The 56517-nt window shown below is 61.5% G+C and carries 54 protein-coding genes (1 of these 54 running past the window's edge); 24 read left to right on the top strand and 30 right to left on the bottom strand.

Translation table 11 applies throughout. The features are described from left to right. The 7 genes from ade to QN224_RS17685 all read right to left on the bottom strand — a co-directional run. Positions 1-649, bottom strand: the start of a protein-coding gene (ade, locus tag QN224_RS17715) for an adenine deaminase (protein WP_283977747.1). Its footprint begins 1049 nt before the window's first position; only the first 649 of its 1698 coding nucleotides appear in the window; the start codon lies at positions 647-649; its stop codon lies off the left edge, out of view. 87 nt (positions 650-736) lie between these two features. Continuing rightward, the gene (locus QN224_RS17710; RefSeq protein ID WP_283977746.1) at positions 737-2065 is read right to left on the bottom strand and encodes an aspartate aminotransferase family protein; all 1329 of its coding nucleotides are present in this window, start codon (positions 2063-2065) and stop codon (positions 737-739) included. Between the two features lie 248 nt (positions 2066-2313). Further along, positions 2314-2658, bottom strand: coding sequence for a helix-turn-helix transcriptional regulator (locus QN224_RS17705; RefSeq protein ID WP_173509545.1), 345 nt, complete (start codon positions 2656-2658; stop codon positions 2314-2316). Between the two features lie 119 nt (positions 2659-2777). Then, positions 2778-3521, bottom strand: coding sequence for a HugZ family protein (locus QN224_RS17700; protein ID WP_283977745.1), 744 nt, complete (start codon positions 3519-3521; stop codon positions 2778-2780). Positions 3522-3609: 88 nt separating this feature from the next. Then, complete coding sequence (choV, locus tag QN224_RS17695) at positions 3610-4659, bottom strand: choline ABC transporter ATP-binding protein (protein WP_283977744.1); 1050 nt, start codon at positions 4657-4659, stop codon at positions 3610-3612. After that, positions 4656-5501 (bottom strand): choline ABC transporter permease subunit, encoded by an 846-nt coding sequence (gene choW / locus QN224_RS17690; protein ID WP_173509548.1) that lies wholly within the window; start codon positions 5499-5501, stop codon positions 4656-4658. The genes choV and choW overlap by 4 nt, the downstream gene beginning before the upstream one ends. Before the next feature lie 177 nt (positions 5502-5678). Then, on the bottom strand, positions 5679-6635 hold the full coding sequence (locus QN224_RS17685) for a choline ABC transporter substrate-binding protein (RefSeq protein WP_283977805.1): 957 nt from the start codon (positions 6633-6635) through the stop codon (positions 5679-5681). Between the two features lie 317 nt (positions 6636-6952). Here QN224_RS17685 and QN224_RS17680 point away from each other — a divergent pair, with 317 nt between their 5' ends. The 8 genes from QN224_RS17680 to QN224_RS17645 all read left to right on the top strand — a co-directional run bounded on the left by QN224_RS17680 (position 6953) and on the right by QN224_RS17645 (position 16915). Then, on the top strand, positions 6953-7540 hold the full coding sequence (locus tag QN224_RS17680; RefSeq protein WP_283977743.1) for a thymidine kinase: 588 nt from the start codon (positions 6953-6955) through the stop codon (positions 7538-7540). A gap of 238 nt (positions 7541-7778) precedes the next feature. After that, positions 7779-8087, top strand: a complete 309-nt coding sequence (locus QN224_RS17675; protein ID WP_336621117.1) for a cytochrome c family protein — start codon at positions 7779-7781, stop codon at positions 8085-8087. A gap of 178 nt (positions 8088-8265) precedes the next feature. Next, positions 8266-9354 carry a hypothetical protein gene (locus QN224_RS17670; protein WP_283977741.1) on the top strand — a complete coding sequence of 363 codons (1089 nt, stop codon included), beginning with the start codon at positions 8266-8268 and terminating at the stop codon, positions 9352-9354. Between the two features lie 61 nt (positions 9355-9415). Beyond that, positions 9416-10564, top strand: coding sequence for a hypothetical protein (locus tag QN224_RS17665; RefSeq protein WP_173509552.1), 1149 nt, complete (start codon positions 9416-9418; stop codon positions 10562-10564). Between the two features lie 2 nt (positions 10565-10566). Further along, entirely contained in the window at positions 10567-12483 is a 1917-nt protein-coding gene (locus QN224_RS17660) for an AAA family ATPase (RefSeq protein WP_283977740.1), read from the top strand. Positions 12484-12532: 49 nt separating this feature from the next. After that, positions 12533-13822, top strand: coding sequence for a DUF6638 family protein (locus QN224_RS17655; RefSeq protein WP_283977739.1), 1290 nt, complete (start codon positions 12533-12535; stop codon positions 13820-13822). A 3-nt stretch (positions 13823-13825) separates the two neighbouring features. Next, positions 13826-15052 (top strand): DUF2333 family protein, encoded by a 1227-nt coding sequence (locus tag QN224_RS17650; protein ID WP_173509555.1) that lies wholly within the window; start codon positions 13826-13828, stop codon positions 15050-15052. A 183-nt stretch (positions 15053-15235) separates the two neighbouring features. Beyond that, positions 15236-16915 (top strand): formate--tetrahydrofolate ligase, encoded by a 1680-nt coding sequence (locus QN224_RS17645; RefSeq protein WP_283977738.1) that lies wholly within the window; start codon positions 15236-15238, stop codon positions 16913-16915. A 52-nt stretch (positions 16916-16967) separates the two neighbouring features. Here QN224_RS17645 and QN224_RS17640 read toward each other — a convergent pair whose 3' ends face one another. Together QN224_RS17640 and QN224_RS17635 are read right to left on the bottom strand one after the other, a co-directional pair. After that, positions 16968-17477, bottom strand: a complete 510-nt coding sequence (locus tag QN224_RS17640; protein ID WP_283977737.1) for a DUF1993 domain-containing protein — start codon at positions 17475-17477, stop codon at positions 16968-16970. A gap of 152 nt (positions 17478-17629) precedes the next feature. Then, the gene (locus tag QN224_RS17635; protein ID WP_283977736.1) at positions 17630-18472 is read right to left on the bottom strand and encodes an extensin family protein; all 843 of its coding nucleotides are present in this window, start codon (positions 18470-18472) and stop codon (positions 17630-17632) included. 276 nt (positions 18473-18748) lie between these two features. On the opposite strand from QN224_RS17635, the gene QN224_RS17630 reads away from it, so the two are divergent. The 5 genes from QN224_RS17630 (at position 18749) to queF (ending at position 24997) form a co-directional block, all read left to right on the top strand. Continuing rightward, positions 18749-20977 carry a TonB-dependent hemoglobin/transferrin/lactoferrin family receptor gene (locus QN224_RS17630; protein WP_283977735.1) on the top strand — a complete coding sequence of 743 codons (2229 nt, stop codon included), beginning with the start codon at positions 18749-18751 and terminating at the stop codon, positions 20975-20977. Positions 20978-21099: 122 nt separating this feature from the next. Continuing rightward, complete coding sequence (gene trpLE / locus QN224_RS17625) at positions 21100-21144, top strand: trpE operon leader peptide TrpLE (RefSeq protein WP_184108869.1); 45 nt, start codon at positions 21100-21102, stop codon at positions 21142-21144. A gap of 114 nt (positions 21145-21258) precedes the next feature. Then, on the top strand, positions 21259-23448 hold the full coding sequence (locus QN224_RS17620; protein WP_283977734.1) for an anthranilate synthase: 2190 nt from the start codon (positions 21259-21261) through the stop codon (positions 23446-23448). Between the two features lie 167 nt (positions 23449-23615). Further along, positions 23616-24536, top strand: a complete 921-nt coding sequence (locus QN224_RS17615; RefSeq protein WP_173509561.1) for a cation diffusion facilitator family transporter — start codon at positions 23616-23618, stop codon at positions 24534-24536. Continuing rightward, entirely contained in the window at positions 24533-24997 is a 465-nt protein-coding gene (gene queF, locus QN224_RS17610) for a preQ(1) synthase (protein WP_283977733.1), read from the top strand. Before QN224_RS17615 ends, queF begins: the two co-directional genes overlap by 4 nt. Before the next feature lie 110 nt (positions 24998-25107). Here the strand turns inward: queF and QN224_RS17605 are convergent, their stop codons facing one another. Continuing rightward, positions 25108-25584 (bottom strand): GNAT family N-acetyltransferase, encoded by a 477-nt coding sequence (locus tag QN224_RS17605; RefSeq protein ID WP_283977732.1) that lies wholly within the window; start codon positions 25582-25584, stop codon positions 25108-25110. A 247-nt stretch (positions 25585-25831) separates the two neighbouring features. On the opposite strand from QN224_RS17605, the gene QN224_RS17600 reads away from it, so the two are divergent. The 3 genes from QN224_RS17600 (at position 25832) to leuA (ending at position 28564) form a co-directional block, all read left to right on the top strand. Further along, positions 25832-26419, top strand: coding sequence for an ATP-dependent Clp protease proteolytic subunit (locus tag QN224_RS17600; RefSeq protein ID WP_173509564.1), 588 nt, complete (start codon positions 25832-25834; stop codon positions 26417-26419). A gap of 194 nt (positions 26420-26613) precedes the next feature. Next, positions 26614-26835 (top strand): hypothetical protein, encoded by a 222-nt coding sequence (locus tag QN224_RS17595; RefSeq protein ID WP_283977731.1) that lies wholly within the window; start codon positions 26614-26616, stop codon positions 26833-26835. A 16-nt stretch (positions 26836-26851) separates the two neighbouring features. Further along, the gene (gene leuA, locus QN224_RS17590) at positions 26852-28564 is read left to right on the top strand and encodes a 2-isopropylmalate synthase (RefSeq protein ID WP_283977730.1); all 1713 of its coding nucleotides are present in this window, start codon (positions 26852-26854) and stop codon (positions 28562-28564) included. 94 nt (positions 28565-28658) lie between these two features. On the opposite strand, the gene QN224_RS17585 is transcribed toward leuA, so the two are convergent. From QN224_RS17585 to QN224_RS17570, 4 genes are all read right to left on the bottom strand, one after another. Then, positions 28659-29486, bottom strand: coding sequence for an anti-sigma factor (locus QN224_RS17585; protein ID WP_283977729.1), 828 nt, complete (start codon positions 29484-29486; stop codon positions 28659-28661). A 3-nt stretch (positions 29487-29489) separates the two neighbouring features. Then, entirely contained in the window at positions 29490-30008 is a 519-nt protein-coding gene (locus tag QN224_RS17580) for an RNA polymerase sigma factor (RefSeq protein WP_173509567.1), read from the bottom strand. Between the two features lie 226 nt (positions 30009-30234). Beyond that, entirely contained in the window at positions 30235-30783 is a 549-nt protein-coding gene (locus tag QN224_RS17575) for a tetratricopeptide repeat protein (RefSeq protein WP_283977728.1), read from the bottom strand. A gap of 169 nt (positions 30784-30952) precedes the next feature. Beyond that, on the bottom strand, positions 30953-31855 hold the full coding sequence (locus tag QN224_RS17570; protein ID WP_283977727.1) for a metallophosphoesterase: 903 nt from the start codon (positions 31853-31855) through the stop codon (positions 30953-30955). An 88-nt stretch (positions 31856-31943) separates the two neighbouring features. Here QN224_RS17570 and QN224_RS17565 point away from each other — a divergent pair, with 88 nt between their 5' ends. Further along, on the top strand, positions 31944-32435 hold the full coding sequence (locus tag QN224_RS17565; protein ID WP_283977726.1) for an NUDIX domain-containing protein: 492 nt from the start codon (positions 31944-31946) through the stop codon (positions 32433-32435). A gap of 3 nt (positions 32436-32438) precedes the next feature. On the opposite strand, the gene QN224_RS17560 is transcribed toward QN224_RS17565, so the two are convergent. Beyond that, positions 32439-33470: a glutathione S-transferase family protein gene (locus QN224_RS17560; protein ID WP_283977725.1), complete on the bottom strand. Its 1032-nt coding sequence runs from the start codon at positions 33468-33470 to the stop codon at positions 32439-32441. A 261-nt stretch (positions 33471-33731) separates the two neighbouring features. Here QN224_RS17560 and QN224_RS17555 point away from each other — a divergent pair, with 261 nt between their 5' ends. Then, positions 33732-34292 carry an N-acetyltransferase gene (locus QN224_RS17555; protein ID WP_283977724.1) on the top strand — a complete coding sequence of 187 codons (561 nt, stop codon included), beginning with the start codon at positions 33732-33734 and terminating at the stop codon, positions 34290-34292. Between the two features lie 16 nt (positions 34293-34308). On the opposite strand, the gene QN224_RS17550 is transcribed toward QN224_RS17555, so the two are convergent. Beyond that, positions 34309-34794: a GNAT family N-acetyltransferase gene (locus QN224_RS17550; protein WP_283977804.1), complete on the bottom strand. Its 486-nt coding sequence runs from the start codon at positions 34792-34794 to the stop codon at positions 34309-34311. A 121-nt stretch (positions 34795-34915) separates the two neighbouring features. After that, positions 34916-35887, bottom strand: coding sequence for an MBL fold metallo-hydrolase (locus QN224_RS17545; protein WP_283977723.1), 972 nt, complete (start codon positions 35885-35887; stop codon positions 34916-34918). Between the two features lie 147 nt (positions 35888-36034). On the opposite strand from QN224_RS17545, the gene QN224_RS17540 reads away from it, so the two are divergent. Continuing rightward, a complete protein-coding gene (locus QN224_RS17540; protein ID WP_283977803.1) occupies positions 36035-36991 on the top strand; it encodes a LysR family transcriptional regulator in 957 nt (318 codons plus the stop codon). 91 nt (positions 36992-37082) lie between these two features. Here QN224_RS17540 and QN224_RS17535 read toward each other — a convergent pair whose 3' ends face one another. The 4 genes from QN224_RS17535 to QN224_RS17520 are packed head-to-tail and all read right to left on the bottom strand — an operon-like array spanning position 37083 to position 43907. Further along, the gene (locus QN224_RS17535; protein ID WP_283977722.1) at positions 37083-39152 is read right to left on the bottom strand and encodes a hypothetical protein; all 2070 of its coding nucleotides are present in this window, start codon (positions 39150-39152) and stop codon (positions 37083-37085) included. Positions 39153-39162: 10 nt separating this feature from the next. Then, a complete protein-coding gene (locus QN224_RS17530; RefSeq protein ID WP_283977721.1) occupies positions 39163-41973 on the bottom strand; it encodes a DUF4159 domain-containing protein in 2811 nt (936 codons plus the stop codon). Beyond that, positions 41970-42890, bottom strand: a complete 921-nt coding sequence (locus QN224_RS17525; protein WP_269282067.1) for a DUF58 domain-containing protein — start codon at positions 42888-42890, stop codon at positions 41970-41972. Before QN224_RS17525 ends, QN224_RS17530 begins: the two co-directional genes overlap by 4 nt. A 3-nt stretch (positions 42891-42893) precedes the next feature. Then, positions 42894-43907 carry a MoxR family ATPase gene (locus QN224_RS17520; protein ID WP_173509578.1) on the bottom strand — a complete coding sequence of 338 codons (1014 nt, stop codon included), beginning with the start codon at positions 43905-43907 and terminating at the stop codon, positions 42894-42896. Between the two features lie 264 nt (positions 43908-44171). Here QN224_RS17520 and QN224_RS17515 point away from each other — a divergent pair, with 264 nt between their 5' ends. The 3 genes from QN224_RS17515 to QN224_RS17505 are packed head-to-tail and all read left to right on the top strand — an operon-like array spanning position 44172 to position 46677. Next, positions 44172-44795, top strand: coding sequence for a DUF1285 domain-containing protein (locus QN224_RS17515; protein ID WP_283977720.1), 624 nt, complete (start codon positions 44172-44174; stop codon positions 44793-44795). After that, a complete protein-coding gene (locus tag QN224_RS17510; protein WP_283977719.1) occupies positions 44792-45424 on the top strand; it encodes a CoA pyrophosphatase in 633 nt (210 codons plus the stop codon). Before QN224_RS17515 ends, QN224_RS17510 begins: the two co-directional genes overlap by 4 nt. Then, a complete protein-coding gene (locus tag QN224_RS17505; RefSeq protein ID WP_283977718.1) occupies positions 45421-46677 on the top strand; it encodes a CCA tRNA nucleotidyltransferase in 1257 nt (418 codons plus the stop codon). The genes QN224_RS17510 and QN224_RS17505 overlap by 4 nt, the downstream gene beginning before the upstream one ends. Positions 46678-46758: 81 nt before the next feature. Here QN224_RS17505 and QN224_RS17500 read toward each other — a convergent pair whose 3' ends face one another. Then, positions 46759-46944: a DUF1059 domain-containing protein gene (locus tag QN224_RS17500; protein WP_173509582.1), complete on the bottom strand. Its 186-nt coding sequence runs from the start codon at positions 46942-46944 to the stop codon at positions 46759-46761. 355 nt (positions 46945-47299) lie between these two features. On the opposite strand from QN224_RS17500, the gene QN224_RS17495 reads away from it, so the two are divergent. Next, the gene (locus QN224_RS17495; RefSeq protein WP_283977717.1) at positions 47300-47845 is read left to right on the top strand and encodes an adenine phosphoribosyltransferase; all 546 of its coding nucleotides are present in this window, start codon (positions 47300-47302) and stop codon (positions 47843-47845) included. Positions 47846-47870: 25 nt separating this feature from the next. Here the strand turns inward: QN224_RS17495 and QN224_RS17490 are convergent, their stop codons facing one another. The 3 genes from QN224_RS17490 to ychF all read right to left on the bottom strand — a co-directional run bounded on the left by QN224_RS17490 (position 47871) and on the right by ychF (position 49993). Continuing rightward, positions 47871-48341, bottom strand: coding sequence for a MaoC family dehydratase (locus tag QN224_RS17490; protein ID WP_283977716.1), 471 nt, complete (start codon positions 48339-48341; stop codon positions 47871-47873). Then, complete coding sequence (locus QN224_RS17485) at positions 48338-48793, bottom strand: MaoC family dehydratase (RefSeq protein ID WP_173509585.1); 456 nt, start codon at positions 48791-48793, stop codon at positions 48338-48340. The genes QN224_RS17490 and QN224_RS17485 overlap by 4 nt, the downstream gene beginning before the upstream one ends. A gap of 96 nt (positions 48794-48889) precedes the next feature. Continuing rightward, positions 48890-49993: a redox-regulated ATPase YchF gene (gene ychF, locus QN224_RS17480; protein ID WP_283977715.1), complete on the bottom strand. Its 1104-nt coding sequence runs from the start codon at positions 49991-49993 to the stop codon at positions 48890-48892. Positions 49994-50286: 293 nt separating this feature from the next. Between ychF and clpS the strand changes: the two genes are divergently transcribed. Beyond that, positions 50287-50598 (top strand): ATP-dependent Clp protease adapter ClpS, encoded by a 312-nt coding sequence (gene clpS / locus QN224_RS17475; RefSeq protein ID WP_283977714.1) that lies wholly within the window; start codon positions 50287-50289, stop codon positions 50596-50598. 37 nt (positions 50599-50635) lie between these two features. Here clpS and pth read toward each other — a convergent pair whose 3' ends face one another. The 5 genes from pth to QN224_RS17450 form a co-directional block, all read right to left on the bottom strand. Next, complete coding sequence (pth, locus tag QN224_RS17470; protein WP_283977713.1) at positions 50636-51355, bottom strand: aminoacyl-tRNA hydrolase; 720 nt, start codon at positions 51353-51355, stop codon at positions 50636-50638. A gap of 194 nt (positions 51356-51549) precedes the next feature. Continuing rightward, positions 51550-52290, bottom strand: a complete 741-nt coding sequence (locus QN224_RS17465; protein WP_283977712.1) for an ABC transporter substrate-binding protein — start codon at positions 52288-52290, stop codon at positions 51550-51552. An 18-nt stretch (positions 52291-52308) separates the two neighbouring features. Then, complete coding sequence (locus QN224_RS17460; RefSeq protein WP_283977711.1) at positions 52309-54681, bottom strand: EAL domain-containing protein; 2373 nt, start codon at positions 54679-54681, stop codon at positions 52309-52311. A 363-nt stretch (positions 54682-55044) separates the two neighbouring features. Next, positions 55045-55668, bottom strand: a complete 624-nt coding sequence (locus tag QN224_RS17455; protein WP_269282078.1) for a 50S ribosomal protein L25/general stress protein Ctc — start codon at positions 55666-55668, stop codon at positions 55045-55047. A 156-nt stretch (positions 55669-55824) separates the two neighbouring features. Then, a partial coding sequence (locus QN224_RS17450; protein WP_283977710.1) for a benzoate/H(+) symporter BenE family transporter occupies positions 55825-56517 on the bottom strand: 693 nt, incomplete at its 5' end.

Here is a 56517-nt window from a genome sequence, read left to right as displayed (position 1 = left end):
TGCGGATGCCGGTTGCGAGATAGCCGTTCAGTTCCTTGCCGGAGAGAAGCGGCGCGTGGCCGTCGATGTGGCCTCCCTGGAATGCATCGAGCTTCGCCAGGCAGACCGGATCCTTATGGACGACGCCTGGAAAGTTCATGAACTCGGCCAAGCCGATAACCTTCGGATGGTGGCGAAAGGGCACGAGACGCTCGATCGGCAGGTCGGCGCCGGCCGTTTCGAGATGCGTCGCCGGCACGCAGGACGAAAGCTGGACGCGGATGTCCATGATCGTTTCCACCGCTGAATCCAGAAAGAACTGGATGCCCTCGGTGCCAAGCACGTTGGCGATCTCATGCGGGTCGCAGATGGCCGTGGTGACGCCGAGCGGTAGAACGCAGCGGTCGAATTCGTGCGGGGTGACGAGCGAGGATTCGATGTGCAGATGCGTATCGATGAAACCCGGAACGACGATGCGCCCGGTGATGTCGATTTCCTCGCGTCCCTGATAATCGCCGTAGGTGCCGACGATGCGATCGCCGCAAATGGCGATGTCGGAGGCAACGAGTTCACCGGTGACGAGATCGAAGAAGCGCCCGCCCTTGAGCACCACGTCTGCCGGGGCGCGGCCCACGCCCTGATCGATGATACGTTCCAACATCTCGGACATGCGCGCGCTCCGCTTCTTTGCTTCGATCATAAGAATAACCCTCTCCCCGCGCAGGGGGAAAGGGTCGAGAAAGCATGATGTCGAAGCTCAGATGTTGTTCTTCAGAACGTCTCGCAGCTTGTCGAACAATTCGTCGATCTGCTGCTTCTCGATGATGAGCGGCGGTGACAGCGCGATGATGTCGCCGGTCGTGCGGATCAGCAGCCCCTTCTCATAGGCTTTCAGGAAGGCGGAGAATGCCCGCTTCGTCGGCTCTCCTGCGATCGGTTCCAGTTCGATCGCGCCGATCAGGCCGATGTTGCGGATGTCGATGACATGCGGGCAGTCCTTGAGCGAATGCAGAGCTTCTTCCCAATAGGAGGCGAGCTCACTGGCGCGTGTCAGCAGGCCTTCTTCCTTGTAGGTATCGAGTGTTCCGAGCGCCGCGGCGGAGGCGATCGGGTTGCCGGAATAGGTATAGCCGTGGAAGAACTCGATCAGATGTTCCGGCCCGGTCATGAAGGCATCGTGGATCTCCGACGTCACGAAGACGGCACCCATCGGGATCACCCCGTTGGTGAGACCTTTCGCGGTGGTGATGATGTCCGGCTTCACGTCGAAGTACTGCGCGGCAAAAGGCGTGCCGAGGCGGCCATAACCGGTGATGACCTCGTCGAAAATCAGGAGGATGCCGTGCTTCGTGCAGATTTCGCGCAGCTTCTGCAGATAGCCCTTCGGCGGGATGAGTACGCCGGTGGATCCCGCAACGGGCTCGACGATGACGGCGGCGATCGTCGAGGCGTCATGCAGGGTGACGATCCGCTCCAGTTCGGTTGCGAGATCGGCGCCATGCTCCGGTTCTCCACGGGTGAAAGCATTCCTGGCCGGAAGATGGGTATGCGACAGGTGGTCGACGCCGGTCAGAAGCGTGCCGAACATCTTGCGGTTGGCGACGATGCCGCCGACCGAAATACCGCCGAAATTGACGCCGTGATAGCCGCGCTCGCGGCCGATCAGCCGGAAACGGGAGCCGTTGCCTTTCGCGCGATGGTAGGCAAGCGCGACCTTCAGGGCCGTATCGACCGATTCGGAACCCGAGTTCGTGTAGAGAACATGGTTCATGCCCTCGGGCGCGATGTCTACGAGCCGGTTGGCAAGCTCGAAAGCTTTCGGATGGCCAAGCTGGAAAGCGGGCGCATAGTCGAGTTCGCCGGCCTGCGCGCGGATCGCTTCGGTGATTTTCGGGCGGCAGTGGCCCGCATTGACGCACCAGAGTCCCGCCGTCCCGTCCAGCACCGTGCGACCGTCATGGGTCGTGTAGTACATGTCCTTGGCACCGACGAAGAGGCGCGGCTCTTTCTTGAATTGCCGGTTGGCCGTGAACGGCATCCAGAAGGCGCGCAGATCGTTCGGCGTGGTGTTCAATCGGTTCGACATGTCCTGTTCTCCTCGGCGGATCTGATTGCTGGCGGTGCCCAATGACGGCCAGGTCGGATTCTTTTACCCGTTGGTCAAACTATCAGCGCGCCCGATAGCGTCAAGCCTGCGGCTTTTGCGTCCCGCGCACCAAGTTTTTCGAGAGAACGATGGGCGGCGCCTTCCCGGCTCGCCAAAAATATAGCCCCCCGCGTGATTGTTCGTGGGGGGCTTCTCAGAATGTCCAGCGTGGCGGACGTATTGGGAGTTTACGCCGATTTGCGGACGAGGATTTTTTCTTCCACGGCATTGTTGTCTTCACCGTAGATCTCTGCGAGGGCGCCCAAAATCTTCATGACCGCGCCAGAGGAACTCGAATAATAGATCGTCTGGGCGTCACGACGGGTGCTTACCAGATTCTGGGCACGCAATTTCGAAAGATGCTGAGAAAGAGCCGACTGGCTCAGCCCAACCTTGTTGGCCAATGCGCCGACCGCCAGCTCTTCCTTTGTGAGAGAGTCGAGGATGAGGAGGCGTTTCGGATTTGCCATGGCCGAAAGGAAACCGGCTGCTATTTCGGCTTCCTCGTGTTTTTCAGGCGGAAGAGGCTGCATTGCGTGCTCCATGCGAAAATTACATCACACGTAGTTATGATTGACGAAGCACGATAATTAGCCGTGATGCATAAAAGGGCAACCACCAAGTGCGAAAAATGGGGGTAGCTTGGCGCCGATTAACCGTAAAGTTTTTTCAGAAGTGGCCGCAATTCCCCCGGATCCTGTATAGATGCCTCGAATTCGAGGCGCCTCAACCGCTCCCCGTCGGAAAGGTCGAGGCCGGCTGCGTCGATGCCGACGATCTTCCAGTCGCCGTCCGGCGCGCGGCAATGGACGGTCGCGTAGTGCTTCACGGCGCCGGCATGGTCGGCATTCATGTGCTCGATCGCGCTCTCCTCCATTTCGGCGAGCGCGGCCGCGGCCGGTGAAGCGATGGCGAGATCTTCGGCCGTCAGCACATAGGCGCGGCCGAAGCCGCCGTTAAGGCTTGCCCGGAGCGGCTGCAGGCGGAAGAAGCCGAAATCGGGAAAGTCGACATAGAGCTTGGCCTTGGGGTGGCGGCGGACGAAGCGCGCGCGAATGCGGGCATGAGCCTCGGAATCGTGTGGAACCTCTTCGGCTTCGCATTGGACGCTAAGGCGCGGGTGGGCGAGCGGATCGCCCTTGCCGGGCTCGCCCGCCAGTAGCGACGCGCGCCGGTCGGCGAGCAGCGCCTGCGTGTGCGTTGCAAGCCGCGAGACGAGTATCACCGGCGCGCCATCGATGTCGATGCCGATCAGGACGCGGCTTACGAAGGGGAAGCCGCTGCTTTCGGGCTCGATGACGGCGAGCGCGCCACTTTTCGCCGAGCGAAGCAGTATCCGGGCAAGCTTGCGCGCCTCATCGTCGGTTTCGCGCAACACGTTGGGTTTGTCGCTCATGACTCGCCTCCTTTCGCTGCCTGCCACCCGAACAATGAAAAGCCCGAAGCGGTCGCTCCGGGCTTTATTGGCCGTTCGGCGCGTTGCGTCAACTTTTGTTGCGGTGACGCGTCAGGCCCTCGACGACGTTTTGCGCATCGATCGTGCCGACCACCGAGCCGTTGTCGACGACGCCGATGCTGCCCGGCTGTCGGGACATGGCATCCAGAATGTCGACGAGGGGAGTGGTCAGCTTCGCCGTTGCAGTCACGCCGGCAATTGTGGCGCCTCGTTCGACGCCGGTTCGCATGACGTCTTTCGCCGTCAGCATGGTGATCGGGTTCATATGCTGGACGAAGTCGGCCACGTATTGGTTCGCCGGGTTTTTCACGATCTCCTGCGGCGTGCCGCACTGGATGATGCGCCCGCCCTCCATGATGGCTATGCGGTTGCCGATGCGGAAAGCTTCGTCGAGATCGTGGCTCACGAAGATGATCGTCTTCTTCAGTCGCCGCTGGAATTCGAGCAGTTCATCCTGCAGGCGGGTGCGGATCAAGGGATCGAGCGCCGAGAATGGCTCGTCCATCAGAAGGATGGGTGCACCGGTCGCAAAGGCGCGGGCAAGTCCGACGCGCTGCTGCATGCCGCCTGAAAGCTCGTTGACTTTGCGGTCCGCCCATTTCGTCAGATTGACCAGATCGAGCTGTTCGCCAACGCGTTTTTTTCGCTCCGCCTCCGGCATGCCTGCGAGTTCGAGACCGAAGCCGACATTGTCGGCGACGGTCCGCCAGGGAAGAAGAGCGAACTGCTGGAACACCATCGAGACCGTATGCATGCGGAAGTCGCGCAACGACTTCGCGGTACAGCGATAGGGGTTCAGCGAGCCGTTCCCGGTCTTGATCTCGACTTCGCCGCGCACGACGGGCGCAAGGCCGTTGACGGCTCTAAGCAGGGTCGACTTGCCGGATCCGGAGAGGCCCATCAGGACCAGGATCTCGCCTTCGTTGATCGTCAGCGAAGCGCCGGCGACGCCGAGCACCAGGCCTGTGGCCGCGCCGATTTCGTCGCGACTTTTCCCCTGGTCGACCATCTGCAGGGCGGTCTGCGGGCTCTTGCCGAAGATGATGTCGACATTCTTGAAAACGACGGCGTCGGTCATGCGCCTTCTCCTTCGTCGGACGAGCGGAACAGACGGTCGAGAACGATGGCGAGGATGACGATGCAGAGGCCGGATTCAAAACCCCGGGCGATATTCACCGTGTTCAGTGCCCTGAGGACCGGCACGCCGAGGCCGTCGGCGCCCACCAGGGCGGCGATCACGACCATCGAGAGTGACAGCATGATTGTCTGGGTAAGCCCGGCCATGATCTGCGGCATAGCGAAAGGCAGTTCCACCTTGCGCAGCACCTGCCATGGAGTGGCGCCGAAGGACTCGGCTGCCTCGACCAGGGACGGCGGCGTGGAGATGATGCCGAGGCGGGTCAGCCGGATCGGTGCGGGGATGGCGAAGATGACCGTGGCGATCAGGCCCGGCACCATGCCGAGCCCGAAGAGGATCAGCGCCGGAATGAGATAGACGAAGGTCGGGATGGTCTGCATGAGATCGAGGATTGGACGCATGATCGAGTAGATCCAGGCGCGCCGCGCCGCCGCAATGCCGAGAGGAACGCCGACAGCCATGCTGACGAAGCTCGCCGCGAGCACCAGCGCCAGCGTTTCAGTCGTCTCCTGCCAGTAGCCCTGATTGATGATCAGCAGCAGCCCGAGACAGGTGAAGAGAGCAATGCCGATCGAGCGGCGGAACCACCAGGCAAGCGCCGTGACGACGACGACAACGATGAGCGGGTGAGGCGTCTGGAGGATATAGAGCAGGACGGCCACGACGGCCGACAGGAAGTTTGCGAGCTGATCGAAGAACAGTTCGAAATTCGTTGTCAGCCAATCGACGAACGCCTTGGCCCAGCCCCCGATGGGGATGCGGTATTCAGTCAGAAATTCCACGAACTTGGATCCCTCTCGTCAGGGTCAAAAACCGGATCGCGCTAAGCGGTGAAGAAAGGCGGGGTGGCCCCCCGCCCGCTGCATGTTTCGGTAATCGGAGCAGACAAAAACACGCAGCAATTCAAACTGCTACAGCGACCTTTGTGCGCCGCCGGGACGCATGGGTGCTCCAGCCGATCACAGACCAAGAGCGGTCTTCACCGCGGCCAGTCCGTCGCCGCCATCCTTGGTGGTGACACCGGCAAGCCAGGGATCGAGAGCCGTCGGATTGGCCTTGAGCCATGCCGCCGCAGCTGCCTCCGGCTCTTCGCCGTCGTTCAGGATCTTGCCCATGATCTCGTTCTCCATCTGGAGCGAGAACTTCAGGTTCTTCAGCAGGGCACCGACGTTGGGGCATTCGGTCGTGTAGCCGGCACGCACGTTGGTGTGCACCGTCGCTCCGCCGAAGTTCGGGCCGAAGATGTCATCGCCGCCGGACAGATAGCTGAGCTTGAAATTGGCGTTCATCGGATGCGGTTCCCACCCGAGGAAGACGATCGGCTCGCCGTCCTTTTCGGCGCGGGCGACTTGCGCCAGCATGCCTTGCTCGGAGGATTCGACCACTTCGAAACCCTTGAGATCGAAGGTTCCCTTTTCGACCATGTCGATGATGAGACGGTTGCCGTCATTGCCCGGTTCGATCCCGTAGATCTTGCCTTCCAGAGCGTCCTTGTGCGCCGCGATATCCTTGAAATCCTTGATGCCGAGTTCCGCGCCCTTGGCGTTGGTCGCGAGCGTGTACTTGGCGCCTTCGAGGTTCTCGCGCACGGTTTCGACCGACTTGTCATCGCGATAGGGCGCGAGGTCGGCTTCCATCGTCGGCATCCAGTTGCCGAGGAAGACGTCGATGTCCTTGTTCTTCAGCGAAGTATAGGTAACGGGAACCGACAAGACCTTCACATCCGTCTCGTAGCCGAGGCCCTTGAGGATAGTCGTCGCAGTTGCGGTCGTTGCCGTAATGTCGGTCCAGCCCACGTCGGAGAAACGGACGGTGCTGCAGCTTTCCGGTTCGGCCGCGGCCGCATTTCCGGCGGTCAGGGCGGCCATGCAAACGGCACCAGCCAGCATGAATTTGATAGAGTGCATCCTTATCATCATTGTCGTTCCCCTGCCTCTGATTATTGTTTTAGCCAAACACCAATGGAGCCTGAATTCAAGCGCCTTGATGTCGAAGGAAGTGTATTGCGTCAATACATTGAGGGGATACACAATGCGACGCCGGATGTCGCAATGTTCATGAAATAGGAGCCTTTTGGCGTCGCGCGCTTGCGTCAACACGCGGGCGTTTCGCTTGGCTGCCCGGTTTGGGGAACCACGTGGGAGATGAAAATCTGTGGGTCACGCCGACGTGCTCTGGTCATCGGCCACAAGCCCCGTCATGAAGCGGATCATGAAGTCCGGAGACGGGAAACATGGCCAAACTCTATTTCAGCTATGCGACGATGAATGCGGGCAAGAGCACGCTGTTGCTGCAGGCCTCCTACAATTATCAGGAGCGCGGCATGCGCGTGGTGATGCTCATCGCCGCCTTCGACGACCGCGCCGGCGCCGGCCGCATCTCTTCACGCATCGGGTTGACATCGGAGGCGATCCCGTTCGACGCGGATGACGACCTCTACGCGCTTGTGGAGAGGCTGAACGTCGACGGTTCCGGCGAGATCGCCTGTGTTTTCGTGGATGAGGCACAATTCCTTGGCGAGAACCAGGTCTGGCAACTCGCGCGCGTCGCCGACCGCCTCAGCATCCCGGTTATGGCCTACGGCCTCAGAACCGACTTCCAGGGCAAGCTCTTTCCCGGTTCAATGGCGCTGCTTGCAATCGCGGACGAGTTGCGCGAAGTCAGGACGATCTGCCATTGCGGGCGCAAGGCGACGATGGTCGTGCGCCTCGATGGCGCCGGTAACCTCGTGCGCGAAGGCGCGCAGGTGGATGTCGGCGGCAACGAAAAGTACGTTTCCTATTGCCGCCGTCACTGGGAAGACCGGATGCATGACGGTTGACGCTGCGCGCTGAGCGCCGTAGTCACGCGCGTTTGCTTCCTACAGCGCCGCGCGTCTAGTCAGACGCGCAAAGGTCGCTGTAGAATTTTGAGTTTCTGCATGATTTTGTCCTTAAAATCGATTCCGATCTAAGGAATCATGCCGGAGGGAATTCAAGCTCATGCATCGGTTTGGCGTTGTCGCCTTTCTTCTTTTTTTTCTCGGCGCATCAGATGGGTTCGCCGGCGGGGATGCAAAAGTGGGAGCGGCGGTCTTCAAGAAGTGCGCCGCTTGCCACACCGCAACCGAGCCCGCACACCGCGTCGGCCCCACGCTGATGGGCGTGGTCGGTTGTCCGGCGGGCTCGCTCGCCAACTACGACTATTCCGACGCGATGAAGGCGTTCGGCGCCGAAGGCAAGGTGTGGGACGAGGCGACTCTTTCGGAATATCTCCTCAGTCCCAAAGCCATGGTTCGCGGCACGAAGATGAGCTTTCCGGGCCTGAGAAAGCCCGCCGAAATCGCCGACGTGATCGCCTATCTCAGGGACCCTTCGGCTGCACGATAGACGGTCGCTGCCATCGCCTGTCCTTTCTTCGGCAGTTTGGGTGAAAAAGCCTGCCTGCGACACTTGTTCTGACCGGCTAAACATCCTTTATATAACTGCAATCGAAGGCTGAATAATCCGGCATGCCGATGCGGCTGCCCGTCCTGATCGAACGGGGGCCGGATTAAAGGGGGATGGAATGGCAACTCTTCAGAATTTTGACGCGGAAATCGAAAGGACGAGGGGTGTCGTCGAAGAGATGCGCGGCAAGCTCGAACAATCTGGCGTTGTCCTCGAGCAGTTCGCCAAGGCCGACACCAAACTCGGCGACGTCAACTTCGATATTGAAAACGCCCGCATCCAGGATGTGATCAACCAACAGAAGGTGATGGAAGCCAACATCGCGGATCTTATCATCGGACTGGAGGATGCAACCAACGTTTTCGGCTCAGAATTCGAAAGCATGAAGAGCTATACCGGCTACGAGAAATTCATCGGCATGTTCTCCAAGCAGAAGATGCAGCGCTTGCGGACCGATCGCGTGCGCAACATGTCGCTTGCCGGCAACCTGCAGGAACTTCTCGTCAAGTCCGATACCATCGTCGGTATCCTCAAGGACCAGAGGGCGATCCTCGACCAGCGCTACAAGACGTCCGAGCAAAGCCTCATCAAGGTGATCGACCGCCGCAAGGGCACGATGGCGGCGCTTGAGCAGGTTCAGAAGCGCATCGAGGAACTCAACCCGCTATTGCTCGACATCGAGAACCGGATCGCCGCTTCGACTGACCAGAAGACGAGAACGGAACTGGAAGGCGAGCGGTCGACGCTTGCGACGGAATATAACGAGAAGCAGGCGAAGGAGCAGGAACTGCTCGCCGAGAGCCAGACGCTCGAGCGCTACACCTCGATGTTCCAGACCTTCGTCGATTCCCTCAACAACCAGATCGCGGCCCAGAACACGTTGATCAACAAGCTGACGATAGATACCGAACAGCGCATCGTGCTTTACAAGTCGCTGGAGGATTCGTTGAAGACCGCGGCGCAGCAGGATGTCGCGCACAAGATCAACACGCTCGGAAGCCAGGTCGATACCGCCGCCGAAGAGACCATGGCCGGCATCGGCGCGGCGGCGCAGCGTCACATCGGCGACCTGCTCGAAATGCATGAAAAGAACATGCTCGCCACGCAGGATATCCAGCGGCGCAAGAAACTGGCCGACGATGCCTTCGCCCGTCGCTTCCAAACGGTGATGGACAAGCACAATGCGGCAAACTACGTGAAGCAGTGATCGGCAAGGCGGCAATGACCAGATTTCCGACCGCCTTTCGGCGCCTGCCGAGGGATTAGGCATGAACACCGCCGCATCCGTAGCCGTACGGCAATATTTCACCTCCATCCGGTCCGCGCTCGCGGGGCTCGAGCTGTTTCTCGGCGACCGCAATTCACCGCTTTACCGCAACACGGTGGTGGGCGAGGTCATCGTTCCCTATCTCGCCCGGTTGAAGTCCTCGATCGCCTGCTGGGAGAATCGCATCGGTTTCGTCGAACGGTTCCGGATTTCACGCGCTGAAAGCGGCTTCCCGGTGTTCCAGAATGTGCTGGAGCTGGAAAACGACCGGCAGAGTGCGGAAAAGCGTCTGGCGAGCATTCCTCCTGCCGATGCGCTCCGCGAGGAGATGGCCGACTTCATACTCAGGCAGAAGGCGTTTCCGGAGGTGCTGCAAGCCCGCATGGCCGAAAGGCTCTACCTCGAGCAGATCGGCAAGGGCGATATATTCTCGCCCTTCATCCTGCCGGAGACGATCCGGGTCGCGGTCAACCCTAAGACGATGAGGCCCTACTACGTCGTCTCCTGGGGCGCCTTCGACGGCACCCAGACGCTCCCCATGGTTTACATGGCGACGATCGAGGATTCGTCGGAAAAGATCGTCGAGATGTTGGTTACGCGTGACGGCAAGCTCAATCCGGACATCGAGATTCCACTGCCGGTCGGCGGTCTGCTCAACCCGGAACTTGCGAGCCGCTTCGATGACTTCGCCTCGAAGAACAGCGCCTATTCGCTGACGCCGGTGACGATCGCCACGAATCTCGACAAGGATTTCCCGGAACTCCATCCGAAACAGCTTCGGCGCATCGTGCTCGGCCCCTTCTATTCGGCCGGGATCACCGAGAATAATGCCAGGATCAACGACATCCTTTCCAAAGTGCGCAAGACGGAAAATGCCTGGCTTTTGACCTGGACGGTGCAGGAGGTTTTCTCCAAGGCCGAGCGTCCGGCGGAGCGCGGCTTCTGGTCCTCGACGCCGGCGCAGGAGGAGTTTCACATCGATACGGACAATCTCGAGGCTGCCCGGATGGGCGTCAGCTCTTACGAAAAGCATGCGCTCGTGCCGCACGATGCCTATCAGGCGCTCTACGCCGCGGGCGAGGCCGGTGAGGTTTTCGGGGACTACAAGGTGCACGTGATTTCCGGCAACCAGGTGGTGAGCGAGGTTTGACCATGACGCTGAATACCGGCCTGACGACGCTGCACGAGGACGATATCGCGAAGCATCAGGCGACAGCCCAGAGCCTTGTCACCAAGCTGGTCATCCTCGAACGGGACGACGCATCCGGGGGAACGCCGCTCGCCGGCACCGGCCGTCGCTTTGTCTCGACCGTTTCGACCGGCGGGCAGCGCCGCACGCGCGAGGTCGAGCTTCAGCGCACGATCCAGTCGGTGCGCGGTGCCGATCCGCTCTTTTCGCCGGCCCAGCATGCCGTCCTTTACCGGACGCGCCGGGGCATTCAGGTCGCGCTTGCCGTCGCCGACGTCTTCGGGCGGCAGACGAACCTCGAGCAATTGCAGGCGCGCAACGCCACTGCGCCGCTCGGCGGCGAGCAGGCGAGCCAATTCAAGGGGCTGCTTTCGGCCGCCGCCTATGTCGCCGCTTTCACGCTCGCGGCCTATCTGGGCGCGACGCTGCAGGGAGAAGGCGAGCCTGTCGATGATGCGGCAGAGCCGGATTTTCTCTTCGATACACCACAGGATGCGCTGAAGAGCATGGTTGCGGGGCTCGACCGCAGCATTGCCGGCGCCCCGGACGATCTTGCCTTGACCGCCCGGACGCGCGCCTTTTCACGCGTCGCCATCGAAGGACTGATCGCCCGCAAGGCGCGGTTCACCGGTCTCCAGAGCTTTGAAAACGTCCATATCCGGCTCGACCAGGATGACTTCACCCTGAACGGTTTCGATGTCGCGCCGGGGCAGAAGCGCAAGCCGTTGGTGATGACCTTCAAAAAACCGGAGGAAATCATCGGCAACCACATCGCCAAGTATCAGGCGCTGAAGCTTGCCAAGATGCTGATGGCCTATGATTTCGACCGGCAGATGAATCCCTTCGTCGAACTCGGCGGCTTTCTCTTCACCTTCATTGGCGACGGCATGCCCGGCACCGGCAAGACGATCCTGATACAGATGCTGGCCGGAATGCTCCACGATTACTGCGGTGTCGCCGGTTATGCCTTCCACTACGAGAATTTCGGCGTCGACCAGATTTCGTCCTACCAGGGCAAGTCCGGCCAGAACTGCAAGGAGTTCGTCAACAATGTCATGAATCCTCGGGCGATCGGCTTCGGCACGATCGACGATGTCGACCAGGTGGCGGCCAGGCGTTCCGATGACCGGGCGTCGGCCGGTCAGCATGAGGTGACGGCGGTTCTGATGGAGAGTTTCGCGGGTGCCTCGACCGTCGTGCGCGGCAACTGCACTTTCGGCATGTTCTCGAACTACCCCGAAAATGTCGATGATGCGCTGCGTCAGCGCGCCGGTGCACGCTGGCTTGTCGATGGGCCGCAGACGGAAGGCGACTACATCGACATTTTTGCGCTGCTCGTCGGCAAGAACCACAAGATCCCGCTGGGCGAGCACGATCTCTATGCCGGTCAGGAGATCAAGCGCGCGGTCTCGCAGTCCTACGAGGCCCATTCACGGCCAAAGGAGGAGGGGCTTGCCGCCGTTTGGGCGCGCTACGAGAAAGAAAAGGGCAAGATCGCCACGCTCGCCGATGTCGGCGCCTACCTGCACATGATCAAGGAGGCCGAACCGCGCTTCACCGGCCGGGCGATCAGGAACATCACCGACGCGATCAAGATGCGGGCGATGGACGTCGAACTGCCCGACGACTGGTTCAAGGATGCGGGCGCTTTCATGCACAAGCCCTACGACGAGAAGAAGTCGATGATCGAAGACTTGCGCGGTCCGATCACGATTGAGATGGTACTGCAGGAAATCAATCGTTATGCCGACAGCGAATTCCGCTACACCGACAAGTCGGACGATGCCGCCGTCAGCGAGATCCTTCGCCGCGAGCGCCAGCGCGAAAAGGCGGTCCGCGAAATCGAGACGATGAAGCGCGAGGGCAGGTGGCAGGCATGACCGGTGAGCATGGAGAGTGCTCAAGTGCCGCAGCGAGGAGCATTCCCGCATGAAGCGCCTCCTCGAAGCCGAATTGATCTACGGTCGGCTACTCGACATTTCCGAGCCGCATCTCGTGGCGCGCTACAACAAGGCGCTCGAAGGTTTCGGCCTGAAACCGACGGCGCTCGATCGCTTCAGCATCGACATGACGGGTTTTTCGCCGGACATCGCCGATGAACTCGGGGATCGCGACTATCTCGACCCGAACCGGGTCAACCGGCGCTTCATCGTCCTGACGCCTGCACAGGTGGACCTTCCCGTCGTCCATACGAGTTTTTCCAACACTGCGGCGCTGATGCATGAATTCTTCAACGCCAACAGCCGGGCGATCAACGCCGTGACGATCAAGGATGCGCTTTACGGCGAGATCGAGGACTCGGTTTCGGTGGTCGAGGACATCGACGACCTCCTGTCGATCAACGAGGTTCGTTTCCGAGTCCTTTCGGCGGAAGACATGCTCGGCAAGGCAACCGAACTCAGGGAACTGGTGGACCGGTTGAAGAAGATACCAACGGCCTGGTCCGACGACGCCATGCTGAACCGGATGGTGGAGCTCGCGAAAGTGACCGGCGACATCCGGCAGAACGCGCTGGTGCCGAACGAACTCGTTTTCCGCCATGAGGCCTTCTGGGCCAATCACTTCGGCGGCGTGTATGTCTTCCTCGACGAGAAGACGACGACAGTGATCTGCGATCCCTCGGTACCCGGTTTCAGGCGGTCGCGGCCGTGGCAGGTGAGCTACATCGCCATCAACGATCACGCCCGTATCTACGAGTTTCTCGCCCGGACCAACCGGCTGCAACTGCCACAGGCTTCCTGGGTGCAGGAATCCGGCCTGTTCCAGCACCGTGCGGATATGATCATTCGAGGACTGATCAACGATACCGATCCGACTGCCGACCCCATGAATGCCGACCGGATCTGGCTGCAGACCTGGATCCACCGCAATGCAGCGCTTGTGTCGCGCGACGGAACCTACCCCTTTCTCCAGGAAATGACCCGGACGATTGCCGCGACGGGCACGATCACCATGGCGGAGGTTCCGCCGGAGAATCGCTTCCTGCTCGTGCGCGCCGCACCGATGCACCCGGATCAATGGCTGGTGAATCGCCTCATCTCACAGCTCGTTCCCCGCGATTTCGTCTCCCGCTTCGTGTTCGACAAGCAGGGATTCTATGACGCTTACGAGCGCTACAGCGAAAAGTTCCGGGAATATGTTGTGGCGACATTGACCAGTACGTATCTCAAGGACAAGGCCGCCTTCCGGCACAAGCTCTACGGCCTCAAAGAGGAATAGGACATGTTCGATCCGATCGTTGCGTTCTTCCAGCGGGTTTTCACGGCGATCGGCCGTGGCATCGGCCTTGCTGTTGCCTGGCTCCTCTGGCCTTTCGTGGCAATGGGCAACTGGTACCGGCAGCGAAGCTGGATCATCAAGGGTCCGATCGGCCTTATCCTGCTCGGTCTGATCCTGTTCTACGGCTATTTCGTCTGGCAGACCCAGGCATGGACCAATTTCAATCCTGACTATGTCGACCGCTACAAGCTTGCCGACCGCAAGGTGCCGGCCGGTTCGCCGGTCAGCGGTCCCGGTGCCGCCACGACAGGGCAGGTCGGTGCCGCAGGCGCCACGAACCAGGCAACCGCGGCCGCCCCGCCGGCTGAAGGCGAGTCCACGGAGGCACTTGCGGCAGCGCAATTGCCCGCTGGAACCGTGTGTCAGACCTCGGCGATCGTCGATGTCGCGGCCGATCTCATCGATGTCAGTGTTAACCAGAATGCCTGGATATCGTCGATGCTGCTCTACAAACTGGGCTTTTTCGGGCTCGATTGGGACGACACGCCCTGGCTTGACAACAAGGCATCATTCCAGCGCGGCATCAACCAGGCCGTGCGCCGTACCGCGGTCGAGCTCGTCGATTCGCTTGGCCGCGTTCGTGGGACGTCAGGCGTCAACAATGATCTGCAGAGCGCGCGCGGCAACATCCAGTTCGACGAGGAGACCTGGTATTTCGGTATCAATCCGTTCGGGCCCAAGACCCCGACACCGAGCTTCTATCGCGCGGCCATGCGCGATCTCAGGAAATTCAACGTTTCGCTCGGCAAATGCGAGGCGATCTTCGACGGCCGGTCGGACAACATGGTCGAATTCCTCGACCGCGTCGCTAACGATCTCGGCAACACCTCGGCCATCATCCGCGAGCGCTCCGAATTCCACAATGGCGGCTGGTTCGACACGCGCGCCGACGACCGCTTCTGGTTCGCCTTCGGCCAGCTCTACGGTTACTATGGCATTCTCTCGGCGGCCGGTGCCGATTTCGAGAATGTCGTCGCGCAGCGCGGGCTGACGCCGATCTGGACTGAAACGATGAAGCAGCTTCGCGCCGCGTTGAACATCCAGCCACTCATCATCTCGAACGGCCGCGAGGATGGCTGGATCATGCCGACGCATCTGGCGACGATGGGCTTCTACATTCTTCGCGTGCGGTCAAACCTCGTGGAAGTGCGCGACATTCTCGCCCGCTAGGCATTTCACCGTTCCATTGAAACAGTGAAATGCTCTAACTCTTTGAGACTACCCAATTCCGGACCGAAAACCGTTACACTTTCCTGGAATTGCTCTAACGGGCGGAACATTCGGAACAGACTTTACATGCGCTCCGCCAAGAGGAGGGCGGAGTGGAAAAACATAAGCTGAGGGGGAGCAGCCATGGCGGAGATAAGGTCCGATATCGAGATCGCGCGTGCCGCGACGAAGAAGCCGATCCTTGAGATCGGCGCCAGACTCGGCATTCCGCCGGAGGCGCTTCTGCCCTACGGCCATGACAAGGCGAAGGTCGGCGCCGATTTCATTGCCGCGCAGAAGGAGAAGAAGAACGGCCGGCTGATCCTGGTGACGGCGATCAACCCGACGCCGGCCGGCGAGGGCAAGACGACAACCACGGTCGGTCTCGGTGACGGTCTCAACCGCATCGGCAAGAAGACGATCGTCTGCATTCGGGAAGCGTCGCTTGGTCCCTGCTTCGGCATCAAGGGAGGGGCGGCCGGCGGCGGCTATGCGCAGGTCGTGCCGATGGAGGATATAAACCTCCATTTCACCGGCGATTTCCACGCCATTACCTCGGCGCATAACCTGCTCGCGGCGTTGATCGACAATCATATCTATTGGGGCAACGAACAGAACATCGATGTCCGCCGTATCGCCTGGCGGCGGGTGATGGATATGAACGACAGGGCCCTGCGCCATATCGTCGGCTCGCTCGGCGGTGTCGCCAACGGCTATCCGCGGGAAACCGGCTTCGACATCACCGTCGCATCCGAGGTGATGGCGATTCTCTGTCTTGCGCAGGACCTCAAGGATCTCGAGACGCGTCTCGGCAATATCATCATCGGCTATCGGCGCGACAAGAGCCCGGTGCACGCCCGCGACATCAAGGCGGACGGGGCAATGACGGTGCTCCTCAAGGATGCCATGCAGCCGAATCTCGTACAGACTCTCGAGAACAACCCGGCCTTCGTTCATGGCGGCCCCTTCGCCAATATCGCTCATGGTTGCAATTCGGTCATCGCCACCACGACGGCTCTGAAGCTTGCGGATTATGTCGTGACCGAGGCCGGTTTCGGCGCCGATCTCGGCGCGGAGAAATTCTTCGACATCAAGTGCCGCAAGGCCGGATTGAAACCGGATGCAGCGGTCGTCGTCGCCACGGTGCGAGCGATCAAGATGAATGGTGGCGTAAAGAAGGACGATCTCGGCAAGGAGAACATCGACGCCCTCAGGAAGGGGTGCGCCAATCTCGGACGCCACGTGCAAAACGTCAAGAAATTCGGTGTCCCGGTGCTTGTCGCGATCAACCATTTCACCTCCGACACGGACGCGGAAATCCAGGTGATCAAGGACTATGTCGCGACGCTTGGCTCCGAGGCGATCCCCTGCAAGCACTGGGCTGAAGGCTCCGCAGGGATCGAAGATCTCGCACGGAAAGTCGTCGAACTGGCCAATGCCGGCCACTCGCAGTTCTCACCGCTCTATCCCGACGACATGCCGCTCTTCCACAAGATCGAGACGATCGCCAAGGATATCTATCACGCGAGCGAGGTCATCGCCGACAAGCTGGTTCGGGACCAGCTGAGGACCTGGGAGGACCAGGGTTACGGCCGCCTGCCGATCTGCATGGCCAAGACGCAATATTCCTTTTCGACGGACCCGAATCTCCGCGGCGCGCCGACCGGTCACGCCGTGCCGATCCGCGAAGTCCGGCTCGCCGCCGGCGCCGGCTTCATCGTCGTCATCACCGGCGAGATCATGACCATGCCGGGTCTGCCGAAGGCGCCCTCGTCGGAGAGGATCTACCTTAACGAGCAGGGTTATATCGAGGGCCTGTTTTGAAAATGGTGCAACGGGCGATGCGCGTCTGTCGCCCGCCGCATCCTCGACGATCTCAGCCGAGGCCGCCGATGTAATCGCCCTTGCCGATCGGAACGCCCTTGTGGCGGAGAATGTCGTAGGCGGTCGTGATGTGGAAATAGAAGTTCGGCAGCACGAATTGCAGCAGGTAATCCTCGCCGGTGAACGTCACTTTGAGCTTGGGGAAGTTGAGCGTCACTTCGCGGTTTTCGCTGCCTTCGAGATCGCCCGGCCGGATCGTCTCGAGGAACGCGACCGTCTTGGCGATCCGCTCGCGTAATTCGGCGAAGCTTCGTTCCTCGTCCGGAAAGCGCGGCGGCTCGATTGTCGTCAGCCGCCCGATCGCGTTCTTGCTGGTGTCGCTCGCCCGTTGGATCTGTCCGGCGAGCGGCAGCATATCCGGCGCAAGCCGTGCCTCGAAGAGTTCCGTGAGCGGTATGCCCTTCTCCGAAGCGAAGGCTTCCGCCTTGTCGAGCAGGCCATCGAGGGCGGAAAAGCCGCGGATGAAGGCGGGTGCGGAAAGCTTGTACATGGTCAGCGGCATGGATTGTTCCTTGAACGGTGGCGGGCAATGGTGCGGCACAATTATACTGTTCGCCATAGATCGTGCCTGGCAGGAACGATTTCAATCGCGGCGCTCCTGCGAGCGTCGCTTGGCCCCAATAATCAACCGCGCCGACCCGGCTTGATCGCCGCCTATCGACAGTAGCGATAGCCGTTCTTGCGTTCGATGACATCGAGATGCAGGTGCGTCTCGTGGGCTGGATCGCTGCCTGGATCGAGGACGGTGGTGAAATAGAGGCAGGCGGTTGCCGTGACGGCGCGCTGGAACGCGCCGGTCAGCGTGCCGTCCTCGTCGCGCGGCTGAATAGCGATGGTCCTGCCGTCGTCGAGCGTAAAGGAAGCGATGTCGACCGCGTTGCCATGGGCGTGTTCCGATATCTTGCCGGTCGTTGCGTTGTTGCGCCGGCGGCAGACATAGGCCGAGGCCTGGTTCAACGCGGTGATTCGGGTGTCCGGCCCGAAAGCCGTAGCGGCGGCGGGGATCGCCGACTCCTTGGTCCAGCGGGCAAGCGCCAGTGCCGCTGCGCAGCGCATCGTTCCCTCGGGCTTCAATGCGACGCCCGGCAAGACCGCGCTCACGCGAAGCGGTTTGTCGATGCCGCAGCCCTTGCCGTCGTCGATGCGCTTAGCGTCAACAAACGTGCCGCCGAGCGCTTTGAGGGCGGCGAGGCAGGATGCGTGCGCCTCGGGGTTTTCGTCTTGCACCGGGATGATGGGTTCTTCTGCGTCTTCGCCAGCCGGGGCTCCGTCCTGGGAGACACCGTCTTTCTCTTCCTGGTCAGGCTCGGCACTTGTCTCGCCCCGCTCATCAGCGTCGCCTTCGTCGTCCCTGGGCGGCGGGGCAGGCTTTGGCTCCGGAGTCGCCTGCTCGCCGGCGACTCCGGGTTTCTCGGCCGGTATTGGCCCCTTCTTGGGAAGGCTTACGCCCGAAAGAATCAAGACGGACAGCAGTATGATACCGGCGGAGTGGCGCATGCAGGTCCTTCCCATCCGTTGCGGCCGAAGCACTCAAAACGCATGAGAAGCAATCCTGTTTCAAATTGTGCTGAAACTGAGGACGAGGCCGGCCGAAAGCTTGAGTGGAACGCGCGCCGGCACCCCTAGATTTATATTGACAATTACACTCATGTTTTCTTATGTGGCCTAAATGAGGCGACGCACCGACACGTCGCAGGCATCCAAACCGCCCAGCCAGCCCCTTGAGTTTGCCGCTCAACAGCAAGCCCGGCCAACATCTCAAAGGACTGGTCCATGCTCAACCGGCATCATCGCCTGGCTCTTCTCGCGTGCACGGCGTTTGTCACTCTGGCGGGCGCCGCCATCTCCCATGCACAATCGATCACAAACAACGAAACAGCGGCTGCCGAGAAGCAGGGGCGCGTAACGCCGCTGAAGACGCTGACGGTCAGGACAGGAGAGCAGGAGGGTGTGGCCGACACGCCGCTTGCCTCGCAGGTAACCGAACAAGAACTCGACGACAATCAGATATCGAGCTTCGAAGATCTCGGCAGAACGCTCGAGCCGGGCGTGTATTTCAACCGGGACAACGGCAGCGTCAACATTCGCGGCCTGGACGGGCCACGGATATTGACGCTTATCGACGGTATCGCGATCCCCTTTCTCGACGATGGCGGGAGGGATGCGGACGGCGGCATCGACAGTTTCGATTTCAGCGAATTGTCGACCGTCGACATTGTTCGCGGGGCGGATTCGAGCCGTGCCGGCGGTGGCGCGCTTGGCGGGGCAGTGGTGTTGCGCACGCTCGATCCTGAAGATCTGATAGGCGAGGGCAGGACCTGGGGCGGCATATTCAAGTTTGCCTATGACGGCGAAGACGAAAGCCTTGGCGGTTCCGCTGCCGTGGCGGCGCGCTACGACAACACGGCCGTCCTGTTTCAGGGCGGCTACAAGAAGGGGCACGAACGCCAGACCGGCGGCGACAATGGCGCCTACGGCACCGGTCGGACCGAGGCCAATCCGGCCGATTTCGACCAGAACAACGTTCTCGTCAAAGTCAAGCAATACACAGACAGCGGGCATGGCTTCACGCTGACCGGCGAGCGTTTCGATCGCGACGAAGACACCGATCTTCGGCATGCGCAGACCGGCGCCACCTATCGGCCGGGCGAGTGGGATGGCACGGAAGTCAACAAGCGTGATCGAATCTCGCTGAACTACGAGTTCGAAGCGACCGACGGCGACGCGCTCTTCGACGCGGCGAACGCCGTGTTCTACTGGCAGGACCTCATCCGTGAGAGCGGTACGCACGGCGTGCGCTATGCTACTCCGACAGGTGATTACCGGCGTCTGAGCGAAGTCGAGGATCGCGGTTTTGGTAGCGCCGGTTATGTCGAGAAGGGGTTCGACGCCGGTTACTTCCACCATACGGTGACGCTCGGCGGCGACTTCTACATCAACACCACGACGCAATATTCGTCGGGCAAGGATAGCTGCGGGCCGGGACCCTATCCGCCTTTCAGCTCGTGCAACTTCCTGCATTCCAACCAGTCGGACATGCCGGACGTCGAGAGCAAGCGCTTCGGCATATTTGTTCAGGATGAGATCGCCTTCGGAGAAACGGGTTTCTCGCTTACCCCGGGTCTTCGCTACGACTGGTACGAGCATTCTCCGCAGGAAACGGCCGCCTATACGCGTAATCCGAACTACAATGGTCTACCGGATGGGCAGGACGGGGATGCCTTGTCTCCTAAGTTGCTCGCCAAGTATCAGGCAACGGACAATATCGAACTGTTTGCCCAGTGGGCCATGGCGTTCCGCGCTCCGACCGCAACCGAGCTCTATCTCGACTACGGTGCCCCCGGCACCTATCTCCGCCTCGGCAATCCGGATCTGAAACCGGAAACGAGCAGCGGTGTCGAGATCGGCGCCAATCTCGGCGATACGGATTTCGGAGGCCGCATCACGGGCTTCTACAACCGCTACCGCAACTTCATCGATTCCGTGGACGCGCCGGTCCAGGATCCGATCAATTATCCCTTCGGCGTCACGCAGTACATGAACCGCAACCGCGTGCAGATCTCCGGCGTCGAGCTCGCGGCTCACAAGATCTTCAATTCCGGCGTTACGCTCCGCGGTTCGGTCACCTATGCGCTCGGCAAGGATCTCGACACCAACGAGCGCCTCGGTTCGGTTGCGCCTCTCAAGGGCGTGCTTGCCGTTGGTTACGAGACCGAAACCTGGGGAACGGAGCTGGCGATGATCGCGGCGAAGGACGTGTCCGAAAAGTCCGACGCCAGCTTCAAGGCTCCGGGTTACGGCATCTTCGACCTCACCGGATGGTGGAAGCCGGAGCAGGTCGAGGGCCTGACGATGCGCGCGGGCATCTATAACCTGTTCGATAGGGAATATTACGACGCGATCTCCGTTCGCGACGTCACCCTGACGTCTACGGGTCCCGGCAGGGCGTTCTATTCGGAGCCTGGAAGAACCTTCAAGTTTTCGCTGACGCAGCGTTTCTAGCCGGTTCTCCACCGCAAAGAGGAAGGGCGGCGGCGAGCGGCTGCCCCTCCTTGCGTGATTGGCAAACAGCGCGCCGTTTTCCCGCTTGCTAAGCCCCGCAAGCCGCGCTAACACTTTCGCCCATGATGAACGCACGCAACATCTCGATCTGGTGGTGGGCTCGCTGAGGCGGCCTTGACCAGTCATGCGTGATTGAGACATGAAGCCGCCCGGAGATTTCGAGGCGGCTTTTTCGTATTCAGAGCCGTGTGGAAAGACCGGGCTTTTACGGAGCGAGGCGAATGGCAACGGTAATTCTGGAAGACGGCGCGGAGAGCTACACCACCGAAGGCGGCATCGTCGTCACGCGCAGGCGGCGCGATGCGTCCTACACGGACGCGATCTCGTCCTGCGTCGACAGGCTCGACGAGCGGCGCGGTGCGGTTTTCTCCTCAAACTACGAGTATCCCGGCCGTTATACCCGCTGGGATACCGCCGTCGTCGATCCTCCGCTCGCCATTTCTTCCTTCGGTCGCTCGCTCTGGATCGAAGCCTATAACGGTCGCGGCGAGGTGCTGCTCGCGGTCATCGGCGAGCATCTGAAAACCGTGGCGGATATCACGCCTGGCACGTCGACGGCCCGTCGGCTCGATCTCACCATCAACGAGCCGGACCGTGTCTTTACCGAGGAGGAGCGCTCGAAGATGCCGACCGTCTTCACGGTTCTTCGCGCAGTGACCAGCCTCTTCCATTCGGCCGAGGATGCCAATCTCGGCTTCTATGGCGCCTTCGGCTACGACCTTGCCTTCCAGTTCGACGCGATCGACCTCAAATTGCAGCGGCCAGACGACCAGCGCGACATGGTCCTCTTCCTGCCCGACGAAATCCTCGTCGTCGACCACTATGCGGCGAAGGCATGGATCGACCGCTACGACTTTGCCAAGGATGGCCTCTCGACCGAGGGCAAGGCGGCGGAAATCGCGCCGGAGCCGTTCCGCACGGTCGACAGCATTCCGCCGCATGGCGATCATCGGCCGGGCGAATATGCGGAGCTCGTGGTCAAGGCCAAGGAAAGCTTCCGTCGTGGCGATCTTTTCGAGGTCGTGCCGGGACAGAAATTCTACGAGCGCTGCGAGAGCCGCCCTTCGGAGATTTCCAAGCGGCTGAAGGCGATCAACCCGTCTCCCTATTCCTTCTTCATCAACCTCGGGAACCAGGAATATCTCGTCGGCGCCTCGCCGGAAATGTTCGTCCGGGTCTCCGGTCGCCGCATCGAGACCTGCCCTATCTCCGGCACGATCAAGCGGGGCGACGACCCGATCGCCGACAGCGAGCAGATCCTGAAGCTCCTGAATTCGAAGAAGGACGAATCCGAACTCACCATGTGTTCGGACGTCGACCGCAACGACAAGAGCCGCGTTTGCGTGCCGGGTTCGGTGAAGGTGATCGGCCGACGCCAGATCGAGATGTATTCGCGGCTGATCCACACGGTCGACCATATCGAGGGCCGCTTGCGTGACGACATGGACGCTTTCGACGGCTTCCTCAGCCATGCCTGGGCGGTGACGGTCACCGGCGCGCCGAAGCTCTGGGCGATGCGCTTCATCGAGAGCCATGAGAAGAGCCCGCGCGCATGGTATGGTGGCGCAATCGGCATGGTCGGCTTCAATGGCGACATGAATACCGGCCTGACCTTGCGCACCATCCGCATCAAGGACGGCATCGCCGAGGTGAGGGCGGGCGCTACGCTGCTCTACGATTCCAATCCGGAAGAAGAAGAAGCCGAAACCGAACTGAAGGCATCCGCCATGATTGCAGCCATCCGCGACGCCAAATCGGCCAACAGCGCCAAGGTCGGGCGTGACGTTGCGCCGGTGGGCGCGGGCGTCAATATCCTGCTCGTCGATCACGAGGACAGCTTCGTCCATACGCTGGCGAACTATTTCCGGCAGACGGGCGCGACCGTCACCACCGTTCGCACGCCGGTTGCCGACGAGATCCTCGACCGCGTCAAGCCGGACCTCGTCGTACTCTCGCCCGGTCCGGGCACCCCGAAGGATTTCGACTGCAAGGCGACGATCAAGAAGGCGAGGGCGCGCGAGCTGCCGATCTTCGGCGTCTGCCTCGGCCTGCAGGCACTGGCCGAGGCCTATGGCGGCGATCTCAGGCAACTGGCGATCCCGATGCACGGCAAGCCTTCGCGCATCCGCGTGCTGGAACCCGGCATCGTCTTCTCCGGTCTCGGCAGGGAAGTGACGGTCGGACGCTACCATTCGATCTTTGCCGATCCCTCCAGCCTGCCGGGCGAGTTCATGATCACGGCAGAGAGCGAGGACGGCACGATCATGGGCATCGAGCACATGAAAGAGCCGGTGGCGGCGGTGCAGTTCCATCCGGAATCGATCATGACCCTTGGCGGTGACGCCGGCATGCGGATGATTGAAAACGTGGTGGCGCATCTCGCCAAGCGGGCGAAGACCAAGGCCGCCTGAGACCTTTGAACGGCGTTGGCGCTACAGCGCCGCGCAGCCCTTTGACAAGAGGGTCGTTATTGCCCATATGGTCCTTGGAACCCGCCTGCGCGAAAATTCGCGTGGGCGGTTTTGCGTTTGAATGGGCTTGCATTTGCAACTCGTTTGCATCTGCACGAGGAATGAAGATGACCGCATCCGACAATCGAAGCGTCCAGAGGCTCGCCTTTTGGGGCATACCGCTTTCCCTAGGCGTCATGGGGCTGAAGATGTTCGCCTGGTGGGTGACCGGTTCGGTGGCGCTTCTGTCCGACGGGCTGGAATCTTCCGTCAACGTGATCGCTGCGGTGATTGCCTATGCGATGATCGGCTACGCCGCAAAACCGGCGGATGCTGGCCATCCGTTCGGGCATCACAAGGCGGAGTATTTTTCCGCGGTCATCGAAGGCGTGCTGATCGTCGTGGCAGCGCTTCTGATCATATGGGAGGCCGTACCCGAGATGATGGCGCCCGTCCTGCTGAATGCGCCGGCCCTCGGCCTTGCCATCAACTTCGTCGCCGGCATCATCAATGCGATCTGGGCCTACCTGCTGATCCGCGCCGGCACGCGACATCGCTCGCCGGCGCTGAGCGCCGACGGACACCACATTCTCTCCGACGTCGTTACATCGGCGGGCGTGCTCGCCGGCCTTCTTCTTGCCATTGCCACCGGCTACGCGATCCTCGATCCGCTGCTGGCGGTGATCGTCGCCGGGAACATCCTCTTCCAGGGTTGGAAGGTCATCTCGCGTTCGGTCGACGGACTGATGGACAAGGCCGTGCCAGCGGAGGAGGAAGAGGCGATCAAGCAGGCAATCGCGGCGAATGCCGGCGGCTCGCTCGGCGTTCACGATCTGAAGACGCGGCAGGCAGGCCCGGCGATCTTCGTCGATTTCCACATGGTCGTACCGGAAGCCATGCCCGTCGGCGACGCCCATGACATTTGCGACCGTATGGAGGACGCCATCCGGGTCGTTCATCCGGGCGCGAGAATAGCCATACATGTCGAGCCGGAAGGCGAGAAGGCGCACGGCGTGCGCGTGAAAATCAGTGGAGCAGTAAGGAAATGACAAAAACGGACGTATCGGGACTTTCACAACTCGGGACAAAGGTCGACCTGCCGCAGAGCCCGGACGAGGCGGTGCTCGAAAGGGTGCCGAGCAATCATGCGGGCACGGACTTCGTCGTCCGCTTCACAGCGCCGGAGTTCACCTCACTTTGCCCGATGACCGGGCAGCCGGATTTCGCGCATATCGTCATCGACTATCTACCGGACGGTTGGCTCGTGGAGTCGAAGTCACTCAAGCTCTTCCTGCACTCCTTCCGCAATCACGGCGCTTTCCACGAGGATTGCACCATCGACATCGCCAAGCGGCTGGTGTCGCTGCTTTCGCCGAAGTGGCTGAGGATCGGCGCCTATTGGTATCCGCGCGGCGGCATTCCGATCGACGTCTTCTGGCAGACCGGCGCGCCGCCGGAGGGTGTCTGGCTGCCGGATCAGGGTGTTCCAACCTATCGCGGCCGCGGGTGAATTCACTGAAAGCGCATCGCATTCAATTGGAGTCACGCGACGCGCTTCAAGTCTTTGTTTGCGTGCATGTCGTTGTCCCGATACCGCTGCACACTTGCGGGCGACATGCATTAGAGGGACTTCGACAGACCGATCTTCTCCAGATCGGTCTCCAGAACAGGATCGAAAGTGATCTTCCTCCAAAGCTGTCGATATCCAAGGTTCTGATAGAGCCGAAGGGCTCGTTCGTTTGCTGCAGCCACGTGGATCCGCGCCTCAGTGTGTCCCCGCTCAGCGATTTGCGCCTCAAGCGCAGCTATGAGGGCCGATCCGGCGCCTCGCCCTTCGAAGGCGGGGGCTACCCAGAGGTCGCTGATGGTGTCGTCTGCGTGCTCGCAAGCGCCGATGCCTGCCGGTTCTCCATCGATCTCAGCGACCAACACGCGCGGGCCGAGCTCCCGGAGGAATGGAATGAACGGATTGCCGTGCTCGATCTTCGCCGTAACGGGCTTTGGGACAAGCGGCTCTATTCCCTTGCGCCACGCGGACAGACCGATCTGAGCAAGAGCTTCCAGCTCGTGCGGCATGGCAGCGCGAATTACCAGCATTCAGATTTCCTTTGTTAAACGGCCAGGGTCGGCTCGGCTGAAAGCCAAGCCGCATGTCCCTGCGCCGTCTTCATGACGCACTGATCTTATTGTCCTTTTGCGCGCTGTCCAACCAGCGTTTGCAGCTCCAACATTTACCATGGCGGCAGCGCCTGCCATCCGAATCCTTCTTCGAGTGCCTGTTGCATTGTCTTCGCCGTCGAGTCGCATTATCTGACTTAAAGACATTTCATGAGGAGTCCGAAGAATGCGGAACGACGACGAACAGGAAGAAAAGAAGACCGAATTGCCGCTCGGCAAGGAAACGGAGGCGAACCTTTTCAAGTCGCGTTCGATTTTCATTTACGGCACAATCACCCAGGAACTGGCGCAGAAGGTTTGCTCGCAGCTCGTGGCGCTCGCTTCCGCCAGCGATGACGATATCCGCATTTTCGTCAATTCTCCCGGCGGTCACGTCGAATCCGGCGACAGCATTCATGACATGATCAAGTTCGTGAAGCCGAAGGTCTGGACGATCGGGACCGGGTGGGTCGCTTCCGCCGGCGCCCTGATCTATGTCGGTCCGCCGAAGGAACGGCGGCTCTGCCTGCCCAACACGCGCTTCCTGCTTCACCAACCGTCCGGCGGCACTCGCGGCATGGCGTCCGATATCGAGATCCAGGCTCGCGAAATCCTCAAGATGAACGAGCGCCTGAACAAGATCTTCTCCGAAGCAACCGGCCAACCGGTCGAGAAGATCGCCAAAGATACCGATCGCGACTACTGGCTTTCGGCCGAGGAAGCGCAATCCTACGGCCTCGTTTCGCGGATCATCACGTCGATCGCCGACGTCTGAGCCCGGCAAGGCCAAATGCATCGAGGGCATCGGCCGCGCGCCGGTGCCTTTTTTCTTTACTTCGTTTTTTGCTTTCTCGGATGAAGCGGCTTCGGCGCGATGTCTCCCTTGCCCTGTTTCGGCAAGCCGTGTATAGGCTTTCCCCATGACTGGCGCGAACGTACATAAGATCGCAGCGATCTTCTCCGGACACGATGACAATCGTGCGCCGTCCCGCGCCTTCGCCTCGCTTCTTCTTCTCGGCCTTATTCGCGGTTGCCGGGTTCGCTGAGGAGCGCCCGGCGGCCGAAAAGCCTCGCCGGCAGATGCTCCTCGAATCCCTAAAAGAGCTGAAACAAAAGGCGCGGCCCCGCGGCGTTAGCGATCGCAATGACTTCGATGATCGGCTATTGCATATGGCAAGCCACGCCCAGTGACGAAGAGAAGCTGCACATGATTCTGAAACCGCATTCCATCAAAGCCGGCATGCCCGACGCGGCGGTGAAATATCAGCCTTACCCGCAGATCGCGCTGCCGGATCGTACCTGGCCGTCCAAAACCATCGCTCAGGCGCCGATCTGGTGCTCGGTGGATCTGCGCGACGGCAACCAGGCGCTGGTCGATCCGATGGGCCACGACCGCAAGGCGCGCATGTTCCATCTGCTGCTGGACATGGGCTTCAAGGAAATCGAGATCGGCTTCCCGTCCGCCTCGCAGACCGATTTCGACTTCGCACGCTGGTGCGTGGAGGAGTGCAATGTCCCCGCCGACGTGTCCTTGCAGGTGCTGGTGCAATGCCGGCCGGAATTGATCGCCCGCACGTTCGAGGCGCTCGAGGGCGCACACAAGCCGATTGTCCACTTCTACAATTCGACGAGCGAATTGCAGCGCCGCGTGGTGTTCGGCAAGGACGTCGCCGGCATCAAGCAGATCGCGACCGATGCGGCCAAGATGATCACTGATATGGCGGCGAAGGCCGGCGGCGGCTACCGTTTCCAGTATTCGCCGGAGAGCTTCACCGGCACGGAACTCGAAGTGGCGCTGGAGATCTGCAACGCCGTCACCGAAATCGTCAAACCGACGCCGGACAACAAGCTGATCATCAATCTGCCCTCAACCGTCGAGATGGCGACGCCAAACATCTATGCCGACCAGATCGAGTGGATGTGCCGAAATCTCGACAACCGCGAGAACCTGATCATCTCGCTGCACCCGCATAACGACCGCGGCACCGGCATCGCTGCGACCGAGCTGGGCCTGATGGCGGGCGCCGACCGCGTCGAGGGGACGCTCTTCGGCAATGGCGAGCGCACCGGCAATGTCGATGTGGTGACGCTGGCCCTGAACATGTTCACGCAGGGCGTCGACCCGAAGCTCGACTGCTCGGATATCGAGCGGATCAAGGAAGTCTACGAATATTCCAACCAGATGGTCATTCCGGAACGCCATCCTTATGTCGGCGAACTGGTCTACACCGCCTTTTCCGGATCGCACCAGGACGCGATCAACAAAGGCATGAAGGCGATCAAGCAGGCAAACAAGCCGCTCTGGGAGGTGCCCTATCTGCCGATCGACCCGCGCGACGTCGGTCGCAGCTACGAGGCGATCATCCGCATCAATTCCCAGTCGGGCAAGGGCGGCATTGCCTATATCTTGCAGGAGGACTACGGCATCAACCTGCCGCGCAACCTGCAGGTCGAGTTCCGCGAGGACATCCAGCGCATAACCGACGAGGAGGGCAAGGAACTCCCGTCGAAGCGGATCCATGCCCGTTTCCTCGAACGCTACGTGGAGCAGCCCCACGCGCGGCTCAAATTCGTCGACCACCAGACCTATCCCGCCGGAGAGCACAAGGGCGGCCTGCGTGTCGTTGCCGCGGAGATCACCGACAGGGGCGAGACCAGGCGGATCGAGGGCAAGGGTACCGGCCCGATCGATGGCTTCATCAACGCACTGTCGATCTATCTCGGCATCGAGCTTTCGGTGGCGGACTATTCGGAGCATTCGCTGCAGCATGGTTCGAATGCTGCGGCCATTGCCTATGTCGAGGTCGAATATCCCGGCGGCACGCTGTTCGGCGTTGGCATCAACACCAACATCGTCGCCGCCTCGCTGGAGGCCATCGTGTCAGCGGCCAACCGGGTGCTGGAGATGAAGGCGGCATAAGGACCGCCAACATCAGCCTATGCAGAAAAGCCGCGCCGGTTCTTCGGACCGCGCGGCTTTTTCATTTCCGTGCCTTACAGCGCCGCTGTAGTGGTCAGATGCTCGCTGCCACAGCTTCTGCGAGCTCGCGGAGGCCTGCATCCGCGGACGGGCCGACGAGCACCAGGGATGCGTCGCCTTTCTGCCAGGAGATCAGTCCGAGGTTGTCGCGTATATCCTCGCGGAACTGATCCGTTTGCGGTTTGTCTCCGCCCTTGAGGAAGCAGATCGCGTAGATATCGCCCTCGCGGTCGCGGTAGATGAGCTGGCCGACGGGCTTGCCATCAACCACCAACAGCCTTGCACCCTCGAAGGTGAGGCCCTTGCTTGCGAGATCCGGGGTCTTGAAGCCGATGCCGACGCTGGAGGCGAGCCATGTCTCGATCTTCGGCCCGTCCGACGCAGGCGCCTCGACAAGGTGCTCCTTCTGCCGGGAATAGATGCGATGGTAGTCGGCGATCTCATCGATCCATGGACGCGTGGAGGCGCTGCCTTCGGGTTCGGCCACGTACTGCGTGCTACCAACGATGAAGCCGACAGCGCCGCCGAGAAGCAATAGTGTCACGGCCGCGGCCATGACCCGCGGCCAGACGCGAACGGTCGGAGCCGGCAGGTTGGCCGTCGCTACGCGCTCGGACCTTGGATTGATGCCGGGCCCCTGCTTGATCTGGCGCACCAGCGCCAACGGCACTGGATCATGAAGGAAATCCTCGAAGGCCTTGTTGCCAAAGGCGCTGCCGGCTTTGAGCTTCTCGAGCATGACCTTGGCGTCCTCGTCACGCGCCAGCAACGCGTCGAGTTCGGCCCTCTCGGCCTCGCCGAGCTCGCCGTCTATATAGGCGGACAACCGAACCTCAAGCGCTTGACCTGTCGTCTGCTGCAATGGTCAGGCCCTCCTTTCGGTATTCTCGGACAGCATGGCGGCGAGCCTCAGACGGGCGGTGGACAGCCTGCTCATCACGGTCCCGATCGGCACGCCGAGAATATCTGCGGTCTCGCGGTAGCTGTGCCCTTCGACATTGATCAGCAGGAAGACGCTGGCGAGGCCTTCCGGCATGGACAGGATCATCTTCTGCAGTTGGTTGGCATAGACCGCCTTTTCGGCAACGGCTTCCACACGCAGCTCGCTCTGATCGAAAATGTCGACCGCGCCGCCGCCGGTGCGGACCTTGCGCTTGCGGACTTCGTCGACCCAGAGATTGCGCGTCATGGCATAGACCCAGCTTTCCAGCCGGCCTTCCCCGTTCCATAGATGGCTGCGCGCGATGGCCCGCTCGCAAGCCTCCTGGACAAGGTCATCGGCGTCGTTGGCGTTGCGCGTCAGCGTCATCGCGAAACGGCGCAATTTGGGCAGAAGGCTGACCAAATCCCGTCTGAAGTCTTTCGTCTCTGCCGCTGGGCGCATTGCTCTTCCAATGAGACGTACCGGATCGGGCATCTATTCACCGTGCGAAACGCACTGCCCAATGATATGAAACATTTGATCCGAAGTCTGCAAGGGAAGAGCCGGAACGGAAACAGGTTTTTGCATTCCGGCGTCGTTTCCGGCTGCCTGCTCCTTCGGCCGCAGGCGGGCGGCGGCAGAAGCGGTGCTACACGGCGTAGAAAGTGGGCCGTCGCGGTCCGGCGCGTCAGTAATGATGGCGGGTGCCACCGAGGGATTGGAGCAGAGCCCGGTAGGCCCAGGTGTTTTCGCCGCCACGATCACGAATCTCGACGAGTTGCACCTTTGCTTCCTTGATCCGGCCTTGCTCGACCAGGGCCTGGCCGAGGTAGGATCGGGCGAGGATGTAGTTCTCGTCGGCCTGAAGCGCGCGTTTGTAGAATTGCATGCCGAGTTCAATGCGCCCGGCCTTGCGATTGGCGTAGCCGAGATAGTTGAGGACGCGAGCACTGCGCTGATCGCTTACCGCGCCGAGCACCTTGATCGCATTCTCGTACTGGCCGGCATAGGCAAGTTCGCGCGCGGCTTCGAACAGAATATCGTCTCTGAGACCGCTTTTCTTCGCGTTGACGCACTGGCCCTTGCGCGCATCCCAGATCTTGCCGTTCTTGCACTGGGTGGTCGTTTTGGTCTTGCGCGGCGGCTCGCTGGTATCTTCACCGATGGCCATGGCCGACTGGCTCGAGACCGAAGCCATGAATGCAGCAAGGACAAGGAAAGTCGTTTTTCGATACATCGTGCCTGTCTCCCTCGAACGTCGCGCAGCACGGCCGGTGACCCGACCGACGCACGTGCGTCTCGCAGGCTGCCGCACCCGAACCGCAATATGACGCACAGGCATGACGAATTATTCGTCCCCGTAGGATTTTTCTTTGACGTTTGTCTTTAACGCGGACGGCCCGAGCCTAGAAACGGGTGGTTTCGGCGAGTTCGACGCCGGTCGCGTCGGCATTGAGCGTGTAGCGCTCGCGGCTGAGCTGCCAGTTGCCCGGCTCGCCTGCTATCGAGAAGAGATTATAGGCGGCCGCCGGCTTGCTGCCGCCCGGCCCCTGCGATGCCGAGGCAATGCCGACGACCGGGACCGGCGCAGTCGGCCCTTTCAGCCAGTAAACCGTGTTGAGATGGGTATGGCCGTGAAGTACCAGTTCGGCGCCGCCCGACGAAATGGTCGCCGCAAAACGGCGAATGCCGATCATGCGCTTGTGCATGGAGGTCGCGCCACGGATCGGCGGGTGGTGGATCAGCACGACTCGGAAGAGCCCAGCCTCGCCTGCCGCCCGCAATAGGTTGACCGTGGCGCGCGCCTGCCGCTGGCCGAAGTAGCCGCTTGCGGCGAAGGGCGGCGTCGCGACCGCTGTCGAGCAGCCGATAAGTGCCACCGAGCCGCGCACGCGCACATAGGGAAAGCAGTGATGACTGCGGGCCCAGCCGGGCGGATCGTCGTCACCCCGCATGTAAGCGTACCAGGCGCGCGTCGTCTTCTCATAGGCACCTGGCACATAGGCATCGTGATTGCCCGGTACGATGGAGATATCCCCGGGGTCGCCCGCTTGGGAAAGCCACGCCGTCATAGCCTCGATCTCCAGAGATGAAGCGAGGTTCACGAGATCTCCCGTGATGGCGAGATGGTCGGGATTGCGCTTCTCGATGTCGTCCATCAGGCACGCGAGCGTGCCGGGAAAGAGATGGCGCGCCCGGTTTCTGTGCCAGTTGACGAAACCGGTGATCCGCTTGGAAGCAAGTTCCCTCAGGGACAGATCTGGCAAGGGTCCGAGATGAACGTCCGAAATATGCGCGAGTTTGAACATCGCCCCCGTCTAGCGCATATTCCGCCAGAGTGGAATCACCAGTTCGTAACGATTTCGCGTGAGAACCGCGGCCCACAGGAGGACGTGTTTGGAGCAGGACCGACCGGCGGAATTGCGCAACTGGCGAATTCGCCTGCTGACGCGGTTTGCACATGTCTATTTTGCGCTCTCGCGCGGCATGACACTTGGCGTGCGCGCCGCCTGCTTCGACGGCGAAGGGCGGATCTTCCTCGTCAGGCATTCCTATCTTCCCGGATGGCACCTGCCGGGTGGTGGCCTCGACCGCCATGAAACCGCGGTGGAGGGGCTCGCACGCGAACTGAGGGAAGAAGGCAATCTGGAACTGACGTCGCCGCCGCTACTGGTGCAGGTCTATTACAACCGGGGCACCAGCAAGCGCGATCACGTCATCTTCTTCCGTTGCGACAATGTCCGCCAGCAACAACCGAAGGTTCCTGATCTGGAGATAGCCGCTGCCGGCTTCTTCGCGCTCGACGAACTGCCGGCGGACACGACGCCCGCGACGCGCCGGCGGATTGCAGAACTCGCGGGAACGGAGGCGCCGGACACGTTCTGGTGAGCGTCAATGCGTGCCGGCGGCCGCTCGCCTTGCGGTCTCGCTTGAATGTGTCGCATCGTCAAGGCGATCGCGTCCGTGCGGCGTCGTAAGCTCCACCACCGGGCCGGCCGGCACGACGCCCGTCGGGTTGATCATCGTGTGGCTGCGGTAATAGTGCTCCTTGATATGGCGCATGTTCACCGTGTCGGACACGCCCGGCACCTGGTAAAGGTCGCGCAGGTACCCGTAGAGATTCGGATAGTCGGCAATGCGCCGGATGTTGCATTTGAAATGGCCGACATAGACCGGGTCGAACCGCACCAGCGTCGTGAACAGGCGCCAGTCGGCCTCGGTGATGCGATTTCCGGTGAGATACCGTTGTGAGGCGAGGCGATCCTCCAATTCATCCAACATGGCGAACAAGGCCGTCACGCTCTCGTCATAGGCCTGCTGGCTGGTCGCGAAGCCGGCCTTGTAGACGCCGTTGTTGACGGCGTCATAAATGCGCGCGTTGAGTTCGTCGATTTCACCGCGCAGTTCCGCTGGGCAGAAATCCTCGGTCGAACCGGTAAGATGATCGAAGGCCGAATTGAATATGCGGATAATTTCGGCCGATTCATTGGAGACGATCGTGTTCGTCTTCTTGTCCCAGAGCACGGGCACGGTCACTCGGCCAGAATAACCGGGGTCGGCGCGAACATAAACCTGCCAAAGGGTCTCGGAACCGAAGAGATGGTCGACCGTGCCGCCGATCTCGCCTTTGAACTCCCAGCCGTTGGACAGCATCAGAGGATCGACGACGGAGACCGAGATGATGTCCTCAAGCTTCTTGAGCTTACGGAAAATCAGTGTGCGGTGAGCCCAGGGACAGGCAAGCGAGACATGGAGATGATAACGGTTCGGCTCGGCCACGAAGCCGCCTGCGCCGGAGGGGCCGGGCGATCCGTCGGCGGTGATCCAGTTCCGGAACTGCGCCTCGCTGCGCTTGAAATGGCCTTTCGTCGCCTTGGTGTCGTACCATACGTCCTGCCAGACTCCGTTCACCAGTCTGCCCATGCAACCAACTCCTTCACGTTTTCTCTCATCGTTTATAGATAACGCAGCAGTGGAACGGTAATAGGTGTCAATTTTTGAACAGTGCGTTTTGGGCTTTGACAGGCGGCGATTTTCTGCTATCGCGAGTCCGGAAATTTTTCGTGTTCGGAACGACCGTAACCATGATCCTGTCGGGAAACCTGCGACGACGCTGATGCTGCAAACGCCCCTTGTGGGCGAGCCATCCTTATTGTCCGTTCGCATGCTTGGTTCCCGATATCCATGAAAAAGCACGACATCGTCTATCTGACTGAAGACGCGTCACACGACGCAGCCATCGAAATCATCAACGAAGAAGCCTTTGGCCCCGGGCGGTTCGTGCGCGCCGCTGCCCGTATTCGCGAGCAGGGTCCCCATGATCGTTCGCTGTCTTTCATCTGTGCCGACGATGGCGAGACGATCGCCTCCGTGCGGATGACTCCGGTCACGGCCGGGCCTGTGAAAGGGCACCTGCTTGGCCCGCTCGCGGTGCGGCCGTCGCACAAGAACCGGGGCATCGGTCGCGAACTCGTGCGCATTGCCGTCGAGGCTGCGCGGCGGAAAGGCTCCGAGGCGGTGATCCTCGTCGGCGACCCGCCCTATTATCAGCCGCTCGGTTTCGAGAAGGTCCACTACGGCGCGCTCGAATTTCCGGGGCCCGTGGATCCAGCGAGAGTTCTCGTCGTGCCGATGGCGGCGGACGTCCATGCGCGGCTCAGCGGCGTAATCCGCTGGCGGGACGACAGCGCCGCTCCGGTGGCCGAACTCGCCGTAGAGGCGCAGGCCGAAGGCGCTGCTGCCTGATTTGACAGACGGGCAATCAGATCGGCTTGAGCGTGAACACGTCGAGCCGGTGGTCTCCCACATCCTGCTCACGCAACGACCAGCCAAGTCCTTGGTAGAAGGCACTTTTTGCTGGCACGGCGCAGAGGTAGGCGGTATCGGCGCCCGCTGCGAAGGCGGCGCGCGCGGCATGGCCGACGATGATGCCGCCGACGCCTTGCCGCCGAAACGCCGGGTCCACCCAAACGGCGGCGACCCAGGGTGTATATTGAGGCCGCTCCTCCATGTCGGATGCGATAATCGAGGCGGTTCCGATGAAGGTTGAACCCCGATGGGCGACGATCGCCAGGGGTAGCGGACCGCTTCCGAGATTCTCGCGGACCAAACCGGCGACATGCTCCAGAGCGAATCCTTTCGGTTTCCACCAAGCTCGCCAGACGCGATCGGCAATCGCATCCGCAAAGTGCGGGACGGCGCGAAGATCTGAAATTACGATGTTTCCGTCGGTCACCGGTCCTCGCATTTTCAACTGACAGTATCCGACGAAAATTGGTGTCATCAGAAGCGGCAACAGCGATCCGGTGGTGCCACCGGATCGCTGTTTGAGACTGCGAGCGCAAGCTTGCACTCTTTCCGTTCCCGGATCAACCAGCCGCATAGGTGACCGGTACCCAGTCGTAATTCGTGTCGTCTGTGCGCAGGTGACCGATACCGGGGAAGGCAATATGCGCGCCGGCGACCCAATAGCGTTCCGATGCTGCTTCGACGAATGCGGCTCGCCGTGACTCGACAGCCTTCTGCTGATCGACGTCGAATTCGATGGCGACGCCCGGTTCGTCGAACTGCAGCACATCCCCGTGCGTAATATCTCCCCAGAAGACCATCTTCTCTCCTTCGCTTTCGATCACCAGCGAGCTATGGCCCGGCGTGTGGCCCGAGCGCAGGATCGAACCGATGCCCGCGACCGGCGCGGCATCGTCGTCGAAGGTCTCCAGTCTACCTGCGTCCAGATAGGGCGCGAGGCTTTGCTGCGCTTCGACAAACTGGTTCTTAAGCGGACCGGTTGCTCCTTCCCGTTTGGCGGGATCGAGCCAGAAATCGGCGTCGCGCTTGTTGACGCGCACGATGGCGTTCGCGAAGAGCCGCTCGCCGTCGCTGGAAAGACCTCCAGAGTGGTCGGTGTGGATATGCGTGAGGATCACGTCATCGATATCACTTGCCTTGTAGCCTGATGCCGCGATGTTCCGGATCAGCTTGCCAAGCTTCGGGCCGAGATAGCTGCCTGTCCCCGCGTCGATCAGGACGAGACGTTCGCCGGTGTTGATCAGAAACGCGTTCACGGAGGTTTCGGTCTCTGTGCCCTGAAACGCCGCGGCAAGCGCGGATTGCGCATGTTCGTCGGTCGTATTGGTGTAAAGGCTCGCAAGCGGTATCGGGATAGTTCCGTCTGAAAGCGCCGTCACCTCGATCGAGCCCACCTTCATGCGATAGAAAGCGGGAGCCTGGGCCCCGGCGAAGGGCGCTTTGGCAGCGGCTAGGGTTGAGATAACCGGCATCGAACTCGCCGCGACGAGAGCAGTGGCGGTTCCCTTTAGGATCGATCGGCGCGTATGCATAGGTTCAACTCCTGATAGGTTAGAGCAGGATGCGGGCGGGAAACCGCTCACATTTTCCTCACCCCGCTCTGATTGCTGATCTGGCTCTTGCAAGACCTCAGGCAGAAGCTATGTATGGAGAAGTCAGCAATCAAATCGATACGAGTCATGGAAGTCATCGATCATTTCAATCTACGCTCCTTCGACCTCAATCTGTTGATTGCCTTCGATGCGATGATGGAGGAGGGCAGCGTGACCAAGGCGGCACGCCGGCTCAAGATTCAGCAGCCGGCCATGAGCCACAACCTGTCGACGTTGAGGGTTCTGTTTCAGGACGATCTTTTCGTGAGGATTGGCCAGGTTATGCAGCCGACCGCGCGGGCGCGGGCGCTGGCCGGGCCGATCCGCCTGGCACTGAAGCAGGCGCAGGCCGCACTCCTCGCTGCCGACGTGTTTGATCCGGCAACCGAACGGCGAATTTTCCGCCTGGGCCTATCCTGCGAGGCCGAGCTTCTGCTGCTTCCGGACCTAACGGCGCTGTTGCGAAGAATGGCACCCGGTATCCGGCTTCTGGTGCGGACGTGCACCCCGGACGAGGTGGATGCGATGCTGAGCGCAGGTACGATCGACATGGCCGTCGGCTGCACCTACGCGCCTACCTCACGCTACATCTCCGAAGTGCTCTACGAGGCGGAGGTCCTTTGCTGCTTCAATCGCGGTCTGTTGCCCTTGCCGAGCCCGGTGACCCTCGATACCTATCTCCAGGCCGACCATGTGGTGATCTCGCAATCGGAAAGCCTTCATGGGTGCGTGAAAGATGCACTTGAACATGCCGGGACCGAGCTGAACGTGGTCGCCGCCGCCCCTGATTTCATGTCCGTCCTGGCGACCGCGAGCTTGTCGCCCGTCATTGCGACCGTGTCTTCGCGTATTGCAGAGCGTTATGGTCCGTTGCTGGGGCTGGAGGTTAGTCCGGTCCCTTTGGCGCTGCGGTTTCCGCCGGTTACCATGGTCTGGCCGCTGCATTCCGACAATGATCCGGCCGGCGTCTGGTTGCGGCAGCACATTCGCGCGTGTCTCTCCGCCAGTGTCCCGCAGCTTCCGCATCCGCTCGCTGCGGAATAGGCATCATCGGTGTGGCCGAAGCGTCGATCGGTTCTAATAAGTTAGGGCGGAGTGCGGGCGGAAAACCGCTCACGCTTTTCCTCACCCCGCTCTAGCGACCCTCGCGGTACCAGGTGGAGGAGATCAGGAAGAGCAGGGCGGCGAGCCCGAAGAGGCTGGAGAACAGCGATAGCGAATTGATGCCCTTCAGCACGGTCTCGTCGGTCATGCGCAGCGAAAGGCGCTCGTTGTCGGCCACGCGGACTGCGCCATGAACCGGCAGGATCGAAGGAAGGTCGACCGGGCCGTCCGCATCCGCCAGCCGCCGCACGAGTCCCTTGGTTTTTTCCGCCCAGGGACGGAGCTTTTCCTCCGTGGAGATTGCCGCCTTGAACTCCGGTGCATCAACGTTGCCGACATGGACAAGCGTCGTCAGCTCGTCATTGGCGACCTCGAACAGGCCGGTTTCCGTCGTCTTCACCTCGGCCTTGTAGAGACCCGGTTCGCGTTCTGTGAGTGTGACCTCCTCGGTCTTGCCCGATGGATAGGTTAGCGTCGCCTGGCCGGGGTCTCCTTCGATCGTCTGCCGGGTAATTTCCAGCGTGCGGCCGGAGGCGCGCGCCGTCAGCGCCTCTTCCTCGAGCGCCGGTTCCTGCATCAGCCAATGGGCCGTGCGGCGATAGAGCGAAACATGCGGTCCGCCGCCTTCGAAGCCGCGCGCCCACAGCCAACCTTGGTCGGACAAAAGCATCGCGACACGCCCCTTGCCGACGCGGTTGAGGACGAGCAACGGCTTTCCGTCTGCCGCCTCCATGACCGTCTGCCCGAGGGGGCGGTCGACGTCGACCGTGCGGAACCATCGACCCCAGCCCGGAGGTTCGCTCGCTGCGCCTTCGAGACCGCGCGTCACCGGATGCTTCTTTCCCTCCTCGGAAAGGCGGGGGAAGAAAGCCTTCTCATTCATGGCACCGGTGGGGCTCGCGGGAAGAACCGCCGAAAGCGGCGTGGCGGCAATCGAGTCGTCGCCGGCGTGTTCCGGGCCGGCGGCGATCAGCAAGGCGCCGCCGTTCTGCACATATTGCGCGATGTTGTCGTAGTAGAGGATCGGCAGCACGCCGCGATGCTGGTAGCGATCGAAGATGATCAGATCGAACTCGCTGATCTTGTCGACGAAGAGCTCGCGGGTCGGGAAGGCGATCAGTGAAAGTTCGTTGATCGGCGTACCGTCCTGTTTTTCCGGCGGACGCAGAATGGTGAAGTGGACGAGGTCCACCGCTGCATCGGATTTCAGCAGATTGCGCCAGGCGCGCTCGCCCGCGTGCGGCTCACCGGAAACCAGCAATACGCGCAGGTTCTCCCGGATCCCGTCGAGCACGTGGACGGCGCGGTTGTTGACCTCCGTCACTTCGCCCGCAATGGGATTCACCGCGAATTCGAGGATGTTGTTGCCGCCGCGCGGGACGGTGAAGCTGAAGGGCACGTCCGTGCCCGGTTCGGCTTGCTCGGTGGCGATCTCGTTGCCATTGAGGCGGATCGTCACTTCGGCGCCACCCTCGGGAGCCGCTCCGTCGTCAACGACACGGAAGGTCATTTTCTGCTGTTCGCCGACGATGCCGAACCGCGGTGCGCTGACGATTTCGATACGCCGATCGAATTCATCCGGCTTGCCGCTGATCAAGCCATGGATGGGCGCATCCAAACCGAGCTTCTGATTGACATCGGGAACGTCATGGATCTGGCCGTCGGTTATGAAGACGGCGCCGCCGACGCGGGCCGGCGGCACGTCGGCAAGCGCTGTTGCCAATGCACCGAAGAGCTTCGTCGATGGCGCTTCGCTTTCGGCGTCGTCTGCGGCCTCGACGATGCGGGTCTCTATCTGCGGAAAGCGGGCGAGGCGATCCTTGAGGTCGGCAAGCGCCTTGTCGGTCTGTTCTCGCCGATCGGCATTGTCCTGGCTTTGGCTGCGATCGACGACGACGGCAACGATGGTCGAGAGCGGTTCGCGCTCCTCCTGGAAAACAGACGGATTGGCAATCGCCAGGCAGAACGCTGCTAGCGCGGCCGTCCGCAACCAGGCGCCGCGAACGCGACGCCAGAGGCCGAGCGCGGCGAGCGCGGCCGCGACGAGGGTCAGCGCCGCGAAATAGGGCCAGGGAAGAAACGGTGCAAAGTCGACGGTCATCGAACGATCCTCACTGACCGAGCCGCTCGAGCAGGGCGGGCACGTGCACCTGGTCGGCCTTGTAGTTGCCGGTCAGCATATACATCATGATGTTGACGCCGGAGCGGAAGGCATATTCGCGCTGCATCTCGTCCGGCGGAACCGTCGGCAGGAGCGCGACGCCATTCGTATCCACGGCCCACGCGCCGGCAAAGTCGTTACCGGTGATCATGATCGGCGTGACGCCGTCCGCGGACCTGGCTGGGCGGTCGCTTACCTCTTCACGGTTGTCGAGCTGCGCCTCGATCCAGAGCGGACTGCCGGTGTAGCGCCCCGGAAAATTCGAGAGCAGATAGAAGGCCTTGGTCAGCACATGATCACCCGGAACGGGCTCCAGCGGCGGAATGTCGAGATTGCCCAGAATCGCCTGCAGCCGTTCGGTGTTCGCGCTCGTCCCGCTCGAAGAGGCGCCCAACGAGGAAAACTGGTCGCGTGTATCGAAGAGCACCGTGCCGCCCGCGCGCATATAGGCGTCGATGCGGCTTACAGCCTGCGGACTCGGCATCGGCGCATTGGCGGAAATCGGCCAGTAGATGATCGGGTAAAGGCTGAGCTCGTCCTTGGAAATGTCGAGCCCGACGGGCGCGCCCGGCTCCAGCGTGGTGCGATAGGTGAGGAAATCCGTGAGGCCCATGAGGCCGCGTTCGGAGAGGCGGTCGACCTCGTCTTCGCCGGTTACGACATAGGCGAGATGGGTCGTATCGAGGCGTTCCAGGACGCGTTGGTCATCCGGGCGCGCGTCATCCGCGAAAGCCTGCGATGGAAGGAGGACAAGGGTGCCGCACAGCACGAAGAGTATTGTGGTAGCCGTCCTTGCCACTCGAACGCGTGAAAAGGCGCCGCTCATGAAGAGGACGACGACGGCGTCGGCGAGGAGCAGCAGCAGTGCCAGCGTCAGGAGAGCAGGCTTCAGCGACCAGCTTTCCGCGCCAGTCAGCCGTTCGGAGGTATGCGGGCCCGCAGCCACCATGTCGATCTTTTTGAGTTCGGCATCGCGGGGGAGCAGGTTCAACGCCGTGAAACCGTCTTCGGAGCCGTAAAGCCCCGGCGGGTTTTCCGGAGTTGCAAGCGGTGCCTTGCCGGGGACGATGTCGAGCGGCCGCGCATTGCCGGTTTCGGCGACGAGGACACCGTCGGCGTTCAGCAGCCGGTAGGGCGCCAATGTCTGCGCCTGTGTCTTGCCTTCGCTCGCGACGCCGCCGCTGCGCGAAAGCTGCACGCTGCGGCGAAGCATTTCCACGAAATGCCCGGAAATCGGCAGGTTCGACCAGGTTGCCTCGGCGCTGACATGGAACAGGATGATGCGTCCGGCCCCTTGTCCGGCCGTGGTCACCAAAGGCGTTCCGTCGGCGAGGTTTGCCCAGGTCCGCTCGACCAGATCCGCTGTCGGTTCGGCCAGGACTTGCCGCTTGATCAATATGTCGGTGGGACGGGCCATGCCGGCAAAGGGGCTGTTGCCAGGATAGGCGGCGAGCGGCTGCGGCTCAGACCAGGAAAGCGCGCCGCCAAGCGCCCGCTCGCCCTGCCTCAGCGTCACGGGCACCAGCGGGTCGTCAGCCGGTGCCGCTGCAAGCCGCGGCCCGGCAAAGCGGATCAGGGTGCCGCCGTTGTCGATCCACTTCTTCATGAGTGGGTACATCTCTTCCGGCAGGCGGCCGATATCGGCCATGATCAGGACCGAAGGTCGTTGTTCCAAAAGTTCCGGAATGGCCACGGCAAGATCGGTCTCGCGGGGTTCGACGAGATCGGCATAGGGGGCGAGCGCCCGGTTGATATAGTAGAGCGGCGAGAGCAGCGGTTGGGACAGGTCTCGGGCCTCGCCACTCAAGAGGGCGACACGGCGGCGGCGGAAGCCGTCGTCGAGCAGGTGGACGCCACCGGCGGTCGCGGCACCCTCGATGCCGATGCGCGCGAAATCGTTGCGCAGCTCGAAAGGCGCGGTGATCGTTCCCTTTGCAACCGCTTCATTGGGCGCGAAATCGATCGTGCCGTCCGCGATCGCGCGGCCGCGCGTATCGTAAGCGACGATCGACAGGGAGCGGCGATCATCGGTTTTCAACCGGCTCGCCGTCACCGACATGCCCGCGGATTCGTTGCTGCTGTTGGTGAGGGCAATTGCCTGACTGCCGTCGGCCTCGATCAACCGAAGGTTGGCGGCGCGAATTCCCGCGAGCGCCTCCATCGTCTTGCCTTCCGTCGCTTCTATGCCATCGGTGACGAAGGCGAGCGTTCCGGGTGCGGCGTCTTCGAAGGCCGTTTGCATTGCCGCGATCGCGGAGCGACGGTCGGCCGGAAGCGGTTCAGGCGATGCGGCGGCGAGACGGTTGCGCGCGGCCCCTGCCGATCCCGGCGTCGCATCGTGCTGCCGATCGCCGGTGAAGACGATCGAGACCGCAAGGTCTCTTGCCTCCGCGTCGTCGATCAGCGCCGAGGCGGCTTCGATGCGGCGCTCCCAATCGGGCGCCGTCGCCCAGCTGTTGTCGATCAAGAGCGCGAGAGGGCCCGAGGAGGCGAGCGTATTGCTGCGCGGGTTGAAGACCGGATCGGCGATTGCGAAAATGACGGCGGCGGCCATCAGCATCCTGAGAAGCGTCAGCCACCAGGGGCTTTTCGATGGGGTCTCCTCGCGCTTCAGAACGGAAGCGAGGATGCGGAGTGGCGGAAAGACCTCGGCCGCCGGCCTCGGCGGCGTCATCCGCAAAAGCCACCAGATGACCGGCAGCGCGACAAGCGCGGCCAGCATGGCGGGATTGGCGAAGACGAAGGCGAGACCGCCGATCATAGCAGGCCTCCATGCGTTGCCCTTCCGGGCATTCCTGAAAGATACATGTGCACGGCAACAAGCGCCTCGGACGCGGGGCGGTCGGTCCGATGCGGAATGAAGGTCCAGCCGAGGTGCCGGAGGCTCGAGCCGAGGCTGTCACGGCGGGCGAGATAGGCGCGCTGATAATCTTCTTGCAAAATCTCGGCGCGCCCCGCAGTCAGTTTTTCCCCGGTTTCCGGGTCGGTGAATTCGGTTCGCCCGGCATAGGGGAAGACCTCTTCCGCAGGATCGGCGATCTCGACCATATGTCCGCGGAAGCCGCGGCGCGCGAGCGGCGCAAGGCGCTCCATCACCTTTTCGGCGGGGTCGAGAAAATCTCCGATCAGCACCAGATCGCTGGCGTTGCGGATCATGCCGGTCTCAGGGAGTCCCTCGGCAAGCGGGCTCAGCATGATCGCGGTTGCCAGCCGTTCGGCGGCGTTGCGCGCCGACACCGGTTCCATGACGCCCGGGCAGCCGATCCGTTCGCCGGAGCGGGCGAGAATTTCGGCAAGCGCCAGCATCAGCACCAGCGCACGGCTTTCCTTGGAGACGGCGCCGAGCGTCGACTTGTACATCATCGAGGGCGAGAGATCGGCCCAGAGCCAGATGGTATGGGCGGCCTCCCATTCGCGGTCGCGCACATAGGTATGGTCGTCGCGAGCCGAGCGGCGCCAGTCGATGCGCGACAGGCTTTCGCCTTCGCTATAGGGGCGGAACTGCCAGAAATTTTCGCCGATGCCGCGTTTGCGCCGGCCATGCCAGCCTGAAATCACCGTGTTGGCAATCCTGCGCGCCTCGACGAGGCAGTCCGGAACAAGCATTGCGCGCTGCTGCGCGCGCGACAGGACCTCGCCGGAAGGGGTACGCGCGACTATGTGCCCGATGGAGGCCATGCATTAACCCTTGGCTCGTTTCACCAGGCCGGCGATGACGTCGCGCACGGTCATGCCTTCCGCACGGGCGGCGAAGGTGAGCGCCATGCGGTGCTGCAGCACGGGTTCGGCAAGCGCCAGGATATCGTCGACGGAAGGCGCAAGCCGGCCGTCATAGAGGGCGCGCGCCCGAGCGCACAGCATCAGGGCCTGGCCCGCACGCGGCCCCGGCCCCCAGGCGACATTCTTGTCCGTCGTCGAATTGCCGTTGCCGGGGCGGGCGGAACGCACGAGCGACAGGATGGCATCGACCACCTTTTCGCCGACCGGCATCTGGCGGATCAGGCTCTGGATCTGCAAGAGGCGCTGTGCGTCGATCACCGGCCGGGCCTCGGTCTCGACCACGCCGGTCGTCTCCAGCAGGATCTGCCGTTCGGCACCAAGCTCGGGGTAGCCGACATCGACCTGCATCAGGAAACGGTCGAGCTGCGCCTCGGGAAGTGGGTATGTTCCCTCCTGCTCGAGCGGGTTTTGGGTCGCCAGCACATGGAATGGCTGGGGCAGGTCCTTGCGGGCGCCGGCGACGGTGATGTGATATTCCTGCATGGCCTGCAACAGTGCCGATTGGGTTCGCGGCGACGCACGGTTGATCTCGTCCGCCATCAGCAGCTGCGTGAAGATCGGGCCGGGGATGAACCGGAACGATCGGTAGCCCGCCGCGTCCTGATCCATCACCTCGGAGCCGAGAATATCTGATGGCATCAGGTCGGGTGTGAACTGGATGCGGCTGTTGTCGAGCCCGAGGACTGTACCGAGGGTGGCGACAAGCTTGGTCTTGGCGAGGCCCGGTACGCCGACAAGCAGTGCATGGCCGCCGGACAGCACGGCAAGCAGCGTCTGCTCGACCACGCTTTCCTGACCGAAGATCACCTTACCGACTTCGGCGCGTATAAGCGCGATCTCCCCCAGCGCGGCTTCCGCGGCCGCGACGATCGCCTTCTCGTCGGCCGCATCGACCGCGCTTTTCATAACACTCATCGCCATTCTCTCCGATCGTCGCTGCTGAACCGAATCAGCCATTGCGCAGTATTCAGTTCCTGTTTTTCAATTTAGACCCTGGCGGACGGCTGACAAGCCGGCGCCAACGCACTATGTCGTGAGCTTGCAGGACGCTCGCCGTGCATCCCGCATTCTCATCGATGCGGACGGAATGCCCAAAATCGAAGGCTGGCGCATCCCTCGCACGTTCGTCTGAACGCGTTATGCTTCAGAAGCAAGATCGGGACCAAACAGGACAGAACGATGGCAGAGGCCAAGATTCAGCAAACGGGCGACGCGGCCGGCCTTGCCGCGCTGATCGCCCGCGCCGCGGGCGAAAGGGGCGGTGAAGCGAAGGGACTGCCGCCGGTAGACCGTTGGAATCCGCCGTTTTGCGGCGATATCGACATGGAAATCCGTGGCGATGGAACCTGGTTCTACATGGGCACGCCGATCGGCCGTCAGCCACTCGTCCGATTGTTTTCCACCGTCCTGCGCAAGGACGAGGACGGCAAGACCTATCTGGTTACGCCGGTGGAAAAGGTCGGTATCCGCGTCGCCGATGCCCCGTTCATTGCCGTCGAAATGAACGTTGCTTCCAAGGAAGGCGGAAATGTCCTGACGTTCCGCACCAATGTCGGCGACGTCGTGGAAGCGGGGCCGGAGCATTCGCTGCGCTTCGTCGTCCACGGCGAAAATCGCGAGCTGAAGCCCTATCTCCACGTGCGTGGGCGACTTGAGGCGCTCGTATCGAGGCCTGTCATGTACGACCTTGTCGAACTGGGCGAAACGGTCGAGATCGACGGCATCGATATGTTCTGCGTAAGGTCGGCCGGCGCGGTGTTTCCGATCATGCCGGCGGCTGAACTGGAAGCCCTGTCGCAATGACAATTCATCCCTATTCCGCCGACGAATTTCGCCGCCGGGCGCTCACCCAGACGGGCGGGCCCATCGAGACTGCCTGGCGCGATCACGGCGATTTTTTGCTTAATCCGGGTATCGTTCCCTATCTCGAGTCCCTGCATCTGAAGGATGCGGCGGTACTCGTCCCGGTGGTCGACGACGGCGAGGATGCGAGCGTCATCTTCACGCAGCGCACCTCGACATTGCGCAAGCACTCGGGTCAGGTCGCCTTTCCGGGCGGGGCCGTCGATCCCGAAGACCGGTCCATCGAAGTTGCGGCTCTGCGCGAAGCCCAGGAAGAGATCGGCCTTGATCCCCGCTTCGTCGAGACGATTGGCCGTTTGCCGCATTATATGGCCATGTCGGGCTTCCGCATTACACCGGTGCTCGCGGTGGTGCAGCCTGGATTCGCGCTCATGCCCAATCCGGAAGAGGTGGAAAGCGTCTTCGAAGTGCCGCTCTCCTTCCTGATGAACCCCGTCAACCACGGGCGCGGGCGCAGCCATTGGCAGGGCGCGGAGCGGCAGTTCTATCGCATGCCCTATGGCGAACGGAATATCTGGGGGATTACGGCGGGCATCGTCCGCATGCTCTATGAAAGGCTTTATGCATGACTTCCGTTGCCGCTGAGGCCTGGTTTCAGGCTCCTTCGCTCCGGCGCGTTTTCGATGTTCTGAACGCCGATGGCCGCGAGGTGCGCGTTGTCGGCGGCGCGATCCGCAACAGCCTCATGGGGCTGCCTGCCGGCGACGTCGACATGGCGACCACCTGGCCGCCGGAGGACGTTGCCGAACGGGCGAAGGCTGCGGGTATCAAGGTCGTGCCGACCGGCGTCGATCATGGCACGGTGACGCTCGTCATCGACGGAACGCCCTATGAAGTGACGACGCTTCGCCGCGATGTCTCGACGGACGGGCGCCGCGCCGAAGTGGCCTTCGGGACCGATTGGCGGGCGGATGCGGAGCGCCGCGACTTCACGATCAATGCCCTCTATGCGGACAGCGACGGTAAGGTCTTCGACTATGTCGGCGGCCTCGCCGACATAGAGAGCCGGACATTGCGGTTCATCGGCGATGCCGCCGAGCGCGTCCGGGAGGACTATTTGCGCATTCTGCGTTTCTTCCGTTTCTTCGCCTATTATGGCGCCGGCCGTCCGGACGCGGACGGGCTGAGAGCCTGCGCACAGGCGCGCGCAAAGCTCTCGACGCTTTCGGCGGAACGGGTCTGGTCCGAGACGAAGAAACTGCTTGCCGCCGACGATCCAGGCCGCGCGCTCCTGTGGATGCGCCAGGCAGGCGTGCTCACCGAAATCCTGCCGGAAACCGAGAAATGGGGCATCGATGCCATTCCCGGCCTGATTGCCGCCGAGAAGGCCTTTTCCTGGAAGCCGGATCCGCTGCTGAGGTTGGCGGCGATTGTTCCCCCGGATACGGAACGGCTTGCGGCCATGGCAGCGCGCCTGCGCTTGTCGAAGGCGGAGGCAGCTTATTTTGCACGGTTTGCGGGCGCTCCAGCGATCCCCGCGACGCTTGCGGATGCGGCTCTCGACCGCCAGCTTTACCGGCATGGCGTCGAGGGGATTACCACTCGCCTGCGGCTCTCCCTGGCGTCCGCGCGCCGTCTGTCCGAAAACGATCCGTCGCTTCTTTCTGAAACCGCGGCGCTTCAGCGGCTACTGTCGCGCGCGGAGAAGTGGCATCGCCCGGCATTTCCCTTGACCGGCGCCGATGTCCTGAAGGCCGGCGTTCCGGCCGGCCCGAAAGTCGGGGAAGTGCTTTCCGAACTCGAAAGTTTCTGGATCGAGCGCAATTTCGCCCCCGACCGGGCAGCGCTCGCGGCCCGGCTCGAGTTGATGGTGCCCAAGTGATCAGGGATGGCGGGAACTGCCGTTTGCCTTTCCTCATCCCGCTCGACCTGAACGCGGCAAAGACGGCCTTGCCCGCTCCGGTCAGGCGGCCTTGCTTTCGTCGACGATCCGAACCTTGATATTGTCGATCATGTTCTCGCGTATCGTCGTTTCGCCATGGGTCACGCGCATGTGTTCCACAACGCGACGGACGATTTCTGCATCATTGTCAGCGCGGGTGTGCCATTCACAACCCGGGACGAGCGAACCGCATTCAAACAGGCGCATGGTCTCCTCCTTCCTCTTGCTGCTGGCTCCTGGAGCCTCCCGCTTTCACATGGAACCACGGAAAGCGGATAAGACGCTCTAGAATCAAAGTGCTAAGTCCGTTTGTGCGTTCATTTGAACACACGGCGCTTTGGTGCAGTAACGCCCCAACTGGCTGCCCTGCAAAATTCAAGCTTAACATAACACCCCGTAAGCCAAATTGTTCCCGCGCACCTGCGGAGATTTCAAAGGTTGCCGCGGGTGCGGTGGGAAGCCTGGCCTTGTGACTGCAGTGCGAAGAAAATTCTATAGAATTGCACGTCGTTGATGTTATGGCTTTGGCTTCCTTGAGACTCGCAGAGGCTGTTTTCCCATCATGACCGCGACCGTTCAATCGGAACTGATTTCCGCCATCCGGAGCATTCCGGATTACCCGAAGCCAGGCGTCATGTTTCGCGATATCACGACCTTGCTCGGCAATCCGAAGGCTTTCGGCCGGGCGATTGACGAGCTTGTCCACCCCTATGCCGGCACCAAGGTGGACAAGATCGCGGGCATCGAGGCGCGCGGTTTCATCCTGGGCGGCGCGATCGCCCACCAGCTTTCGGCCGGCTTCGTCCCGATCCGAAAAAAGGGCAAGCTGCCGCACGATACCGTCCGCATCGCCTACAGCCTCGAATACGGCGTGGACGAGATGGAAATGCACAGGGACGCGATCCAGCCGGGCGAGAAGGTGATCCTGGTCGACGACCTGATCGCCACCGGCGGAACCGCAGAAGGCGCCGTCAAGCTTCTGAAGCAAATGGGGGCGGACATTGTGGCCGCCTGCTTCATCATAGATCTGCCCGAACTCGGCGGTCGCAGGAAACTCGAGGGTCTCGGCGTCAATGTGCGCACACTGATCGAGTTCGCAGGGCATTAGCCGCCCGGCGGTTTCGCGCGCTATCTCAGGTGAATTCGATCACCTTGCTTTCGAACTGGATGACGGTCTCGCCGTGCTGGTTCTCGCCCTCGCAGAAGATGGTGTTGATCCGCCACCCCGGTCTCGACGCGACGACCCGCGCCTCCAGAAAGGTGACCGCGTAGGTTATCGTGTCGCCGGCATAGACCGGCTTCAGCCATTTTAATTCGCGAAAGCCGGGTGAGGGGCCGAGTTTCGGCGCATGCAGTCCTTCGGCCGCCAGGCGTCGGATTTCATCCTTCCAGAACCGCACGAAGCATTGCATCCAGCCGGCGCTCGTGTGCCAACCGGAAGCGCAAAGGCCGCCGAAGAGCGAGTGCTTGGCGTCCTCCTCGTCGAGGTGGAATGGTTGCGGGTCGAAGTCGCGCGCGAAGCGGATGATATCTTCCGCTGAGAATGTCAGACTGCCGATCACCGTTTTTCGGCCGGCCGCGTAGATTTCGCCCAAGGTCATCATCGCCGCAGCCCCCAGTCGCGGCGGCGGAAAAGCACGGAACATTCCGAAACCGCGATCGCCTCGCCCGTCTGGTTGTCGATCTCGTTGCGGAACTTGACGATGCCGACGCCGGGTTTCGAATTCGATTGCCGCGCTCCGAGCACTACGCTGAAGCCTGTCAGCACATCGCCGGCGAGCACCGGCTTCTTCCAATCCATGAAGTCGATGCCGGGCGAACCCTGAGAGGAGGAATCGCCAAGAAAGGCGTCGATCATCATGCGCATGCCGATCGCGCTCGTGTGCCAGCCGGAGGCAGAGAGCCCGCCAAGAATGCTGCGCTTCCCGGCCTCCTCATCCAGATGCATCGGCTGCGGGTCGAACTCACTGGCGAAGGCGATGATGTCAGGCGCCTGCATTACGACCGGCTGATAGTCGAAGCGCCGGCCTGGCGTGAAATCCTCGAAATAGAGCATGCCGGCCTCCCTCGCTGCCGGAGATGTTCAGCTACGCGGCTCTGCTGCATGTTTCCTTAAATCGGAACCGGCCTGTAGAGCTGCATCGCCACCGCATCAGGTGTTGAAGCGGAAATGGATGACGTCGCCGTCCTGGACGATATACTCCTTGCCTTCGTCGCGCGCCTTGCCGGCTTCCTTCGCGCCGGTTTCGCCGCCGAGCGAAATATAGTCATCATAAGCGATGGTGTTCGCGCGGATAAAGCCCCGCTCGAAATCCGTGTGGATAACGCCTGCGGCTTGCGGCGCCTTGGTGCCGCGCGGGATGGTCCAGGCGCGCGTTTCCTTCGGGCCGACCGTGAAGTAGGTGATGAGGTCCAGCAGCTTGTAGCCGGCGCGGATCAGCCGGTCGAGACCAGCCTCCTCTAGGCCGAGCGCGGCAAGGAATTCCTTGGCTTCCTCTTCGGGCAGTTGCGCCACTTCGGATTCGATCGCGGCCGAGATGACAACGGATTCGGCGCCTTGGGCCTTTGCCATTTCGGCAACGGCGCGGGTGTGTTCATTGCCGGTAGCTGCGTCGCTTTCCGCGACGTTGCATACGTAAAGCACCGGATGGGAGGTGAGGAGGTTGAGGCCCTGGAGAATGCGCAGTTCGTCGGCGTCGAGCTTCGACAGGAGCGTGCGCACCGGCTTGCCTTCCTGCAAGAGCTTCAACGATGCTTCCATTACGGGAAGCTGCGCCATTGAGTCCTTGTCCTTGCCGACGGCGCGTTTGCGCGTCTGCTCCGTACGGCGCTCCAGGCTTTCAAGATCGGCAAGCATCAATTCAGTTTCGATCGTCTCGGCGTCGGCGACCGGGTGGATGCGGCCTTCCACATGGGTGATGTCGTCATCCTCGAAGCAACGCAGCACGTGGACCACGGCATCCACCTCGCGAATATTGGCCAGGAACTGATTGCCAAGGCCTTCGCCCTTGGATGCGCCGCGCACAAGGCCGGCGATGTCGACGAAGGAGATGCGCGTCGGGATGATTTCCTTCGACTTCGCGATATCGGCGAGCTTGCGCATGCGCGGATCCGGGACCGCGACTTCACCGGTGTTCGGCTCGATCGTGCAGAAGGGATAGTTTGCCGCTTGCGCTGCCGCGGTCTTGGTGAGCGCGTTGAAAAGTGTCGACTTGCCGACATTCGGCAGCCCGACGATACCGCATTTGAAGCCCATGGCTGAAACCTGTCGTTCTCGGAATTGCTTGGCGGTGGCTATGGGATAAAGGAGAGGAGCGGTCAAGGTCTTCGCGCGCTTCTGCGCGTTATGACACGGCTTTCCCTTGAATGCCGATGCCCGACGCGCAATATTGTTCAGCGACCCTGCTGCATGTTTTTGTTCTTAAACCGGTCCCGAATTAAGGACAGAAACATGCAGCAATTCAAAGTGCTACCGCGTTCTTTGCGCGTCCGATAAGACGCGCAGGCTCTGTAGTCTCCTTTTTTCATGTCATCAACGGGTGGATTCCGATGAGTGACAATGATGTTGCCGCAAAACCGAAGATCAAGTCGAAGCCGAAACTGGAGCGGCCGAAGCTCTATAAGGTAATGCTCGTCAACGACGACTACACGCCGCGCGAATTCGTCGTCGTGGTGCTCAAGGCCGTGTTCCACATGAGCGAGGAAGCCGGCTACAGGGTGATGATGACGGCACACAAATTCGGGACTTCAGTCGTGGTCGTCTGCGCCAGGGACATCGCCGAGACCAAGGCCAAGGAGGCGACCGATCTCGGCAAGGAAGCGGGCTATCCGTTGATGTTCACCACCGAGCCGGAGGAATGACGCCGCAACGCCGCCTGATCTGAAAGTTGGTCGGGATCTAATCGCCTTTCGAGCCGAACATCTTCTTCAGCATCTCGGCCATCGGTCCGGTGGCGGGAAGCTTCTTCGGTTGCGCGGCGTTGCGGGCTTGGTGAATATGGGATTGCGCGGCCTGCTTCTTCACCGCCTGGGGCTTTTCCTCGCTCGCCTTGCCGCCGGTCGCAAGCGCGATCTTGTTCATGAGTTGCGAATCCTCGCCCTTCACCAGCATGTCCGCATTATCGGCGATGGCGTCGAGGAGCGGTGACACCCAGACCTGATCCGCCTTGGCAAAATCGCCGAGCACATGGGCATGCACCAGGTCCTTCACGCCCGGATGGCCAATACCTAAGCGCAGGCGGCGATAGTCCTTGCCACAATGGGCGTCGATCGATTTGATGCCGTTGTGGCCGCCATGGCCGCCGCCGGTCTTGATCCGCGCCTTGCCCGCCGGAAGATCGAGCTCGTCGTAGATCACGACGATGTCCTTTGGTGCGAGCTTATAGAAGCGCATGGCGTCGCCCACAGCTTCGCCCGACAGGTTCATGAAGGTCTGCGGCTTCATCAGGAGGACGCGCTCGCCGGCGATCTCGCCTTCGGAGATTTCCGCCTTGAACTTCTTCGACCACGAGGAAAAGCTCGGGCGCCGCTGTATGGCGTCGACGGCCATGAAGCCGATATTGTGGCGGTTGCCGGCATATTTCGAACCTGGATTGCCAAGTCCCGCGATAATCAGCATGTCGCCATTCTCCTTGGGCTTCCGCCAGCGTCCCTAAATCGATTCCGATTTAAGGAATCATGCAGCAGCGGGGCGAAGTGACAAGCGGTGCTCCTTCTCGTCCGCTCTCCTGCGAGCGGCGAGACGGCTAGGTTGAGGGGCATCCAAATCCCGCTGACAAACCCAAAATCACTGAGGCCGCGGCAAGTCAATCCTTATTTCGCTGCCTGCTCGATGCGGTTCGGACGCAGGCCGTAGCGTTCGAATATCCGGTCCTGCGTCCCGTTGGCGATCAGGCGGTCGAGTTCGGCTTGCATGCGGGCAACGGTGTCGTCCGGCATGTCCCGGTGGCAGGCGATCCCGTACTGCTTACCTTCGAGCACCAGTGCCGCCTCGACCGGTTTGCCGCCGGCCCGCATGCTCTCGAAGGTCTTTTCCGACGTTATGAGCAGATCGATGCGCCCGGCGGCGAGCTTCTTCATTGTGGAATCGAGATTGGCGGCATAGTCGATCCGCTCGAAGCCATGCGCCTTCAGATAGGTTGCGGAGAAATCCTCCCGCTGTGTTCCGACGACGAACCGGGTCGCCTCATTGATCGTTTGCGGCGCGATTGCCGAACCCTTGCGTCGCAGCAGGATCATATGATCGACGAGCAGTGGCTCGACCCATTTGAAGTTCTCGTGTCGCTCGGCGTCGTGACCGGTGGTGAAAACGCAATGGAAAGGCTGGCTTTCAGCAAGGGCGAGGGCGCGCGCCCAAGGCAGGAACTCGATATCGTGAGGGAGATCGACCGCCTCCATGATCAGCGCGATCTGTTCGACCGACGCGCCGTTCGGACCGCTGTTGGTCGAGAAGTTGTAGGGCGGATATTCCTCGGTTACGAAATGGATCGTCTCGGCGCGGGCAGTGGCGGAAAGACCTAGGAGGAATGCCAGGATCAGATGCTTCACGCCCATTTCTCCTTTTCGACGGCACTATGCCGGGTTGGCGGCCTTGGCTTCTGAATCGTTTTCCAGGAGGGCCAGCATGCCGTCGATGGGCATGGGGCGGCTGAAGAGATACCCCTGGCCATTATCCACGCCGAGCTTGCGCAGAAGCTGCCATTGCTCCTTCGTCTCGATGCCTTCGGCGACAACCGTGCATCCCATCTGATGCGAAATGGTGCGGATGCCCTTGATGAGCATGCGGCTCTTGCGTCTGACGTCGGCGGTCCCGGAACTCAGCGACCGGGTGAAGGACTGGTCGACCTTGACGATATCGACGGGGAAACGGTTGAGATAGCTGAGCGACGAATAGCCGGTGCCGAAATCGTCCAGCGCGATGCGGCAGCCGAACTCGTTGAGTTGTTTCAGGACGGCGTGGACCTCGGGATTGTCGAGCATCAACACCGCCTCGGTGATCTCGATGACGATCCGTTGCGGCGAAATATGATGCTTGAGCAGCAGGGCGGCGAGCTTATGGGGCAGGGACAACTCGAACTGCAGCGGCGAGAAGTTGATTGCCAGATAAGTGTTCTGTGTTCCGTCCAGCTTGGAGATCGCGGCGAGATGGCGGATTGCCTTGTCCAGCACGCGGTCGCCGATACGGCCGATCGTGCCCGTCTCCTCGGCAATCCCGATGATCTTGCCGGGCGGCATCAGCCCTTTTTCCGGGTGATCGAGCCGCATCAGTGCTTCGAAGCCGACAATCTGGCCATCGCCGAGACCGACGATCGGCTGCAGCCAGGCCTCGAACCGATCCTCTTTCAGACCGGCTTCTATGCATTGCTCGATCTCGTGGCGCTCGCGTGCAGTGTCGAGCATGCTGGCATCGAAGATTCGCAGGCCGTTCTTGCCGTCGCGCTTGCGCGCATACATCGCCATGTCCGCGTTCAAGAGCAGGTCGGAAGCGTTTGCGGCATGGGTCGGGTATACGGAAACGCCGACACTCGCACTGACCGACAGCTCGTTGCCGGCAATCGGCATCGGCTCGCGCAGTGCCGCGACGATGCGCTCGCCAATCTCGCTGGCGAGAGCGGCGACATCAGTCGCCGCAACGAGAATGGCAAACTCGTCGCCGCCGAGCCTCGACATCACGTCATCGGCACCGAGCGTCGTGCGGATCAGTTCGACGGTCCGGCGCAGAACGGCGTCGCCGGCGGCATGACCGAAATTGTCGTTGATCCATTTGAAGCGATCGAGGTCGATGAACAGGCAGGCAAGCTGCATGCCGCACGCGTCGGCGTTGCGGATCGCGTCGTCGAGAGCGCTTTCAAAGCCCTGGCGATTGAGTAGTCCAGTCAGGTGATCGGTGATCGCCTGGGCATGGTTGCGGCTCTCCGCCTGCTTGAGCGCGGTGACATCGGTCATGACGGACAGCGAGAGCTCGCCGCCATGGGTCGTTTCGGTTTCGAGGATCAGGACGGTCATGAACTCGCCGTCGGCCTTGCGGAACGGCAGCGTCACTTCCCTGATATTGTCATTGTCGATCGCGGTCGTCTTTGCGCGAAGGCGATAGGCTTCGTGCCACAGCGGGTCGATGAAATCGGTGAAATTGCGGCCGATGACTTCTTCGCGGGCATAGCCCGTCGCAAGCAGCCAATAGTCGCTGACAGCGCTCAGCCGGTTTGCCGCGTCGAGCGAGAAGAGCATCGCCGGCGTGCGATTGTAAATCTCGGTTGCGCGATCATGCGCGATCTTGAGTTCGGTTTCCTCCCGTTCCAGCCGATCCTGCATTTCGTTGAAGTTCGCGGCGAGCGCGCCCATTTCATCGTCCGAGGTCCAGTCGACCCGATGGCGCGAGCCCAGCCGCCGCGTCGCCTCGATCGCGGCGGTCAACCGCATCAGCGGGCGGATTACGGTGAAACGATTGCCGACGAAGGCCGCCGCAAAGACGATCGTGACTGCAAAAAGAAGGATGGCGAGGACGGTCCATTCGTCCTTGCTGAAGCGCGAAAGGATGCCGGGGTTCGGAACGGCCACCTCAAGCGCTCCGACCTCCTTGACACCATCGATGCTGTCAAAGGCGATAGCGGCTTTCAAGGAGCGGCTTGCGGTCGTGCCGGCGATGCCACCAACAGGGAGTTGAGCAAGGATATTTCCGCTGGCGTCGCGGACGGTAACGGCGCGGATCTCGGTGGCGTTCATCAGGGATCGGGCGATGCGGTCGATGCCTTGCTGATCGAAGTCCCAGATCGGCTTGCCGAGCGCTTCGCCGCTTGCTTCCATCAGAAGCTCGATGTTCTGCAGGCGCTCGCGCGCCACACGTTCGCTCGATATCGTGAGGAAGAGTGCGAGCAACGGAGCGACGAATACAAACATCGCGCCGCAGATGATGGCAATAAACCGGTTCTCCACCGAGTGCATCACCGCATGCCCCCCTCGGCAGTCGTTGCCACTTCATTCATCGTCAATTCTCTTCGACTGCCACCGATAGGCTCCCCGGTCGGCAGAACATCATCTAATCCTTAAATGTTACTGAAACTGCAGGCCGAGATTTCATGATGGTGCGGGGAAGACCTGGGCTTGCATGGGGCGGTGATGCTTCCTGATGAAACCAGGTCAGGGCGTCGGGGAAATGAGCCGTGGGTCGCCGGCCGAAATGAAAAACCCGCCCCATGCGACATGGAGCGGGTTTGTCATGTAAGCGTCGACGTGGCTGGCTCGCCGGCCCAAAGAATGAGCCCTGATCTGCGTCCCGCGCCCGCCGCCGGCCGATTGACGAAAAGCAGATTATTCTTCTGCTTCGCCCTCGGCTTCTTCCTCTTCGCCTTCTTCCTGAAGGCCGCCGGCCGGAGCCGCGATCGTCGCGATGGTGAAATCGCGATCGGTGATGACCGGGGTCGCGTTCTTCGGCAGCTTGATGTTGGAGATGTGGATGGTTTCGCCGGCCTTCAGGCCAGTGAGGTCCACGGTGAGGAATTCCGGAATGTCGTCGGCCGGAACGTTCAGCTCGACATCGTGGCGAACGATGTTGAGAACGCCGCCCTGCTTCAGACCCGGGGACTTCTCTTCATTCTCGAAGTGAACCGGAATGGCAACGGAAACCTGGCTGTCCTTGGAGACGCGCAGGAAGTCGACGTGCATGGTGAAGTCGCGGACCGGATCCAGCTGGTAGTCCTTCGGCAGGACGCGGATCTTCTCGCCGTTGACGTCGATGATCGCGACGGTGGTCATGAAACCGCCGGCGTGGATCTTCATCGTCACGTCCTTGGTGGAGAGCGCGATGGAAAGGGGGGCCTGCTTGTCACCATAGATGACAGCCGGGATAAGACCGTTGCGGCGAAGTTCACGGGAGGACCCCTTACCAACCCGTTCGCGCGTCTCGGCCTTGAGCTCGTAAGTTGCGTGGCTCATGGATAGACCTTTCTGGTTATTTGGAGAGTTTGTCCGTCAAGAAGCGGAAAAACCTGAAGCTGATGGCAGCTTCATCCGCGTTGCCTCCAAGGGTGTCTGCGCGGACGCGGGGTCCATAGCGGAGAATGGGTGGAAATGCAAGGCAGGCGCGGCCGTTCACGCCTTTCGCTTGGAAAGCCGGGCGAGCGCAAGCATGAGGCCTCCGGCGATCAGGCCCCAGAAGGCGCCGGAGACGCCAGCGAAACCGACACCCGATGCTGTTACTAAAAAGGTGATGGCGGCAGCTTCGCGCGTCTGCGCTTCGCTAAAGGCGGCCATGGCCGAGCTTGCAAAGGCGCCGACCAGCGCCAGACCGGCGACGGCCTCGATCAGCACCGGCGGCGCAAGACTGACGAAGGTGGTGACAGCGCCGGCCAGAAGCCCGAAGACGATATAGGCAATGCCAGCATTGATCGCCGACCAGTAGCGGCGGGCGCGGTCGGGGTGGGAGTCAACGCCAGCGCACATGGCCGCGGTAATCGCCGCCAGATTGACCGCGTGGCCGCCGAAGGGCGCGCTCAGCATCGAAAAGAGGCCGGTCGTCGCAAAGAGCGGACCGGGATTGGGATGGTAGTCGTTGACCTTCAGCACGGCGATGCCGGGAATGTTCTGCGACGCCATCGTCACGATGAAGAGGGGCAGGGCGATGCTGACCATGGCGGCGGCATTGAAAGCCGGGAAGACGAATTCCGCCTTGGGCGCAAGGGCCGACGAGAGCGTTGCAAAGGTTCCGTCGGGCATGTCAATGCCGAAGGCGATAACGAGGACGAAGGCCAGAAGGGCAGCGGGAACGGCATAGAGCTTATTGAC

The sequence above is a fragment of the Sinorhizobium sp. 7-81 genome (genome assembly GCF_030124405.1).
Classification (GTDB): domain Bacteria; phylum Pseudomonadota; class Alphaproteobacteria; order Rhizobiales; family Rhizobiaceae; genus Sinorhizobium; species Sinorhizobium psoraleae.
Note: the sequence above shows the minus strand (reverse complement) of the source record. Positions and strands in the feature narration are given on the sequence as shown.

What these genes read in the sequence shown, in the direction of transcription:
- QN224_RS17600 (WP_173509564.1), top strand. Translation starts at nt 25,832, where the DNA reads ATGCGGAACGACGACGAACAGGAAGAAAAGAAGACCGAATTGCCGCTC.
- QN224_RS17640 (WP_283977737.1), bottom strand. Translation starts at nt 17,477, where the DNA reads ATGCCGCTGACCATGTACAAGCTTTCCGCACCCGCCTTCATCCGCGGC.
- clpS (WP_283977714.1), top strand. Translation starts at nt 50,287, where the DNA reads ATGAGTGACAATGATGTTGCCGCAAAACCGAAGATCAAGTCGAAGCCG.
- QN224_RS17540 (WP_283977803.1), top strand. Translation starts at nt 36,035, where the DNA reads ATGGAAGTCATCGATCATTTCAATCTACGCTCCTTCGACCTCAATCTG.
- QN224_RS17560 (WP_283977725.1), bottom strand. Translation starts at nt 33,470, where the DNA reads ATGGGCAGACTGGTGAACGGAGTCTGGCAGGACGTATGGTACGACACC.
- leuA (WP_283977730.1), top strand. Translation starts at nt 26,852, where the DNA reads ATGATTCTGAAACCGCATTCCATCAAAGCCGGCATGCCCGACGCGGCG.
- QN224_RS17465 (WP_283977712.1), bottom strand. Translation starts at nt 52,290, where the DNA reads ATGGGCGTGAAGCATCTGATCCTGGCATTCCTCCTAGGTCTTTCCGCC.
- QN224_RS17630 (WP_283977735.1), top strand. Translation starts at nt 18,749, where the DNA reads ATGCTCAACCGGCATCATCGCCTGGCTCTTCTCGCGTGCACGGCGTTT.
- choV (WP_283977744.1), bottom strand. Translation starts at nt 4,659, where the DNA reads ATGACCGACGCCGTCGTTTTCAAGAATGTCGACATCATCTTCGGCAAG.
- QN224_RS17665 (WP_173509552.1), top strand. Translation starts at nt 9,416, where the DNA reads ATGAACACCGCCGCATCCGTAGCCGTACGGCAATATTTCACCTCCATC.
- QN224_RS17595 (WP_283977731.1), top strand. Translation starts at nt 26,614, where the DNA reads ATGACAATCGTGCGCCGTCCCGCGCCTTCGCCTCGCTTCTTCTTCTCG.
- QN224_RS17605 (WP_283977732.1), bottom strand. Translation starts at nt 25,584, where the DNA reads ATGCTGGTAATTCGCGCTGCCATGCCGCACGAGCTGGAAGCTCTTGCT.
- pth (WP_283977713.1), bottom strand. Translation starts at nt 51,355, where the DNA reads ATGCTGATTATCGCGGGACTTGGCAATCCAGGTTCGAAATATGCCGGC.
- QN224_RS17515 (WP_283977720.1), top strand. Translation starts at nt 44,172, where the DNA reads ATGGCAGAGGCCAAGATTCAGCAAACGGGCGACGCGGCCGGCCTTGCC.
- ychF (WP_283977715.1), bottom strand. Translation starts at nt 49,993, where the DNA reads ATGGGCTTCAAATGCGGTATCGTCGGGCTGCCGAATGTCGGCAAGTCG.
- QN224_RS17650 (WP_173509555.1), top strand. Translation starts at nt 13,826, where the DNA reads ATGTTCGATCCGATCGTTGCGTTCTTCCAGCGGGTTTTCACGGCGATC.
- QN224_RS17545 (WP_283977723.1), bottom strand. Translation starts at nt 35,887, where the DNA reads ATGCATACGCGCCGATCGATCCTAAAGGGAACCGCCACTGCTCTCGTC.
- QN224_RS17525 (WP_269282067.1), bottom strand. Translation starts at nt 42,890, where the DNA reads ATGGCCTCCATCGGGCACATAGTCGCGCGTACCCCTTCCGGCGAGGTC.
- QN224_RS17685 (WP_283977805.1), bottom strand. Translation starts at nt 6,635, where the DNA reads ATGATAAGGATGCACTCTATCAAATTCATGCTGGCTGGTGCCGTTTGC.
- QN224_RS17700 (WP_283977745.1), bottom strand. Translation starts at nt 3,521, where the DNA reads ATGAGCGACAAACCCAACGTGTTGCGCGAAACCGACGATGAGGCGCGC.
- QN224_RS17660 (WP_283977740.1), top strand. Translation starts at nt 10,567, where the DNA reads ATGACGCTGAATACCGGCCTGACGACGCTGCACGAGGACGATATCGCG.
- QN224_RS17705 (WP_173509545.1), bottom strand. Translation starts at nt 2,658, where the DNA reads ATGCAGCCTCTTCCGCCTGAAAAACACGAGGAAGCCGAAATAGCAGCC.
- QN224_RS17575 (WP_283977728.1), bottom strand. Translation starts at nt 30,783, where the DNA reads ATGTATCGAAAAACGACTTTCCTTGTCCTTGCTGCATTCATGGCTTCG.
- QN224_RS17710 (WP_283977746.1), bottom strand. Translation starts at nt 2,065, where the DNA reads ATGTCGAACCGATTGAACACCACGCCGAACGATCTGCGCGCCTTCTGG.
- QN224_RS17530 (WP_283977721.1), bottom strand. Translation starts at nt 41,973, where the DNA reads ATGATCGGCGGTCTCGCCTTCGTCTTCGCCAATCCCGCCATGCTGGCC.
- QN224_RS17510 (WP_283977719.1), top strand. Translation starts at nt 44,792, where the DNA reads ATGACAATTCATCCCTATTCCGCCGACGAATTTCGCCGCCGGGCGCTC.
- QN224_RS17620 (WP_283977734.1), top strand. Translation starts at nt 21,259, where the DNA reads ATGGCAACGGTAATTCTGGAAGACGGCGCGGAGAGCTACACCACCGAA.
- queF (WP_283977733.1), top strand. Translation starts at nt 24,533, where the DNA reads ATGACAAAAACGGACGTATCGGGACTTTCACAACTCGGGACAAAGGTC.
- QN224_RS17500 (WP_173509582.1), bottom strand. Translation starts at nt 46,944, where the DNA reads ATGCGCCTGTTTGAATGCGGTTCGCTCGTCCCGGGTTGTGAATGGCAC.
- QN224_RS17485 (WP_173509585.1), bottom strand. Translation starts at nt 48,793, where the DNA reads ATGCTCTATTTCGAGGATTTCACGCCAGGCCGGCGCTTCGACTATCAG.
- QN224_RS17670 (WP_283977741.1), top strand. Translation starts at nt 8,266, where the DNA reads ATGGCAACTCTTCAGAATTTTGACGCGGAAATCGAAAGGACGAGGGGT.
- QN224_RS17535 (WP_283977722.1), bottom strand. Translation starts at nt 39,152, where the DNA reads ATGACCGTCGACTTTGCACCGTTTCTTCCCTGGCCCTATTTCGCGGCG.
- QN224_RS17645 (WP_283977738.1), top strand. Translation starts at nt 15,236, where the DNA reads ATGGCGGAGATAAGGTCCGATATCGAGATCGCGCGTGCCGCGACGAAG.
- QN224_RS17495 (WP_283977717.1), top strand. Translation starts at nt 47,300, where the DNA reads ATGACCGCGACCGTTCAATCGGAACTGATTTCCGCCATCCGGAGCATT.
- QN224_RS17505 (WP_283977718.1), top strand. Translation starts at nt 45,421, where the DNA reads ATGACTTCCGTTGCCGCTGAGGCCTGGTTTCAGGCTCCTTCGCTCCGG.
- QN224_RS17580 (WP_173509567.1), bottom strand. Translation starts at nt 30,008, where the DNA reads ATGCGCCCAGCGGCAGAGACGAAAGACTTCAGACGGGATTTGGTCAGC.
- QN224_RS17635 (WP_283977736.1), bottom strand. Translation starts at nt 18,472, where the DNA reads ATGCGCCACTCCGCCGGTATCATACTGCTGTCCGTCTTGATTCTTTCG.
- QN224_RS17455 (WP_269282078.1), bottom strand. Translation starts at nt 55,668, where the DNA reads ATGAGCCACGCAACTTACGAGCTCAAGGCCGAGACGCGCGAACGGGTT.
- QN224_RS17615 (WP_173509561.1), top strand. Translation starts at nt 23,616, where the DNA reads ATGACCGCATCCGACAATCGAAGCGTCCAGAGGCTCGCCTTTTGGGGC.
- QN224_RS17520 (WP_173509578.1), bottom strand. Translation starts at nt 43,907, where the DNA reads ATGAGTGTTATGAAAAGCGCGGTCGATGCGGCCGACGAGAAGGCGATC.
- QN224_RS17490 (WP_283977716.1), bottom strand. Translation starts at nt 48,341, where the DNA reads ATGATGACCTTGGGCGAAATCTACGCGGCCGGCCGAAAAACGGTGATC.
- QN224_RS17570 (WP_283977727.1), bottom strand. Translation starts at nt 31,855, where the DNA reads ATGTTCAAACTCGCGCATATTTCGGACGTTCATCTCGGACCCTTGCCA.
- QN224_RS17550 (WP_283977804.1), bottom strand. Translation starts at nt 34,794, where the DNA reads ATGCGAGGACCGGTGACCGACGGAAACATCGTAATTTCAGATCTTCGC.
- QN224_RS17655 (WP_283977739.1), top strand. Translation starts at nt 12,533, where the DNA reads ATGAAGCGCCTCCTCGAAGCCGAATTGATCTACGGTCGGCTACTCGAC.
- QN224_RS17680 (WP_283977743.1), top strand. Translation starts at nt 6,953, where the DNA reads ATGGCCAAACTCTATTTCAGCTATGCGACGATGAATGCGGGCAAGAGC.
- QN224_RS17555 (WP_283977724.1), top strand. Translation starts at nt 33,732, where the DNA reads ATGAAAAAGCACGACATCGTCTATCTGACTGAAGACGCGTCACACGAC.